At 38.9% G+C, this 57,671-nt stretch carries 54 protein-coding genes and 2 pseudogenes (2 of these 56 cut by a window edge); 22 read left to right on the forward strand and 34 right to left on the reverse strand.

Annotated elements, in window-relative coordinates; all coding sequences use genetic code 11:
- The 3 genes from H5203_RS07425 to H5203_RS07435 all read left to right on the forward strand — a co-directional run.
- Window positions 1-500, forward strand: the 3' end of a protein-coding gene (locus H5203_RS07425) for a M48 family metallopeptidase (protein ID WP_145234906.1). 541 nt of this gene lie to the left of the window's left edge; only the last 500 of its 1,041 coding nucleotides appear in the window; the start codon falls outside the window, past its left edge; it ends in the stop codon at window positions 498-500.
- The gene (locus H5203_RS07430) at window positions 497-991 is read left to right on the forward strand and encodes an adenylyltransferase/cytidyltransferase family protein (RefSeq protein ID WP_182734555.1); all 495 of its coding nucleotides are present in this window, start codon (window positions 497-499) and stop codon (window positions 989-991) included. Before H5203_RS07425 ends, H5203_RS07430 begins: the two co-directional genes overlap by 4 nt.
- Window positions 992-1,146: 155 nt before the next feature.
- Window positions 1,147-2,106, forward strand: coding sequence for an ion transporter (locus tag H5203_RS07435; RefSeq protein ID WP_145234904.1), 960 nt, complete (start codon window positions 1,147-1,149; stop codon window positions 2,104-2,106).
- 451 nt (window positions 2,107-2,557) lie between these two features.
- Here H5203_RS07435 and H5203_RS07440 read toward each other — a convergent pair whose 3' ends face one another.
- From H5203_RS07440 to H5203_RS07450, 3 genes are read right to left on the reverse strand one after another with little or no spacing between them, the layout of a single operon-like run.
- Entirely contained in the window at window positions 2,558-7,066 is a 4,509-nt protein-coding gene (locus H5203_RS07440; protein WP_182819540.1) for an EAL domain-containing protein, read from the reverse strand.
- A gap of 38 nt (window positions 7,067-7,104) precedes the next feature.
- Entirely contained in the window at window positions 7,105-7,509 is a 405-nt protein-coding gene (locus H5203_RS07445; protein WP_182819541.1) for a GNAT family N-acetyltransferase, read from the reverse strand.
- Window positions 7,509-7,712 carry a DUF3283 family protein gene (locus tag H5203_RS07450; RefSeq protein ID WP_064667173.1) on the reverse strand — a complete coding sequence of 68 codons (204 nt, stop codon included), beginning with the start codon at window positions 7,710-7,712 and terminating at the stop codon, window positions 7,509-7,511. Before H5203_RS07450 ends, H5203_RS07445 begins: the two co-directional genes overlap by 1 nt.
- A gap of 214 nt (window positions 7,713-7,926) precedes the next feature.
- On the opposite strand from H5203_RS07450, the gene H5203_RS07455 reads away from it, so the two are divergent.
- On the forward strand, window positions 7,927-8,544 hold the full coding sequence (locus tag H5203_RS07455; RefSeq protein ID WP_145234901.1) for a transporter substrate-binding domain-containing protein: 618 nt from the start codon (window positions 7,927-7,929) through the stop codon (window positions 8,542-8,544).
- Here the strand turns inward: H5203_RS07455 and H5203_RS07460 are convergent.
- The 4 genes from H5203_RS07460 to zntR all read right to left on the reverse strand — a co-directional run bounded on the left by H5203_RS07460 (window position 8,541) and on the right by zntR (window position 11,899).
- Window positions 8,541-8,786 carry a DUF1289 domain-containing protein gene (locus H5203_RS07460; RefSeq protein WP_145234900.1) on the reverse strand — a complete coding sequence of 82 codons (246 nt, stop codon included), beginning with the start codon at window positions 8,784-8,786 and terminating at the stop codon, window positions 8,541-8,543. The two genes, H5203_RS07455 and H5203_RS07460, sit on opposite strands and share 4 nt — an antisense overlap.
- Before the next feature lie 101 nt (window positions 8,787-8,887).
- Entirely contained in the window at window positions 8,888-10,021 is a 1,134-nt protein-coding gene (locus H5203_RS07465) for a 1-acyl-sn-glycerol-3-phosphate acyltransferase (RefSeq protein ID WP_145234899.1), read from the reverse strand.
- 158 nt (window positions 10,022-10,179) lie between these two features.
- The gene (locus H5203_RS07470; protein ID WP_182759610.1) at window positions 10,180-11,502 is read right to left on the reverse strand and encodes an SO_0444 family Cu/Zn efflux transporter; all 1,323 of its coding nucleotides are present in this window, start codon (window positions 11,500-11,502) and stop codon (window positions 10,180-10,182) included.
- The gene (zntR, locus tag H5203_RS07475; RefSeq protein ID WP_182819542.1) at window positions 11,486-11,899 is read right to left on the reverse strand and encodes a Zn(2+)-responsive transcriptional regulator; all 414 of its coding nucleotides are present in this window, start codon (window positions 11,897-11,899) and stop codon (window positions 11,486-11,488) included. The genes H5203_RS07470 and zntR overlap by 17 nt, the downstream gene beginning before the upstream one ends.
- Before the next feature lie 100 nt (window positions 11,900-11,999).
- Between zntR and H5203_RS07480 the strand changes: the two genes are divergently transcribed.
- Complete coding sequence (locus tag H5203_RS07480) at window positions 12,000-12,944, forward strand: D-2-hydroxyacid dehydrogenase (RefSeq protein WP_182731331.1); 945 nt, start codon at window positions 12,000-12,002, stop codon at window positions 12,942-12,944.
- A gap of 164 nt (window positions 12,945-13,108) precedes the next feature.
- Complete coding sequence (locus H5203_RS07485; protein ID WP_182819543.1) at window positions 13,109-13,489, forward strand: DUF3192 domain-containing protein; 381 nt, start codon at window positions 13,109-13,111, stop codon at window positions 13,487-13,489.
- A gap of 66 nt (window positions 13,490-13,555) precedes the next feature.
- Here H5203_RS07485 and H5203_RS07490 read toward each other — a convergent pair whose 3' ends face one another.
- From H5203_RS07490 to H5203_RS07500, 3 genes and pseudogenes are all read right to left on the reverse strand, one after another.
- On the reverse strand, window positions 13,556-14,470 hold the full coding sequence (locus tag H5203_RS07490) for a diguanylate cyclase (protein ID WP_145234892.1): 915 nt from the start codon (window positions 14,468-14,470) through the stop codon (window positions 13,556-13,558).
- Window positions 14,439-18,224, reverse strand: a complete 3,786-nt coding sequence (locus H5203_RS07495; RefSeq protein ID WP_182819544.1) for a PAS domain-containing hybrid sensor histidine kinase/response regulator — start codon at window positions 18,222-18,224, stop codon at window positions 14,439-14,441. Before H5203_RS07495 ends, H5203_RS07490 begins: the two co-directional genes overlap by 32 nt.
- 66 nt (window positions 18,225-18,290) lie before the next feature.
- A pseudogene (locus H5203_RS07500) lies at window positions 18,291-18,548 on the reverse strand (PhoH family protein); the annotation flags it as partial.
- Window positions 18,549-18,633: 85 nt separating this feature from the next.
- Here H5203_RS07500 and H5203_RS07505 point away from each other — a divergent pair.
- The 7 genes from H5203_RS07505 to H5203_RS22830 all read left to right on the forward strand — a co-directional run bounded on the left by H5203_RS07505 (window position 18,634) and on the right by H5203_RS22830 (window position 26,677).
- Entirely contained in the window at window positions 18,634-20,124 is a 1,491-nt protein-coding gene (locus H5203_RS07505; RefSeq protein WP_008113382.1) for a site-specific integrase, read from the forward strand.
- Window positions 20,108-22,879 carry a hypothetical protein gene (locus H5203_RS07510; protein ID WP_013465872.1) on the forward strand — a complete coding sequence of 924 codons (2,772 nt, stop codon included), beginning with the start codon at window positions 20,108-20,110 and terminating at the stop codon, window positions 22,877-22,879. Before H5203_RS07505 ends, H5203_RS07510 begins: the two co-directional genes overlap by 17 nt.
- Window positions 22,876-24,960: a hypothetical protein gene (locus tag H5203_RS07515; RefSeq protein ID WP_008113384.1), complete on the forward strand. Its 2,085-nt coding sequence runs from the start codon at window positions 22,876-22,878 to the stop codon at window positions 24,958-24,960. Before H5203_RS07510 ends, H5203_RS07515 begins: the two co-directional genes overlap by 4 nt.
- Window positions 24,957-25,421, forward strand: a complete 465-nt coding sequence (locus H5203_RS07520) for a hypothetical protein (protein ID WP_008113385.1) — start codon at window positions 24,957-24,959, stop codon at window positions 25,419-25,421. The genes H5203_RS07515 and H5203_RS07520 overlap by 4 nt, the downstream gene beginning before the upstream one ends.
- A 222-nt stretch (window positions 25,422-25,643) precedes the next feature.
- On the forward strand, window positions 25,644-26,021 hold the full coding sequence (locus H5203_RS07525) for a MerR family transcriptional regulator (RefSeq protein ID WP_008464133.1): 378 nt from the start codon (window positions 25,644-25,646) through the stop codon (window positions 26,019-26,021).
- A gap of 60 nt (window positions 26,022-26,081) precedes the next feature.
- Window positions 26,082-26,471, forward strand: a complete 390-nt coding sequence (merC, locus tag H5203_RS07530; protein WP_182819545.1) for an organomercurial transporter MerC — start codon at window positions 26,082-26,084, stop codon at window positions 26,469-26,471.
- Window positions 26,459-26,677, forward strand: coding sequence for a GDCCVxC domain-containing (seleno)protein (locus tag H5203_RS22830; RefSeq protein ID WP_008109710.1), 219 nt, complete (start codon window positions 26,459-26,461; stop codon window positions 26,675-26,677). Before merC ends, H5203_RS22830 begins: the two co-directional genes overlap by 13 nt.
- Before the next feature lie 22 nt (window positions 26,678-26,699).
- Here H5203_RS22830 and H5203_RS07535 read toward each other — a convergent pair whose 3' ends face one another.
- The 6 genes from H5203_RS07535 to H5203_RS22835 are packed head-to-tail and all read right to left on the reverse strand — an operon-like array spanning window position 26,700 to window position 32,259.
- A complete protein-coding gene (locus tag H5203_RS07535) occupies window positions 26,700-27,239 on the reverse strand; it encodes a manganese efflux pump MntP family protein (RefSeq protein WP_182819546.1) in 540 nt (179 codons plus the stop codon).
- A gap of 51 nt (window positions 27,240-27,290) precedes the next feature.
- The gene (qatD, locus tag H5203_RS07540; protein WP_008109706.1) at window positions 27,291-28,022 is read right to left on the reverse strand and encodes a Qat anti-phage system TatD family nuclease QatD; all 732 of its coding nucleotides are present in this window, start codon (window positions 28,020-28,022) and stop codon (window positions 27,291-27,293) included.
- Window positions 28,019-29,353 carry a Qat anti-phage system QueC-like protein QatC gene (gene qatC / locus H5203_RS07545; protein WP_182819547.1) on the reverse strand — a complete coding sequence of 445 codons (1,335 nt, stop codon included), beginning with the start codon at window positions 29,351-29,353 and terminating at the stop codon, window positions 28,019-28,021. The genes qatD and qatC overlap by 4 nt, the downstream gene beginning before the upstream one ends.
- A complete protein-coding gene (locus H5203_RS07550) occupies window positions 29,346-30,233 on the reverse strand; it encodes a hypothetical protein (protein WP_008109702.1) in 888 nt (295 codons plus the stop codon). The genes qatC and H5203_RS07550 overlap by 8 nt, the downstream gene beginning before the upstream one ends.
- 1 nt (window position 30,234) lies before the next feature.
- Entirely contained in the window at window positions 30,235-31,995 is a 1,761-nt protein-coding gene (locus tag H5203_RS07555) for a P-loop NTPase fold protein (protein WP_024596196.1), read from the reverse strand.
- 18 nt (window positions 31,996-32,013) lie between these two features.
- The gene (locus H5203_RS22835; protein ID WP_033103103.1) at window positions 32,014-32,259 is read right to left on the reverse strand and encodes a helix-turn-helix domain-containing protein; all 246 of its coding nucleotides are present in this window, start codon (window positions 32,257-32,259) and stop codon (window positions 32,014-32,016) included.
- 508 nt (window positions 32,260-32,767) lie between these two features.
- On the opposite strand from H5203_RS22835, the gene H5203_RS07565 reads away from it, so the two are divergent.
- The 6 genes from H5203_RS07565 to H5203_RS07590 all read left to right on the forward strand — a co-directional run bounded on the left by H5203_RS07565 (window position 32,768) and on the right by H5203_RS07590 (window position 40,261).
- Entirely contained in the window at window positions 32,768-33,667 is a 900-nt protein-coding gene (locus H5203_RS07565; protein WP_008109692.1) for a cation transporter, read from the forward strand.
- Window positions 33,668-33,766: 99 nt separating this feature from the next.
- Entirely contained in the window at window positions 33,767-34,411 is a 645-nt protein-coding gene (locus H5203_RS07570; RefSeq protein WP_008109690.1) for a class I SAM-dependent methyltransferase, read from the forward strand.
- An 81-nt stretch (window positions 34,412-34,492) separates the two neighbouring features.
- On the forward strand, window positions 34,493-34,789 hold the full coding sequence (locus tag H5203_RS07575; protein WP_223230508.1) for a hypothetical protein: 297 nt from the start codon (window positions 34,493-34,495) through the stop codon (window positions 34,787-34,789).
- Window positions 34,790-34,862: 73 nt separating this feature from the next.
- Complete coding sequence (locus H5203_RS07580; RefSeq protein WP_008109686.1) at window positions 34,863-36,155, forward strand: TolC family protein; 1,293 nt, start codon at window positions 34,863-34,865, stop codon at window positions 36,153-36,155.
- Window positions 36,156-36,225: 70 nt separating this feature from the next.
- Window positions 36,226-37,122 carry an efflux RND transporter periplasmic adaptor subunit gene (locus H5203_RS07585; protein WP_008109684.1) on the forward strand — a complete coding sequence of 299 codons (897 nt, stop codon included), beginning with the start codon at window positions 36,226-36,228 and terminating at the stop codon, window positions 37,120-37,122.
- A 10-nt stretch (window positions 37,123-37,132) separates the two neighbouring features.
- The gene (locus H5203_RS07590; RefSeq protein ID WP_024602003.1) at window positions 37,133-40,261 is read left to right on the forward strand and encodes an efflux RND transporter permease subunit; all 3,129 of its coding nucleotides are present in this window, start codon (window positions 37,133-37,135) and stop codon (window positions 40,259-40,261) included.
- A gap of 83 nt (window positions 40,262-40,344) precedes the next feature.
- Here H5203_RS07590 and H5203_RS07595 read toward each other — a convergent pair whose 3' ends face one another.
- Together H5203_RS07595 and H5203_RS07600 are read right to left on the reverse strand one after the other, a co-directional pair.
- On the reverse strand, window positions 40,345-41,232 hold the full coding sequence (locus H5203_RS07595) for a cation diffusion facilitator family transporter (protein ID WP_008109680.1): 888 nt from the start codon (window positions 41,230-41,232) through the stop codon (window positions 40,345-40,347).
- Window positions 41,219-41,950 carry a transglutaminase family protein gene (locus tag H5203_RS07600; RefSeq protein ID WP_005245162.1) on the reverse strand — a complete coding sequence of 244 codons (732 nt, stop codon included), beginning with the start codon at window positions 41,948-41,950 and terminating at the stop codon, window positions 41,219-41,221. The genes H5203_RS07595 and H5203_RS07600 overlap by 14 nt, the downstream gene beginning before the upstream one ends.
- Before the next feature lie 79 nt (window positions 41,951-42,029).
- Here H5203_RS07600 and cadR point away from each other — a divergent pair, with 79 nt between their 5' ends.
- On the forward strand, window positions 42,030-42,419 hold the full coding sequence (gene cadR / locus H5203_RS07605) for a Cd(II)/Pb(II)-responsive transcriptional regulator (protein ID WP_008109677.1): 390 nt from the start codon (window positions 42,030-42,032) through the stop codon (window positions 42,417-42,419).
- Window positions 42,420-42,945: 526 nt separating this feature from the next.
- Here the strand turns inward: cadR and H5203_RS22840 are convergent.
- Window positions 42,946-43,308: pseudogene (locus H5203_RS22840) on the reverse strand (recombinase family protein).
- Between the two features lie 433 nt (window positions 43,309-43,741).
- On the opposite strand from H5203_RS22840, the gene H5203_RS07615 reads away from it, so the two are divergent.
- The gene (locus H5203_RS07615) at window positions 43,742-44,263 is read left to right on the forward strand and encodes a DUF305 domain-containing protein (RefSeq protein ID WP_008109672.1); all 522 of its coding nucleotides are present in this window, start codon (window positions 43,742-43,744) and stop codon (window positions 44,261-44,263) included.
- A 1-nt stretch (window position 44,264) separates the two neighbouring features.
- On the forward strand, window positions 44,265-44,996 hold the full coding sequence (locus H5203_RS07620; protein WP_008109669.1) for a MauE/DoxX family redox-associated membrane protein: 732 nt from the start codon (window positions 44,265-44,267) through the stop codon (window positions 44,994-44,996).
- A gap of 216 nt (window positions 44,997-45,212) precedes the next feature.
- On the opposite strand, the gene H5203_RS07625 is transcribed toward H5203_RS07620, so the two are convergent.
- The 15 genes from H5203_RS07625 to H5203_RS07695 all read right to left on the reverse strand — a co-directional run.
- Window positions 45,213-45,563 (reverse strand): hypothetical protein, encoded by a 351-nt coding sequence (locus H5203_RS07625; RefSeq protein WP_004589646.1) that lies wholly within the window; start codon window positions 45,561-45,563, stop codon window positions 45,213-45,215.
- A gap of 50 nt (window positions 45,564-45,613) precedes the next feature.
- A complete protein-coding gene (locus H5203_RS07630; RefSeq protein WP_008467865.1) occupies window positions 45,614-45,985 on the reverse strand; it encodes a hypothetical protein in 372 nt (123 codons plus the stop codon).
- Between the two features lie 10 nt (window positions 45,986-45,995).
- Complete coding sequence (locus H5203_RS07635) at window positions 45,996-46,418, reverse strand: hypothetical protein (RefSeq protein WP_008467863.1); 423 nt, start codon at window positions 46,416-46,418, stop codon at window positions 45,996-45,998.
- Window positions 46,402-47,067, reverse strand: a complete 666-nt coding sequence (locus H5203_RS07640; RefSeq protein ID WP_008467861.1) for an isoprenylcysteine carboxylmethyltransferase family protein — start codon at window positions 47,065-47,067, stop codon at window positions 46,402-46,404. Before H5203_RS07640 ends, H5203_RS07635 begins: the two co-directional genes overlap by 17 nt.
- Complete coding sequence (locus tag H5203_RS07645; protein WP_008467859.1) at window positions 47,060-47,395, reverse strand: DUF2933 domain-containing protein; 336 nt, start codon at window positions 47,393-47,395, stop codon at window positions 47,060-47,062. Before H5203_RS07645 ends, H5203_RS07640 begins: the two co-directional genes overlap by 8 nt.
- Window positions 47,396-47,404: 9 nt before the next feature.
- Window positions 47,405-47,758 (reverse strand): cupredoxin domain-containing protein, encoded by a 354-nt coding sequence (locus tag H5203_RS07650; protein WP_004589267.1) that lies wholly within the window; start codon window positions 47,756-47,758, stop codon window positions 47,405-47,407.
- Window positions 47,759-47,769: 11 nt separating this feature from the next.
- A complete protein-coding gene (locus H5203_RS07655) occupies window positions 47,770-50,013 on the reverse strand; it encodes a heavy metal translocating P-type ATPase (RefSeq protein WP_008467856.1) in 2,244 nt (747 codons plus the stop codon).
- 101 nt (window positions 50,014-50,114) lie between these two features.
- Window positions 50,115-50,528: a MerR family transcriptional regulator gene (locus tag H5203_RS07660; RefSeq protein ID WP_008467855.1), complete on the reverse strand. Its 414-nt coding sequence runs from the start codon at window positions 50,526-50,528 to the stop codon at window positions 50,115-50,117.
- Between the two features lie 299 nt (window positions 50,529-50,827).
- Complete coding sequence (locus H5203_RS07665) at window positions 50,828-51,250, reverse strand: hypothetical protein (protein ID WP_010558026.1); 423 nt, start codon at window positions 51,248-51,250, stop codon at window positions 50,828-50,830.
- A gap of 624 nt (window positions 51,251-51,874) precedes the next feature.
- Window positions 51,875-52,735, reverse strand: a complete 861-nt coding sequence (locus H5203_RS07670; protein ID WP_004589262.1) for a copper resistance protein B — start codon at window positions 52,733-52,735, stop codon at window positions 51,875-51,877.
- Window positions 52,732-54,555, reverse strand: a complete 1,824-nt coding sequence (locus H5203_RS07675; RefSeq protein ID WP_013465888.1) for a copper resistance system multicopper oxidase — start codon at window positions 54,553-54,555, stop codon at window positions 52,732-52,734. Before H5203_RS07675 ends, H5203_RS07670 begins: the two co-directional genes overlap by 4 nt.
- Window positions 54,556-54,582: 27 nt before the next feature.
- Window positions 54,583-55,053, reverse strand: coding sequence for a DUF4440 domain-containing protein (locus H5203_RS07680; protein WP_024596192.1), 471 nt, complete (start codon window positions 55,051-55,053; stop codon window positions 54,583-54,585).
- Between the two features lie 15 nt (window positions 55,054-55,068).
- A complete protein-coding gene (locus H5203_RS07685; RefSeq protein ID WP_024596191.1) occupies window positions 55,069-55,956 on the reverse strand; it encodes a copper resistance D family protein in 888 nt (295 codons plus the stop codon).
- Window positions 55,957-55,975: 19 nt separating this feature from the next.
- The gene (locus H5203_RS07690) at window positions 55,976-56,323 is read right to left on the reverse strand and encodes a copper resistance CopC family protein (RefSeq protein WP_004589258.1); all 348 of its coding nucleotides are present in this window, start codon (window positions 56,321-56,323) and stop codon (window positions 55,976-55,978) included.
- A 24-nt stretch (window positions 56,324-56,347) separates the two neighbouring features.
- Window positions 56,348-57,671, reverse strand: the 3' portion of a protein-coding gene (locus tag H5203_RS07695; protein ID WP_024596190.1) for a 2Fe-2S iron-sulfur cluster-binding protein. 509 nt of this gene lie beyond the right edge of the window; the window shows 1,324 of its 1,833 coding nt (coding positions 510-1,833); its start codon lies beyond the right edge, outside the window — the gene reads right to left on this strand; the stop codon is at window positions 56,348-56,350.

A 57,671-nucleotide genomic window follows, 5' to 3' on the forward strand; every position in this document is an offset into this window, starting at 1 on the left:
TAAAAAGCCAAGGCTGGCATGAACATATGCGCTCTTATGACTTAATTAACCCACGATGCTTTGCTCACCCAGATGGAGTGACCTTGGACATTTGTGGCTTTGGTGTTGATACCGCCAACCAACAAACTATTTGTGGGCTTTGGATGAGTGATATTCCCTTTGAGTGGAATAGAATTACACAATATCCAACCTTAAATTTAGTAGAAAAAACAACTCCCTTTGGCAACGTATGGCATCTAGCACAACCTGAACTGATATTAAGTGCGCTTTATGGAGATTGGCAAACACCCGACCCTCTTTTTGATACTATTTTATGCGCAAAAAATATTCGCTCATTCTCGTTATTAACACAGTGCTTTGTGTATTCAAGGCTTTATAAGTTATGCTTAATGAGTGAATGGGGGAAATTAAAACACATATTAAACCAACTTACTTTTTTTGATAATAACGACGAATTAATAAAAAAATTAACCGATAAAGCCGAAAGTATGCCTACATGACTCTAAACTCACAAATACATAGCTTAAATTCAGATAATAAAAGCAGTCATAATACGCGCTGTTTGGCTCTTGGTGTATTTGACTTATTTCATATTGGTCATTTAAATTATTTAAAATTTGCTAAAGCACAAGGAAGCGAACTGTTTGTTGCGGTTGCGTCAGATGACTTATGCTTTGAAAATAAAAATACGTTTCCGATCATTAATCAGCATGAAAGAATGGCGATTATAAGCGCACTGGCGATCGTGGATCACGTTGCCTTAGTGCCAAGTCCAATAGTAAAGACTCAGAGCACTTGTAAATGGATACAAGCATGGGGAGTAAATAAGGTGGTTGTTGGCGGGCAATGGCAAAATAGTGAGCGCTGGAATGAAGCCGCTGATGCATTACAAGCGTACGATATTGATGTCATGTTTGCACCACAAACACCTAATATTTCGAGCTCGGGTATTAAGAAAAAAATAATCACATCTTATTCCGATAGTTTGTAATGCACGTTTTAATTCTACATTACAAGTTTTTACCGCTTATATGCACACTCAATACGACAATGTACAATCTGACATAACCATATTTATAGCCTTTGAATAGTCGCTATAAGCTAAACTCTAAACCAGTATTATTTTTAAAAGAACACGGATTTAATTTGAATAATTTACGTAAACGCACAGCGCTATTTTTTGAAGGTAATGGGGAGTACCGTAAGACTGGTCATTACATCGATATATTTCTAATATCGCTGATAATGATTAATGTGATTGCAATTGTGCTTGAATCCGTGGTCAGTTTGGCTCAGCAATATAAGTATGAATTTTTAATACTTGAGCTTGTCTCGGTTAGTATTTTTGCCATCGAGTATTTACTTCGCCTTTGGTCATGCGTAGAACGTGCCGAGTACAAAAGTCTAGACTGTGGTAATTTTCAACGCCGTTTAAAATATTTACTCTCTCCTTTAGCCTTAATTGATCTCATGGCAATCCTGCCCACGCTCTTAATGATGTTTATCACTTTTGATTTACGTTTTTTAAGAGTGCTCAGACTCCTACGTGTTTTTAAGCTCACTCGTTACTCACGAGCAATGCAGCTACTTTTACAATCATTTCGTGATGAAAGCAGTTCGCTTTTGGCCGCATTCTTTATAATGGCAGTGGTGCTAATTTTAGCTTCCTGCGGAATTTATTTAATTGAACACGATATACAACCGGATAAATTTGGCTCCATTCCTGCGGCAATGTGGTGGGCAATGGCAACGCTGACCACTGTAGGTTATGGTGACGTTGTGCCAGTAACACCGCTAGGGCGTTTTTTTGGCGGCGTGATCACGTTACTGAGTATGGGAATGGTAGCAATACCCACCGGCTTATTAGCTTCGAGTTTCTCTGAACAGCTACGTAAGCGTAGGATCATGTTTAGTGATGCGGTGCATGAATGTCTGCATGATGGCGAGCTAGATGGCAAACTAGATGATGCGCAACTGGAGCATCTAGAGAATTTGCGCTGTAAGCTTGGTTTAAGTAAGCAAGAAGCAAACAAAGCAATTAAGTCTCAACTTAGTGCACGCACTAAAAACCTTTATTGTCGTCACTGCGGTGAACGCCAAGACTAGATATAGCTTCTAGTTAAAATTTCAACTGTTTAGGGCATCAACACCGCGATTGGTTTAATTGTAGTGTTGAGTCTCAAAAACGTTATGACTCAGCAAATAAAACCCAAGCTATAAAAAAGAAGAAAGCAAAGAAGACCATACCTTTTATATAGCCAGTATTTCGAACTTTAAGCCAAAATTCTCTTTGAGTTTTTTGCTCCGTATGACTGAGCAAATAATCACAATGCGGGCACCTGTTTCCTAAGTACATAATCAAATTACAATTAGGACATCTCGCTGATGGCTTAAATTCGGACATATCCATAATAGTAGGCTTCTCAGGCTTCATAACTTCCTTGATTCATAATAGTTATTTTTTTGCTAAAACAAGTTAAGCTTAAAAATTCAAAAAAGTAACCATTTATAAACTCGGCACTGATATTTTCACCATTTAATAAAACTCTAGCTAGCATTAGTCTTCATTCAACAACGACTGCCAGTCTTTATTTAATAATGCGCTTACATCATCACCTGGGATTGGTTTACTGAATAAATAGCCCTGAAATAAATTACAGCCTAAGTTGCGCAAAAAGGTAAGCTGCTGCTTAGTTTCAACGCCTTCTGCGACGCATTCTTTACCTAAGCTTTTCGCCAATGCAAGCGTTGACTGAATAATCGCTTCATCGTCACTATCTATACCAATATCAGTTACAAAACTGCGATCAATTTTCAGTACATCGATCGGAAAGCGCTTTAAATAAGTGAGTGAAGCATAACCTGTACCAAAGTCATCCATATATAAGCGACAACCTAGTTGCTTCAACTTTGACATGCTATTTAACGCTTGCGGTGAATCATGCATCAGCACTGATTCTGTAATTTCAAACACCACAGAGCTGGCTGATACATCAGCATTAATTAGCGCACTGCGAATTTCATCAACTAAATTTTTATACTCAAAATCCAGTGCAGACAGGTTAATAGACACATACAAGTCAGGCTTTTGTAACTGCCACTGTTTAAGTTCAATCAACGCTCTAGCTAAGGTTTGCAACATAATTTTTGTGATCAAACCGATACTCTCAGCAGCAAGCGCAAACTCTTGCGTTTCATAGCTGTTATTTTCTGGCCAACGCAGCAATACTTCCAGCCCTTCGGCCTGATGAGTTTTAGCATTAACAATCACTTGGTAATGATTACAAAACGCATGATTTTGGTAGGCTTGAGTTAATTGTGATTCTAAATGCAGAGAGCGTTGTACATGCTGATTCATTTCTTGTTTATAAAATTGATAACAACCTTCCAAGCTCTTTTTCGAATGATACAGTGCAATATCAGCCGCTTTAATTAAACTTTTAGCACTGAGTGCATCATCAGGCGAAATCGCCACGCCAATACTTAAACTGACACTAATCGCTTGGTTGTTAATAATGATGTTGTCATTTAAGCTAGCCATCAACTTAACGCACAGTAAAACAACCTCTTCGATTTGTTGAATGCCCTCGACTAACAACATAAATTCATCACCGCTAAAACGGGCTACACTATCTTTGGCCTGTACACGCGATTTGATCCGCAGTGCCACCGCCTTTATTATCTCATCGGCAGCTTCATGCCCTAGCGAGTCATTAAAATACTTAAAACGTTTGATATTAATATTGAGTAACGCTACTTTTGAATTTTGGCCTTTTGCCTGTTCAAGTGCGTGTTCAACTCGGTCATTAAATAAAGTACGATTTGGTAACCCCGTTAAACTGTCGTAATTTGCTAATAAAAACAATTCATTTTCAGCTAACTTTTGCGCATTAATATCAGTGAGGATGACCACATAGCTTTCTAAGCGTTGTTCAGTATCTGCCACAGCACTGACTTTAATTAATACATGGCGAGATTCACCATTAGCTAAGTAAACGGTATCTTCTGCAGAAAAATGTTCACCAGCTTGCAATTCCTTCATTACACGTAAATAGTTAACCCTTACAACACGACTTAACCCTAAGTGTAATGAGCAGCTAGAACGATAATCAACAGGAAAGTTAAATGCGCTCTGCAGTGCTTTGTTGGTAGCTAAAATACGTAAACTTTTATCCAGAATAAAGACCCAATCGCGGGTTTGCTCAAATGCTGCGCCAAATAAACGGGCATGTTCTTCAAACACTAATTCACGAGTCATATTAGTATAAGTGCCGGCCACTTTCTCGGGTGTACTTCCTTGCCAAGCAACCACTTTGCCAAAGTCTTTATACCAGCGCCAATAGCCTAATTTATGGCGTAAACGATAGGTGCAGTTAAAATAGCCTTTCTCGGTGGATAAAAATTCTAACCATTCGATACGAAAATGTTGTTTATCTTTAGGATGTATTTTTGCTAAATAATCATCCAAATTAACCGATTCAACATCATAACCCAGCTCATTTTTAAGTCGTGGTTGATAAATGATTGGACTTGAAGATTGCCAATCCCAAACCCCTGAACGACTGCCCTCTAATGCTAACTTTAAGCGCGCTTCACTTTCTTGGCTTTCTCTATGGGCTGCTAATAATAATTGCTGAATTCGATTACGACGCATAATCCAAGACGCAACTAATCCAAAAAACACCAGTGCGTAAAGCACTATAAACTGAGGCGCGCGCCATAGCGGGTATTTTACCACAATGTCCAATACTGCCGGTTGTGTGTAGTCGCCAGTAAGCGGATCTTTAGCCCAAATTTTTAGTTGGTATTTGCCGGGGTTAAGTTTTGGAAATAGCACTCGGTTATTATTACGGGTATAAGACTTTTGCCCATCAGAGAGTTGATACTCATAAATAATACGTTCTTGGTAGTTAAATGCCATTGCCGAAAAAGCCACTTCAAGACCTATATCGTCGTGCTCTAAGGTGATTGTTTTTATTGGTTGCTTAAGATCCGTAGATAATTCACGAGACATCAAATCAATGCTGGTTATATTTACATGATCAATTAAACCATGCCTAGGTTGATTATCATTTGGGTAAAAATAGCTAAATCCCTTTAACGTACCATAGACTATTTGGCCGGTTTTTAAACGCGTAAATGCACCACTATTAAACTCGGTAGAGACCAGTCCTTCTGATGTCGTAAATTGCTGAAAATGTTTGTTTTCTGGATTTAATCGCCAGATCCCTTTATGACTACTCATCCAGATCATTCCAGCATCATCTAACACCATATCGTACAATAAGGTGCCGAGCTTATTTTTATCTAAATCTATGGTATACAACAGCTTGTAATTCGATGCATCAAGACCAATTAAGCCAAAATTCGATAACGTGATCCACAGCACATTATTATTATCAACAATATAAGACATTACATTAACGGCTACATTTTCGTGTTGCTGTGGCACGGTATAGATTTTTGTTAAAGCAAATGAGTTTGGATCAACCTGATAAAGCACCCCTGCATTATAAAATAACGGGGAGTCAGGTTTGGTAGATAAAGGCGGTAAGAAACCATAAGCTAAAAACGGTTCAAACTTTTCAAATTCACCACCTAAAGGAGTGATCTTTTGGCTGTCGATATTATAAACAAACATGCCATGATCAGAATGAACATAAAATAATTCACCATTTGGCATCAATACTGAGCCATGTATCCACCCTGTGATCAGGTGTTGCTGGCTTGGGTCGGCTGTTGTTGCAGGAAAAATTTCATAGCTATGCGGATCAAAACTAAAAATCCCGCGATTAGTACGCAGCCACAATTTATCTTTATAAGGAGAAATAGCGTAGATATTAAATTCAGTGGTAAACAAATCAGCTTGATAATCTTTTAAAAACACTTGCCCTTGATTAGTTTTTAAATCAACCGCAGTTAAACCATTATGAGTTGCTAGCCAGAGTTTATCTTCATACTCGGTTATGCCCCAAATAGAAGGGTGCGATAAACCATCACCGGAGAGCATGCTGGCATTAACATTTTCAAAATGATAATTATCATAAGGTAAATAAAATGCCCCATCACTTTTAGTAGCTGTCCACATAGCGCCGTTACTATCTTTGACAATATCGATAACACTTGGATCTGCCAGTGAGTATTTACTTTCTTTTACTCTATTATTTTTAGTCAGCTCACCGCTATTCAAATCGAGACTAAATAAACCTTTATCGGTGCCTAAATCAAGCACCCCATGGTCATTTATTATTTTCCAAATATTAAGATCGTTCAATATGGTTTTATTTTTAAAAGGCACATCTGGGCGCTCAAACATACTCGGTAAATCACTAATATCAACTTGATATAAACCACGTACGGCCCCCACTAACAGTTGCTCATTTTCGCCTATTGCAAACGACTTTATATAATTTTGATACACATGGTCTGGCTCGGTGCTTAAATGCTCTAATTTTCGGTATTGCCCAGTTGCTATATGATAGACATATGCGCCAGTACTGGCGGCAATGAAGATATAACCTTTGTAATGTAATAAATCGCGGATCACGGTATTACGAGTGCGCTCTGGTAATTCAAAAATAGTCTCAATTTGGCCCGTCGCTAAATCAAGGCGAGCAAAGTCCCAACCACGGCCAATCCATAATGACTTATTATCGGTGGCAACCATACTAAATACAGACTGACTTAAGACTTGTTCTTCACTGGTGGGTTTTGATAAAAATTGTTGATAACTATCGGTACTTGGATCATAGCGAAACAGCCCTGCAACTAACGATGCAATCCAAATATAACCATCCGGGTCTTGATATATAAGGTCAATAATTGCTTCATCTAATTCCCCGTTTGGCCCTGCAATATGTACTACCTGATAGCCATCGTAACGATTTAAGCCTCCTTCAGTCGCCAACCAAAGATAGCCGCTTTTATCTATCAACATGGTATTGACATAGCTTTGTGATAAACCTTCACTTGGCGATAAGCGTTTTACCTGCGCCATAGTAGCTTGGCTAGCAACAACAAAGGCGGCTAACAAAAAGAACACACTAGCCTTAAACCATTGACCCATCTAAATTTCCACGTGGTTGTTTTAACAAATTATTTTTACTAGCACTGCATAGCTACGATATTTCGTTGCTTATAGACAGTAAAGAGTGTATCTAAAGGTGGTGGCAATGTTAACACAAAGTTAAAGCCAATTGATTGATAAAAATCAGCTAAATAGTTATAAGCAAATGTATAAACGAGTGAATTTTGATTAGACAAGGTATGAATTAGTAGTTTTTTTGCAATTCCTTGACCGCGCCAAGCAGGTGCAACCAGCAAGGTAGACAAAAACAAATAATCACTGCGATTTTGAATTCTGCATGCCGCGACAATAACTAAGTCATTATAAACAACCCACACTTGATCTTGTCTGGTTACCCGACCTCGGGCTTTATATTGATCGTAAAACTTATTCACTAAAGGGGTTTTAATTGGCTCTAGGCATTCAAAACGCAATGCCGTCATTAACTTTGCATCGTCGCTAAATATTGTTCAAATTGCTGCTTCAAAAACATCTGCTCTGCCACTGGCCGACTATGAATTGTATTGTATATTTGCTCACGAGTACTCTTACCACGCTTTATTTGATAAGCCCAAAACGATGCCTCGTAATCCAATTGAATTTGATATTTTTGTTCACGAGGTAGTAAGCATAAGTTAAACGACATAAATTACCAGTTATTACTAATCATATTAATGCCCAGAGTATAACAAACATTTGCCTAAAAGAGTCACGGCTAAACTTGCGCTTTTTAGCTTTTAAACGTAGATTGGTGGCGTTTTTAGTCCTAATATGGAAACGCTGTGATTAAGTGCTTTTTTTATCTCATATTGCTCTGTTATTCACTAACGCCACTGAGCACTATAGCGAACACGCAACATATGCTGTTTAATCGCCCAGCCGATACCCCACAGGCTCGCTATGTGATTGAGCTGATGACCCTTGCATATAAGGAACTTGGCTATGATGTACATATTATTGACTTTAATCACCAAAGCGCTTTATCTGCAGCGAACAATGGCACGCTTGATGGCCAATTAGGGCGAGTGGCCAGTATCAGTCAACAATATCAAAACTTGCATCCGGTTAACTTTGCGCTATTTGAGTTTAACCTTGTGCTATTAAAAAACTGCCAACAATGTACATTTGAGCAGCTAGACAATATCGCCATTCAAGTTGGTTATCCTGCAGCGCAGAGTTACCTTAACGAACACCCTTTTATTGGTGACATTATTAAGGTGAAAAGCGTCACTGCTCAACTTAATTTACTCACTCAAGGTAAAGTACAAGGTGTGATTTTACTCGACTTTTTATTGTCTACTAAACACCCTCAGTTTAATGTTAAGCAATTTCAAACTGAAATACTGGCACCAATAAAAAGCTATCACTTTTTGCATTCACGCCATAGCGCATTAATTCCTAAGCTTGAAAAGGAACTGCATAAACTCAATGAAAATGGCACAGTTCGTTTACTCAGGGCTAAACATAATCTTGATTAAAAACCAAAATCCCCCTGCTCCGATGGTGCTGACTTAGCGATAAGTGCTTGGCGCTTTTGCAAGTAACGTTTATAACGCTGTTGACACAAACTAATGACTTGCTTTTTTTCTACGTTTGAAAATGAATTCCAACCAAAGCGTTCCTCCCGACTTCGGTAGCAGCCTTTGCAATAGCCTCGGTTATTTACCTCGCAAATGCCTTTGCAAGGACTTGGAATCTCAAAAATTTCAATTTGTTGCATAACAAACATCGGCCAATAAACACAACTTTAGTATAGCCCGTTTTTTAAACGAAAAAAAACCGTAACTTAATTACGGTTTTTTTGAAGATGTTTTACATTAGTTATTGGCCGCTTTCGCTACTATTAAACTCAACCTTACGATGAAATGGCTTAGCGTACATAGCTAACACCAGAGGTTTTAATTCATCTGGAACACGCGCCATACGCATCTCAAATGCCTGAGCATCGGCTTTATTAATCACCGCCTGTTTACAGCCACCAGCGATATAATTTCCTGGGTGTAAAAAGAACGAATCAATAATTTGCTCATCGATGGTTTTTGCCAGCTGCTCTGGTGATTCACACCCGTCTTCAATTGGTTGCCCAAATGCTAAATGAACATGCCCTTTGGCGGTACTAAAACCTTCAACAATACTGGCAATATCTTCACCCGCTGACTTTACATATTTACCATGATGCTGCTTATGATAAAGCTCTCTGGCTTTGGCTGTTGCACAAGGTTCATATTGATATGAAATTGATACTGGTACAATTTTTAGCTCACGTACATACTCAGCAAACTCTTTCTTTTGCTTACGACCATTAAGCTGCAACATTTTAAGTAGCGCAGGATCTGTTTGATCAAAGCCATCTTTAGCGCGGCCTTCTTTTTGTGCAATCCAAATTGAATCACCACCAGCAAGCGAATCGTAAATATAAGCTGAAAGCTGCGATAGTGCTCTAAGCATTTCTTTTGGCGCTTTAACTGAGCGCTTAACAATAAAGCTTTTATTTAAACGCATCAGTTCGGTGATATAAGGGATTTGCAGTAAGTTATCACCGATGGCGATACGGACTGTCTTCATTTTGTGACTGAATAAGCCCCAATTAATTAAAGCAGGATCAAGTACGATATCGCGATGATTTGAGATAAACAAATACGCTTGCTTTGGATCGAGTTGATCCAAACCAGAAAAGGTCACCTCAGTTGTGGTGCGTTTTACCAGCTGTGCTAAATACTTAGCAACGATTTGTTGAACTTGCTCAACACTGTTGATAGCGCCCCACTTTTTACGTAACTGATACTTTACCAATGTTCTAGATAAAAAGGGTACAGCTGATAAAAAACGCGGTAAGTTATATTTTGCAACTACATCAATAAACGCATTATCATCAATCAAGCGTGCAACCGAAGCGGCTACTTCATCATCATTGTAAGGTCTTATATCTGCGTACTTGTCCACTGGTTCACTCATTACTGCATCTTTAAAGTTAAAAAAACGGTGCGCTCGTGCGCACCGTTTATATTCTATAGGCGATTATAACTCAGACAACCTAAAATGCGAACTAAGTCATTAATTTGGTCCATTGTTTATATTTTATAACAGCTAAAAATCTTTTTAATAACATTCAATTATGCAATGCTCTTACCAGTGCTGCGGTATTTACTAAACGCTCCTTTAAGAACTAAACGCGCCATTAACAGTGCTAAAATAGTACCACAGAGAAGGGTTAACCAATGTGGTAGCACTTGATGTTCATCACCTAATAATGGTGTAACAACAAAGCCAAATTCAGCCACTAAATAATCGGTTAAAAAACCAAATATCAAAGCGACACCTATTACACCAACTAAATAAGCAACCACTGCACGCTTACCAAGCTCATTGGCAACCACGCCAAGCGTCGCGACATTAGTGGCAGGACCTGCCAACATAAAGACTAAAACAGCGCCAGGTGCTACGCCACTTAATAACAAACCAGCTGCAATCGGCGTTGATGCGGTCGCACAAATATACATGGGAATACTAATCACGATCACCACCAGCATAGCCAAAATACCACTGCCCCATTGGGTTAAAAATGATTCTGGTACATAAGTTTGCACTAAGGCTGCAAAGAACAAACCAATCATTAACCACTTCATAGTGTCTGATAGCAATTTGTTACAGCTAAAACTCACTGCCTGTTTCATCTTTTGCCATTGGCTGGCTGGTGCTGCACTTGATGTATCGCAACAACTTGCCTTCTCTTCAACCGCTGCTGGTTTCGTTGAACAGCAACTAACCTTCTCTTCGACCACTGCTGATTTCGTTGAGCAACAACTTATCTTCTCTTCAACCGCTGCTGGTTTAGTTGAACAACAACTAACCTTCTCTTCGACCGCTGCTGATTTCGTTGAGCAACAACTTATCTTCTCTTCGACCACTGCTGATTTCGTTGAACAACAACTTATCTTCTCTTCGACCGTAGCTAGTTTAGTTGAGCTGCAACTTATTGTCGTTGCTCGCTTTTGCTCATTATTAACTTCACTGATGTGATCTGTAGTTTGCGTTTTTTCAGCATCACGCCCCACTAAGACACCAGCGACAATAGCACTGCAAATCGCCGCTATTGGACGAATTATTGCCATAAAAGGACCTAGTAACACATACGATACCGACACCGAATCAACCCCTGTTTCTGGCGTCGATACTAAAAACGCAGTGGTAGCACTTTTTGAAGCGCCTGCACGTCTTAAACCAATTGCAGCAGGTATTACACCGCACGAACATAATGGCATTGGTGCGCCAATTAAAGCAGCTTTAACAGTCGTCCAAAAACCTTCTTTTCCCAAGTGTTTATTTAAGAAATCAGCCGGTAAGTACACATTTAATAACCCAGCTATTAATAAACCGAGCATTAACCAAGGTGCAGATAATAAAAATAACTGCCAAAAATTATTGATTAAGTCCATCAATGTCCTCCAAAGTGGTTAATATCGAACAGTTATCTGCGGGCTCTTTGCCTCCGCAGCACTTATCAGCTAACACGGATAATGATTGATGAAAACGTGTTAATTCAGCAATACGCTCTGCGACTAAGTCACGCTTTTGTATTGTTAAGTTTTTAACTTCATGGCAAGAATGCTGATGTTTTTTAAATTTAATTTGTAATAGTTCTTTGATCTCAGCCAAGCTAAAGCCAACATTTTTAGCGCGCAAAATAAACATCATTTGCTTAAGATCGGTTTGGCTATAATCTCGATAACCAGCTTGCGTTCGCGCTGAAGGCGTTAACACAGCATGCTTTTCATAGTACCTTAGGGTATCTGTAGAGACACCTAATTGACTGGCAAATTCGCCTATTTTCATCACCGTCTCCAATTAACATATTATCAACTGATGCTGAGTATAAACCTTAGAGTACACACCAAGGTCAAGCATTTATAAATTTTTATTATAAGGAAAGCTCATGAATATTACTCTTCTCGATACTGCTACGCTTGCAGGCACATCCCTTGAACCTTTTCAAAAACTTGGCAACTTCACTAGTTATTCACTAACCAGTCCAGCACAAGTATTAGCGCATAGTGCAGGCGCTGATGTCTTGATCACCAATAAAGTGGTACTTAATCGCGAAACACTGGCAAAACTCCCTGAATTAAAGCTCATATGTGTAGCCGCAACTGGCACTAACAATGTTGATTTAGTCGCCGCTAAAGAGTTTGGCATTGCCGTTACCAATGTGGCCGGGTATTCAACACCTTCGGTTGTACAACATACCTTTGCACTGATCACAAATTTACTGGGTAATACTCACCGCTACATTGCTGATTGCCAACAAGGGTTATGGCAACAAAGCGAGATGTTCTGCCGCCTTGATTACCGTTTTAATGATATAGGAGGTAAAACTCTGGCAATTATCGGTTATGGTTCGCTTGGTAAAGCTGTTGCGGATGTTGCACGTGCTTTTGGTGCCAATGTAATTATCAGTGAGCGTAAAAACCAAGTAACTAGAGAGGGCCGAACAGAATTTTACCAAGCAATAAAAACAGCTGATATTATTAGTGTACACTGCCCTTTAACCGATGAAAGTCGTGATCTGATTGGTGCTGCTGAACTTGCTATGATGAAACCCAATGCCATTTTAATTAACACCGCGCGCGGTGGTATCGTTAATGAAGCTGATTTAGCCAACGCACTGAGCAATAACCAAATTGCAGGAGCGGGATTTGACGTATTAAGTAAAGAACCAGCTGCGAAGGATAATCCATTGGCCGCTTATCGTGGTGATAATTTAATACTGACTCCACATATTGCATGGGCCAGTGAAGAGTCAATCATTCGCTTAGTAAAGCAAGTCAGCTTAAATATTAGCGCATTTAGCCAAGGTGAAAGTTTAAATAGACTGGTCTAATCAACTAACTTTTAGTTAGTCACGCTATAAAAGGTGGTTAAATATAATTCACCACCTTACAAAAAAAATCTAATTCATTGATTTTAAATAACATAAAATATTGGCTAGTTCTTTGCTAGCTAATAGATAAATTAAAATCAATATTTAGTATCCAGGATAAAATAATGAAAAAAGTACTTTTAATTGCCGCGCTTGCAGCCCCTCTTCTTACTGGTTGTGTAATTGCAGTATCCGATGGTGAAGCAGAAACGCATTGGGCTGGTAATAGTTCAAGCTGGGAAGAACATCATCAATTTAATCGTGAAAGCATCTCGGGGCTCACTTTAGATACCAGCTATCAAAATGTATTAAATAAATTAAAAACTCCCGACTTTACAGAATTATTAAAAAAAGACGGTGATGTATACCAAGTACTATTTTATGCCACCCATAGTATTCACTCTGACGGAAAAATGACAAAAGATGAATGTACTCCACTGGTCTTTAAAAACGAAAAACTGATTGGTGTGGGTGATAGTATTTATAATTCACTTAGCGCCATTTAGACACAAAACTAAAGCAGTAAAGAGTGGAGCATATTCACTCTTTATTTGCTGTAATAACTGACTTTACTAACTTGCGTCAATAACTCGAGCGATAATTTTATCGCGACCACTATCTTTAGCTTGATATAAACCTAAATCGGCTTCTTCAAGTAATATATGCTCAGCATAAACTTGACCAAACTCAGTTGTAGCAACCCCAATACTTATCGTAATGTGAGCGGCATTGAGTGATGCTTTATGCGGTATAGCAAGCGCATTAACAGCATCTCTGAGTTTATTAGCAAATTCCAATGCCTCGTACTGGTTGATGTCGGGTAATACTGCAGCAAATTCTTCACCGCCGTAGCGCGCAACAAAGTCAGTACCTCGCTCACACGCTGCAACTAATGCATGTGCAACACGTTTAAGGCAGTCATCCCCGGCACGGTGGCCATAACAATCGTTGTAACGCTTAAAGTGGTCTATATCTATTAATAGCACCGATAACGGTGTACCAGCTCGACGGCTGCGACGCCATTCTCGCGATAAGCTTTCATCTAAATAACGCCGATTAGGTATTTCTGTCAGCCCATCAATTGAGGCGAGCATTTCTAACAAATCATTTTTTTGCTTGATCAATAATTGATTACGCACTCGTGCACGTACTATTGCGGGACTAAATGGCTTAGCAATATAGTCCATTGCGCCTAATTCAAACCCTTTCGCTTCATCATCATGGCTTGTATTAGCTGAAATAAAGATAACTGGAATAGCGTGCGTAGTTGAATTTTCTTTTAACTGAATTAATACCTCATAGCCATTAATGCCGGGCATTACAATATCGAGTATAATTAAGTCAACCGCCGTTGATTTAACAAATGTCAGGGCTTTTTCACCACTTTCAACTAAAAATATTTCGTGATCATTCGCTAATGTTTTTTCCAACACTAATCGATTTAATGGGTCGTCATCAACGATCAGTATTTTGGCTTTCTTCAACATTTACTGAGCCTTGTATTTGAATGTATCTATTTACTTGTACTAATTCGAACTCTAACTGACTCAGGGATATTTGCCCTACGTCTGGTGTCTTACGTAGTCTACTTTCTAATTGCTGAGCGGTAGCACTTAGGCGATTAAAGCCAAGGTTTCCTGACACACCTTTAATACTATGCACTAATCGTTCCAACGCTTTTGTTTGCATCGGCACTTTTAATTGCTGCAGATGGCTTACACACAACTTAGCAAGTTTACCCAACATAACCTGTAGTAAATCATTATGGCCCGAGAATTGTTCTAATGCAAAAGAATGATTATAAAAAACAGCGCCGGTAATTTTCAGCTCATTTATCGCCGCTAATAACGTCGCTGCAACTACTGGTTTTGTTAAATGTTTATTCATACCCACTGCAAGTGAGCGTTGCTCGTCAGCTGCTTCACAATGCGCAGTTAGCGCAAAAATAGGTAATTGCTGTTGATCATAACGTTGTCGCAATAAAGCGGTTGCTTGCAACCCATCGACTTCTGGCATTTGAATATCCATTAAGATCAGATCAGGCATGACTTGTGCAACCAAATCTATCCCTGCCATCGCCGAATTTGCTGTCATGACATTAATATGTGCTTGGCTTAAGATATTACTAATAATATCTAAATTAAGCTGATTATCATCAATAACTAACACTAGTAAGCCCGCAACGTTGAGTTTACTCTCTGCCGTTGTCAGATTTACATCAGGGCGTTTAGATACCGGCTCAACTTGCTGTATTCGTTGTACTAATGCAGAACTTTTCACGCTGCACATTTGCATACCTTTAAGAGTAGGCAGCGGAGTATTTGGAGCATTTTTAACAACATAAAGCTGCGTGTTATTACTCATCAATGCTGTTTTTATATTGTCTCGCGTTATTACTCTCGGTAGATCAACGTCATTAATGATGATCCGCTGATAATCTGCTAATACAGCGTGGTCTGTTAATTCAGCTAACTCAGAAAATTCTAGCGGTTTTAATGGCGCTAATGCGGCAGGTAAATTAATTCCCCGCTCAGAATGAATCACTAAAGTATTGTGCCAGGCGATAGGGTCGATTTGAGCGGCAACATTAAAGGTTATAGTAAAGAAAAACTCACTACCTTGGCCTTTATTACTGACAACTTTAATTTCAGCTCCCATTAATGCCAATTCGTGTTTGACTATAGCGAGCCCTAGACCAACGCCTTGATGGGTGCGAGTGAGTGATTCGTCGCCTTGCGTAAATGCGTCAAATAATCGACTCTGATCAGCTTTATCAATACCGATCCCGGTATCAATCACTTTAAAACACAGAGTTTGTTTTGTTGGCGTCAATTCAACGGCTGTTATTTTCAAAGTGATACTGCCATGTTCAGTAAATTTCACGGCATTGGTTAGTAAATTACCGAGCACTTGCTGTAAGCGAATGTAATCGCCGACTAACTGCGGAGCAATTAGCGGATCAATATCGATATTAAAAGCCAAATACTTTTGCTGGCAGAGCCCTATTAATACACTCTCGCAGCTGTCAACAAGTGCAACTACAGCAAAATCAACTAAGTCTAATTGCACTTGGTTATTTTCGATTCGCGCAAAATCAAGCATTCGATTAAGCATGGTTAATAAACTTTGCGCAGCATTTTTTGCTTGAACTGCATGCTGTTGCTGCTGCGCTGTTAAGCCTTGCTGAGTTACCATATCAATAAGGCCTGTCACAGCATGCAGTGGCGTGCGTATTTCATGGCTTAAGTTAGCAATAAATCGGCTTTTGGCCTCGGTTGCCCGCTCGGCATCTTGTTTGGCCTGAGTCAATGCACTGACATCTTGAATATGAATAACATAATAGTAAGGTGCTTGTTGCTCATCCCATACTAAAGAGACACTCAGCTGCCACCAGCAATTTAGCTCTTCTTGTCCTAAAGTAAGATGGTAAACTTTCTTTTTCTCACTCAGCAATAAAGCTAAAAGCGTTGCTATTTCTTGCCACTGTTGCCGTGGAAATAAATCCACTAATAATAAATCCTGCTCAGTTTTATCAATCTTAAAAATCTTTCGCGCAGTTCGATTAAGTTGTAATACGGTCTGTTCAAGTGAAAGTAAAATCACCCCATTAGCTGCATACTCTATGGCGCTGCGAAACTTAGACTCTGACGCTTTTAATGCCAAAAGAGCTTGTTGTTGGGCGGTTATATCCCGGCCAATTCCCATTGAACCTAGTAACTGATTTTGATCGTTATAAAATGGCGCGATGGTTAATTGAAAGGTTTGTAGCTGGGTTTCAAGTCGTTGCTCAGCTTTCATTTTGGTTGTTAAAACTTGTTGCTCTAATTCACTGATCTGGCCATTATCATCACTAATATCACATAACTGCTGACCAACTAACTGCCCTTGCTCAATACCTATGTATTGTTCATAAGCACGATTACATCCTAAGAATGAGCCATCAATGTTTTTAAAATAAATAAGATCTGGCACACTATTGAGCATAGTATTCAATAATGCTAAATGGCGTTCTTTAGCCTCATAACTGCGTGCGAGTTCACGGGTCTTTATTTTTACTTGATCATCAAGTTCACTATTTGCCTGCTGCAATGAGTTTACCAACTGCTGATTTTTGTTAAGTACCCACTTGATTCGGCTAAACCACGGCTGCCAGTTTGCTGGTATATGATAATTTGAATAATCTTTATAATGCTCCTCATTTTGCTCAAGATACGCCATTAAATATGTCATGGGTTTCACAAAAATACGCTGGCTTAACCATAACAAGGTACTGAACATCATCACTAAAAACATACTCAAAAAAGTAAGTTCAATTAATACATCAGTTACAATCGGTGAGGCTAATTCATCATGTGATGCAAAATAACCCGCATAAATTGGTAGCTGCTTTTGCGCTTGTAAAAGAGTGAGATTACCCTGATTATCTAATTCTGCTAATGACGCTTTAGCTGAAGGCCAATACTCCGCTAATGGCGTGTCTTCTTCAATATCGTAAAGTGAGCTGATAATGACGTGCTGCGCACTATTTAAAAATATATATTCGCCACTGCGCGGCGATATTTTTTTTAGCCATTGCGATACTGCCGATAAGTCATAAATCAAAATAATATAATCTTCACTGCCCTGCTCACGCGCACGCCCTATTGATAAGTAATTTTTACCAGCCACCTCTACTATCGCACTTGATGTCAGTGAATTGTCAGCCAGTGCTGGGCGCAACTGGCCATCCAATACTTGAGTTAACATTAGGCTATCTTCATCACGACGACGTTTTATATAAACAAAGCCTTGCTCATTAACATAAGCAACTGCCGATAAGGATTGAATTAACGATAATGCGGTATTAAAAGCAGGTCCCAAGGCGATCACTTGCTGCCATTGAGCTATCGCATTAGGAGTGGTCGAAAACTTACCTTGCCCGACAATTTCACCGCCTCCATCAGGGATTTTTCGGTAATAATAATTCTCTTGCTGATTAATATCTTCAAGCCATTGCGGCTCAAATTGATACGACAAAGGTTGCTCGTATAAAGAGAACAGTGTGTTGATCAAGCCATCAGCACCATTCATAGCATGCTCAACTTGCGCTGCTATATTGGCAAAATCCGCTTCACGTTTAGCAACGGCGCGATCTAATTTAATATTATATAAGTGTAAACATAATAGAAAAGCCACCAGCAGCGGCACAATAAGTGCCACAGCCAGTGAACGATAGTAATGTTTTAAAGGTAGAAAATTCAATCTACAATCCGATGCTTGGCGCTAAATTTGTCAACAAGGTTAGCGAGCCAAGTGGGACTGCGCAAGTTATAAATTTTCTTCCGCAAACGATGCTAAACGGCTTCTCACCACACCATTTAAGTTAACCGTGGCGCTGCCTTCAAAATCTTTAAAGCGCTCCACAATATAAGTTAAACCAGAAGTAACTGGAGTTAAGTAGTTACTATCTATTTGCGCAAGGTTACCAGAGCAAATTAACTTAGTACCTTCACCACAACGGGTAATAATAGTTTTCAGCTGTGAGGCGGTAAGGTTTTGGCTTTCATCTAAAATCACCCCCGAATTGATATAATACTATCATACCCTCAATAAACTTGAACAAAAAAGTTTTTACACACATACTCTAGCTAAGAATCAAAGGTGAACGAAAATGATACTTCGAAATACAACAAAAACTAAAATAATTAAAACATCAGTCAACTTTGGAAAAGGAATGTCTTTTCACCTCGATAAATCAGGGCAACCTATTAAGACTGAAAAAGGCATCAGAACTCACTCATATAGGCACGATAAAATAGAACCTAATTTTCCAGTGCTATATCACCCGACTCGCTTCACCGAATGCCAAGAAATGAACTTATTTTTAATGCACCGCTTTGAAGGTCATTTCAGTCTCAAAAAGAATCAAATAGACAATGAGGCTTTTAGTGACGCTTATCATGCCAGCCAACCGGGAAAGCCATTAGATGTTAAGTCTGTTCGCAGTATAGCTAAGCACTTAAAAGCTTTCTTAGATTGGTTGGATAAAGATGATGCATCCTATTTTGAAGTAATAGCTGCACCACTTTCAAAACAATCTGTAGATGATGATATTTCTAGGTTACCTGTGTGGAGATATCACAAACATTTATGTGAAAGAGTCGAAACCAAAGATAAGTCTAAACGCATAAGCTTTAACAGCGCTCAAGAACGAATTAGAGCTGTTAAAGCATTCTATATATGGAGCCATAAGCGCGGAGCTATAGATAGCCTCCCCTTCTCACTTGAATACAAACAGGTACGTATTAAATCGAAAGCTAAATCAGGTGTCAGTTCGTTGTTTCAATTACCTACCAGCAACAATCGTTCTGGGGGCTTATGGAAATGGGTCAGTAATTTGAGCATTCCAAATACATTGAAACAAAAAGAAGACTCACCAGACAAAGGTCTACAACCATATTCTCCAAAAGAACTTAAACAGTTACTGGAGACGAATACAGCTCAAAAAGAGACTTATAAACTTTATTTGCAGTGTGCCTTGTTAGGTGGACTTCGATCTTTTGAAATTTCGGCCATCGACCAGAAAGACCTCTTTAACCCTGATGAAAAAGAAAACGAGAAACGTATTCCAAAATTGAACATTGTACGAAAAGGACATAAGCCAGTGAGATTAACAATAGCGCGAGTTCTAATGAAGCTTTTGTACAATCACACTTTGACAATTCAAAATATGAAGCGACGTACCAAACATGAGACTAATCATGGTATGGACAATAGCGAACATCCGCTTCCTTTGTTTATGAATAGTTCAGGATCGCGGATAAGCGAAGATACACCGGGGAATACTATTTCCATAGTTAGAAAAGAACAAAGGAAGCAGGGATTAGAAATACTATTACGCACATTCCATGACTTACGCGCTACCTTTGCTACTTATGTCGCTAAATACCTAATTGACAAAGGTGAATCAGAAAGTTCCATCCGACAAACACTAATGACTTTGATGAGTCACGAAAGCTTTAAAACAACCAAACGTTACATCGACTTTGCCAAAAGTGTATCAGTGGATGCATACGGAGCGATGTCAGAGTGGGTAAAAGATATCTACGGTGATGTTAACGAATTGCTTATGCGTGAGGCTGAAGATGCTACAGCAAGTTAAAACGCGGAAGTCCAATCGTATTCCTGCTAGATTTAAACCTCATTCAATTGTTCTAGCCGAACAGTTAGACGTTTTATTTAACAGGGCATATGACAAAGAAAGCAATATTAGCACAGGTGACGACACTGCTATTTCAATGAGTCGCTTGCGGAATGCTTGTGTCAGTTTACAGCACATTCTTCCTCTAGCCCTTAATAAGGTTAGTGCAGATACTGCGACATCAATTCAAACTTCGGGATTAAATGCTCTATCAGACTTTGAAATTTGGCAAGAACTGGAATACTTTTGCATTAATGAAATAAATGATGTCAAGCTACCTAGTTATGCTACTCGTATAGAAGAAGCTTTAGAAAACATAGCTAAGTTTCATTTTTATGATAACGCTATCAACGCTCCTTTTAGGCTAGTAAATGGGGCTACTTCAATCGACATAACTAAATTATTCGAACTTGAATTCCATCAAGTAAAAGAGACTCGTAAATTACTAAAAAAATATCTGGACTATCTCGTCCTTCCAGAATTAAGCCTCAAAGATTCTTCTATTAGAGACAACATCCTCAAAACTGCGACTGCTATTATAAATATTTGTCTACATGATACTTTTAAGAATACTGAACGCGTCAAACTGCCATTATTGGCAACATTAAAGGATAGGGAATTCGTTTCATCATTTATATGCAATCACAACTTCCGTACTTTTTTAAAATTTATACTACCCGATGTGTGGGGTAAAGCTAGAGTCAATCAATTTAAAACTGAAGCCGAAGTGATAGGGTATGCACAAAGCATATCATCCAAATTTGGCAATGAAGTTGATGCTTTTTTGAAAAATCAGATAGCAAGCGCTTCGGAAGCTAATACAACAAGAGTTAGATCCTCAACTTTATCATTTCCAAGGTGGTTGAATAGTGCTGGTAGCGTAGCATCACCAATAATTAAGCTGCTTAGTGAGCGTGGAATTCAAGGGTTTGCAGAAAATGGCCTTCAGGGATTTAAATACCTTTATAAGCATTACCAAGAAGAAACTCAAAATAACCAGCAGTTTTTACTGCTACTAAACGCTGCATTGGACCTTTACCACTTTGTTACGGGTGAAAAAATCGCAAAGGAAAGTTTATTACCCTACTCATTGGGCTATTACCTTAAAGAAAGTGACACTACCGAATGGCAGAAGCATGAGTGGGTATATGACAATGCCTATAAATTTTATCAAAACCTAGTCGAATACCATAAAGTTTTTACAAAGCGAATTGATGGCGAGAGCATAGGCATCGTCACTCTCAAAGGTTACATAGGTAGTATGGCTAGAGCATTGAAAGAAAATGCATCATCATTAACAGATGAACAAATGAAGCTTATTGCCAATCATGGGGTTCATGCTTTTGTTGAAAATAACTGTGAGATACTAAAGGCTATAAGAGAGGCAATTCAACTAAAATCAAAACAAGGCGATTTGTCGGTTTTTGTTGGTAATCAATATCAGAGCGCTATCGACAAATTACTATCGTTTTATGGTCTAGATACTATTAAAAGCTTTCCGGTCAACACCGAATTAACTGCACAACATCAAGAGCAACTCTCTCAGAATCAAGATAAGCTCTACTCATATAGAGAAGTAGTAGAATTAGCATATTACATAGAAAAAGGGCTTTCTGAGACCTTACTCACAATTAAAGACAAAGTTACACTTTATGCAGCAAAAGTCATATTGAAAACTGGTTGGAATTCAACTCCTACGCTAGAGCTTGATACTGACGACTTGTTTTTCTTTAACACGCCATTACATTCAAGTAAAACTCCTGCTCTTCGTTTATTTAAACGCCGAGCTAATTATCAAACACAATGGCATAAATTTGAAATTAAAGCCGAAGATCTAGAAAAAGAAGGCGTCTTATACGGCGACGTTGTCGAACCAGTAATATTTGATATTAAGGCTGCGACTAAACTTACGTCTATTTACCGCCCTTCTATTGAGAACCTATCAAAAAGAATTTTTGTTTTTCCCAAAGTAAATAGTATTGGAGAAGTAAAGATTCAATTATTAACAGCATCACGTTTCAAGACCACTATAGATAGGATATTGACTGAGCTTGGGTGTGATATCGTATTTAATTCGCAAAAGATCAGAAAATCAGGGCTTAACTACATTTACCGAAAAGTTGCCAAAGAATTTAAGTGGTATCAAAAAGCTGGCAAGCACTCTTATGAAACGTTCTTGCGTCATTATTTAATGCAAGATAACAAAGATGTTGCAATGACAATCAACAGAGCGACAAAAACAATGGCAGACTATTTTGTTCGCGATGTTACCGACAAAGTAATCATTTTGCAGACTCCACCAGAAGACGGTAAAAAAGTCCCGAATGGCACATGCATTAACTCAAAAGATAAATCCGCAGTAGTGGCATTCGAATCACAAAACAGGAAATTATTAGACCAGCGAGATACAAACGAGCATGCATGTGCCGACTTTAACGCATGCTTGTGGTGTCCGTTCTATCGCTGTGTTGCTGACGCATTGCATGTTTGGAAACTTTTGTCATACCGGGATTTTGTTGTTGCTGATATGGAAAACTCAGCCGCAACATTTGACTCTATAACAGAGCAACTGGAAAACATAGAGCAGTTGAAAAATAGGGTTAACGAAATATTAGCTGATATTGCCAAGCTTAATGCTCAAGCTGTGACTGATGGAAAAGAACTATTGAGAACAGAGGGTATTCATCCTCATTGGAAAAACACAGGTTTGCTATGACCAAAGAGATAACTAAAACAAAACTACTTGATATCGCTGTTGTAAAAACACATACAGGTCAAATCACTATAAAACCTTTGGTTCAGGTGTTAGAAGATTTTAAAGTTGATGATACTAGCGCTTTTAATTCGATTGCTTTGTGGGAAAACAGAGCATTGAATATTGCTAAACATGGCACTATTCACTTTGGCGATGACACTTGGATAAGCTATGAAGAAACGCAAAGAAATGTGAATTTTAAAGGTGTTGATGAATTAGCATATCAAATTCGAATTTATTCACTAATTAAACTCACACATGGTGATGTTGTAGGCGGTAAACCTCTAAAAATCTCTACACTTCAAAATGATGTAACGTATCTAAATTTATTTGCAGCCTTCTTAAGACAAAGAGGTTATCACTCATTTCATGAGTTGGAGTTCAAATCTGACTTAGTTATTAGGAATCTCATAAAAGACTATTTATATGAAGTCAGGAAAATAGCTATTTACAGACAATCACACTCATTTACTAAACTATTTGACGTGCAGCGCAGCTTTCGTCTTTTTGGCCCTAAGGTGTGTAGTGTTTTTATTGATGTACTTAACCAACTAAACGAGTTACACCATCCGAGACCAGTCACTTATTCGCACCCTGTCATTCCTACTAAAGTAATGAAAAAAATTCTGAAGTTTGCAGAAAAAATAGTTGAAAACTCTAAGGATAAGATAGAACGATGGCTAGAATTAAATGCACGCTTAATAGATAGTTTAAATGAAGGCTCCGTTGAACCACCGCCCAAAATTAGTACAGGTGAGCTAATAGCAAAACATGTAAGAAACTTACCCGATGAAGTGGAATTCATTCAATTATCCGAAGAATTAGAAGATTTAAAATTAGCCACATACATTAATATCTTGGCCTATACAGGCATGAGATATAACGAAGTACTTACATGCAAGGTTGGCTGTGCCAATTACAAAGATGATATTTATTACATTACGGCAATCATGACCAAAACCGACAACAGTAAGGTTGAGATGGAATGGTTTTCAAACGCTGAAGTACATGAGTGTGTTGGTATTTACGAAAAATATGTGTTCGGTATGCAAGAAAGGGCAAAAGCTGTACTTTCTTCATGCAGAGCCAATATAACAAGTAGTCAAGCACACAACTTGAAAGAAGGGTTAGAAAGAAACCGTCTTTTCGGGGTTTCACATAGTAGCTGTAGTGTTAGTTTTAGCGATGCTGGGCGATTCACAAAATTTGAGGTTAAAAACAGTGAAAACATTGAGCTTTTTGACTTAACTCTAGACGATGATGATATAGCAGAGCTTGAACGCCTTGAATCTAACTACAAAGAAGTTAGAGGAGAGAATAGAGGTGTCCCATACGAAGAAGGCGATACGTTTAGATTAACCGCTCACATGTTTCGACATACGTTGGCCTACTTTGTCATTGCCAATAAATTAGGTGAGCTTGATGATATTAGATATCAATTTAAACATTTAACCAGCCTAATGACGTTTGTTTATACTCGAAGAGCATTTTTGGCCTCAACAACTTTAATTAAAACTACTGAAGAGTTTAATGAGATTTTAATTGACCGTGTTGCAGAAGAGTTAATAGATGAAGCCGAGTCACAATCACTTAAAGGTGGTGCTGGTGAGCAAATTAATAAAACATCTAAAGATCTGATAATAGGTATTACTGATAGTCAAAGTAAAGATTCGACTGTGATTAAGCAGATCCATTTCAGTTCAATTGAAGAACTGAAAAAATTTCTCGTCAAAAATATTAAAAACATACGTGGCTTGCCTACGGGGTACTGCACTGCGGGAGAAGCTTGCAAGATAAAAGGAGCAGGAATCCCTAGTGGCTGTGTGTATTGTGGTAGTAAAATCATTACCAAACGCCACAAGGTCAATTGGCAAGTGATAAAAAAAGATGCGACCCAGAAACTAGAGGCATATGCAGCATCAACCACAGAAGAGCAAGAAGATTACGAGCTATTTGCTATTCACTGGAAAAATAATATAGCAGCAGCTGACTATGTATTAGATGAAGGCAAAGCGCATACAAACCAAGGAGAACAAGCATGAGTAGCGCATATGATGATATAAAACGTGCTTTTGAAGAGATGAAATCTGATGGCAGCAAGATAACCAAAAATGCAGTAGCAACGAGAGCTAAAAGAAATATTGCGAATCTATCTAAAGAAGAAGAAAAATGGGTAAAGTTACGAGAAAGTATTGAAAAAGCTCAATTAACTTGGGAAGAAAAAAATAAAGATAATTTAATAAAACAACTCAGAACAAAGGTAGCCGAACTAAAAAGCAAGCTTGCTAAAGAAAAGCAAAAAAATAATATCGGCACTAAGGAAATCGATAATAAAGATACAAAGTTATTAGTGTTGTTGAGTGAAATGTACGCAGAAATAGATAAGCTCAAACTGATTAATGCCGATTTACAAAATCAACTTCAGCATTCAGGGCAACATACAGAAATAAGAGTGGATACGTCTACTGGTGAAATTATTGAATTAGTTTCAACGAAACAATAGATTAGATGTAGTAGCTCATATCTCAACTTACAGTTTTGTTGATTAGGCTTAGACTTCACCTGACAGGCAGCAAGAGCGAACAAGAGACGGTCAGAGTGATCTGGATATGTGAACTTAATTCTACAAAGAGGACGCTTAGCGACCCCGTTCATGCAATAAAATTGAGTTTAGGCAATCCGCATTAATTGTATAATGATATTTCTGCTTCTAAAGAGTATGTTTATGAGAACCATTGGAAAACTGGCAAAAGATTTAGATATCAATGTTGAAACAATCCGTTTCTATGAGCGCCAAGGTCTGATAGAGCAACCTTTAAAACCAGAGTCTGGTTACAGAATGTATGGCGATGCCCTTACCAGTCAACTCAAATTTATTCTGAAAGCTAAAGCATTAGGGTTTACGCTGAAAGAAATTGAATCGCTTATGTCACTAAGTGACAGTTGCGCTGATATTGAGTCGATGGGGTTGCAAAAACTTAATCTCATTCGTAATAAAATTGCTGATTTACAGCGATTAGAGAAAGTAATTCAAGATATGACAGATTCTTGCAAGGCCAATCAAGACCCTCAATCCTGCCCGGTAATAAATTCACTTAAATAGCTATTGACCCCGTACTTATGTACGGAGTTTATACTACCTTAAAAATTGAGGTAGATAGTTATGATCAATAAAATTCTAGATAAAGTAGGTTCTGGTGGCGTTTGGCTAGCCGCCCTTAGCTGCACAGCATGTTTTCCTGCACTCGGCTTATTGGCATCTGCTCTTGGGTTAGGTTTTCTTTCACATTTTGAAGGGATAGCGGTGAACACCTTATTGCCATTATTTGCTTCACTAGCGTTGTTAGTTAATTTCTATAATTGGTATCAACATCGAGATTCATTGAGAGGCGTTTTAAGTGTCATTGGCCCAATTGCAGTATTGCTGACCCTTTATCCTTTATGGCAATACGACTGGAGCACTTACTTATTTTACTTTGGGATCATTTGGATGGTCGTAATGTCTATTTTAGATATTGTTAAGCCCATTAAGGAACCAGTATGCAAGGTATAGAACTAGAATCTAAAATCACTTGCCCTGAATGTGGATTTAGCAAAGTTGAAACCATGCCTACAAACGCTTGCCAATGGTATTACGAATGCGAAAGCTGTAAAGCACTACTTAAACCGTTAAAAGGTGATTGTTGCGTTTATTGCTCTTATGGAACAGTTAAGTGTCCTCCTATTCAAGAAGGCAATGCATGTTGCTCAGGTAAGTAGCCTAGTATTCGGTGGTTCTGTGTCAACCAAGTAATATCTTAAATGCGATTGCGATTAACACTAAACCACCAAATAGTTCAGCTTTAGATTCCAGCCATACGCCACTTCTTTCGCCGATATTCACACCAATCCAGCTAAAGGCAAACGTCGTGACGCCTATTATCAAGCAAGCTACGGCTATATCTACCTCAAGCAATGTGATTGCATAACCTGCCGCCATTGCATCAATACTGGTGGCAAGAGCAAGAACAAATAGCACACGATGAGTAACATTAGCAATATCTTCTTCAATTCCTTCAGATTGGGACTCATAAATCATTTTGCCACCGATAAATACTAGCAAAATAAAAGCTATCCAAGGTGCATAATCTTCAATCCAAGATGATAAACCTTTACCGCTGTAATAGCCTAAAAGAGGCATAAAGCCTTGGAAAAAACCAAAATAAGCAGCGGCTTTAATAAAGAGCTTTTCAGCATTTACTACTTTTTTAGAACCTAAGCCTATGGATACTGCAAACGCGTCCATACTGAGTGCTATAGCTAATACAAATACTTCAAACAAACCGATTAAACCTGAATAAAATTGTTATAAGATTACGTGACGTATAATTAGTTACTTGACTGATGTTAAACACCTAAGATTTACTGACAATTTTTCTATTATCAAAGCCTTATTTTTACACCAAATTTCAGCCAGATATTCAGTAACAGTGCCAACACTTGAAGGAAACAGAATATTCCCCGCCACTTTGGCGAAAGGTCCATCAGTTTCGAGTAGAACTCTATCTTGAGGTATCCACGATATTACTTTTTTAGCTCTGGCTGAAGTTAGCATGGCTGGCCCAATAGAGAAGAAACAGCCTAGCTCGACGGCTTCTAGAACTTGCTTCTTAGTACCTAAAAACCAATGAAGAATAGAAGTACCAGCATTGGGATGTAACTTAAGTTGTTCAAGAACTTCACCAGTCGCGTTAAGACTATGGATAGTTAGTATTTTGTCATCAAAGCCTTCACATTTTTTTAGAATATGCGTGAAAACCTCTAATTGATCATCAAAGTAATCAGCGTAACCTTTTGAGCCATCCAGTCCAATTTCTCCAATATATCTAGTTCTATCAACTAGCTTATCGAATAGTGCTAATTCATTTTTTCTTAGATGAGCAAGTTGAGGGTGAAGCCCCAAGGCCGTCTTACAGTGTTTTATGCCACTTGTTAACTGGACAGTACCTTCAAAAGCTGAAGGCACCGTAGTTACTGATAGCACGTAATAATTACTGCTTTTTATGTCGTTCAATACCTCTTGATGATCTGGATATAAATCAACGTGGCAATGAAGATCCATCATGACGATTTATCCGCTTGGAGAAATAATTCAACCTCTGCCAATCCTCGCTTAATAGTTGATTCTAATTTTTCTCGTATATCTTTTTCTTGTGGTATTGGCCCTGAACTTCGAAGCCAAGAACGATAGTTATCGGATTGTTTCAATCTAATAATGGCAGTTTGAACCGCTTGGAGATCATCGCGAGTATCTTTTTCTTTGATAAGATCTCTCAACCGCTTTGTCTTGTATGGCGCATCTTGTGTAAAACCAGCATGAAAAACTGACGCTCTTCGAATAAGGCAAGGTACACAATGCCCACACTGTTTATGTTCTCTGTGCCAATGACTGCATGAAACACTTAGGGGAACTGCTTTTCTAATTGCGTCTTGATCAACACATTCCGCTAACATTTCACCTTTAGTTTTGAATTGATAGGGGTTTACAAATTTGACATGAAACCCAGTGTCTCTAAGCAAAGATTCAAGCCTGCTTAGAAAATTAGGATGAGTAGTTCTAGTGCTATGGCTACCAATCCGTCTTCTGGTAAGCGGCGGATTTATAGAAATATAGCCATTCTCTGGGACGACAATAGTTTCAATACTGCTATCGCAATTAGCATTTCTTAAGGCTGATATACCAAGTACCGCCATAGCTAGGAAGTTAAAGCTTCTTCCCCTCATACTAATGTCAGTTTTACCTTCTAAGTGCTTAATAATATGGGGAGACATTGAATAGGACAATTCGCCGAATGGCGGGGATAATAATTGCTTAATGTCTTCTTGCTTAGCGCCATCACCACGATAAGCGTGACTAACCAAGAGAGGCTTTAAATCTGATTCTCCGTTCAAAATATCAATTGCACCAACTGCGCTATCAAGACCACCAGAAAAAAGGCAAACAGAGTTGAGTCCAATTAATGATTTTGCTTTTGCTTTCGCTTGCTCACTTGCTTTAGGAGTCGGCATCGGCATAGTTGTTTTTTCAAAAGTAAACAGCCATTGATCGCCTGTAAGAAAGTTGAGCAAAGAACTCAGTTCAGGTTCTACAAAATTCCACATATCCTCATCAGTTACAGGAACATGCAAATGCATTTTTCTAGCCCATGCATTTTCTGCATTATCCCTTAATTCAAATGTATCAGCAGCGGTAACGGCGGTAGCAATTGTTATCAGATCTATTGAATCAGCATCTACATTCAATCCTAAATCACGAACTGTTTGTAGTAGTTGTTTTGACACCAAGCTGTGCTTAGTGATGTCATTTTGATGCGTATGAAACATTTGGACAGGATGACAATCATCAGAAAAGTCAGGCAAGTTAGCAGGGTCATGGTTAAAGTAAAAATTAGTCATTAAAGCTCTCCCATTCATCAACCGTCATAGCAATAGCATCGGCTTGAATTTTAGTAATATTTTCTTTGCTAATAGTACTGGGGTTGCCATTAGTTACTTTGTCTAACTGCTCTTGTGTAATCACTTTTATTAGTTCCCTTAATTCAACTTCCATTTGATGATGCTTGCTTGCTGGCTCAACATGAAACCAAGCTCTGCCCATGCCTTCAACCACATCCTGAAAAATAAGGTCTGTTAAATAACAGCCTATGGCTTCTTGGATAACTTCGTCAGTAAAACTGTTTGGGTCAAATTCTTCTGTATCGGGGAGTGCTTCTTCTAGTGCGTAATCCAACGCAACTCTTACAGCATCCGAATCGGCATTATCAGGCGCTAAATGGCTAGCAATTTTGTCGATTGCTTGATCAGTCGATAGCCCAGTTAGATCACCTAATGATAAGCTTTGATTATTAACCGTTACGGTGTCGCCACGCATGACACCAAGCAATCCAGAACCAGCAGTTATGCCGCTTGATAGTCTCCTGCTTGTGCTTTTACCTCCGCCAGAGCCTTTTCTAGAGTAACTTTTTAATGAACGCCTTAGATCTGAGGTTGAGCCACCTGTTTGCGCATATTTACCAAATGCTCTTCTGGCACTGGCAAACCTATTTGGAGGCGGTGTTGCTGTAGGTGAACCACCGATTTCTTGTTGAACCTTGTCATTGTCAATATCATTGCTATTGTCATTCTGATCATCAGCTTGATTATTATCAGAGCCAGCTTGCTCATCCCCATCAGTACCTGATGCAGGTTCTATTGTGACAGGATCTCCTTGCTCTGCCCAAGATGGAATAAGTGGACTCTTATTATTTGGTCCTGTTGACGATGCGGACGTACCCATATTACTTAGTTCCCTCTAGTTCTTTTAAAATTGGATTAAGCCATCTTTGGCGGGGCAAGCTTTTTAAAAATGTAAGAAGACTTAAGCTACATTTATCATCCTGCTTGGCAAGTAACACAGCCCCATAAATGCCTGTTGGTCTTTCGGTCCAATCACCAATCAACTTAAAGTTTTCAATCAAACCATCCATGACTGACATGTATTCTTCCTTCGGAGTTGTGGTAATCGCAGTAGAGTTAACGCCACTGACCCTTACCTTTTGCTTCATTAATTCTTCTACGAGTTTTTGAGCGGCTCCAGACATTACCGAATTAACAGCCCCCATTGGAATGCTTTCTCTGCTCAGATATGCCGCTGGTGTCAAATCCATTTCAGTGAACATGGGAGGTAATTTCGACCATTTATCAATAAAAGCTAGGTCGAGTTTCCACTCTTCAGGTAAATTAATTTCGTCAAATTCGACTTCTGAATTTTCAAGATCCGCTAATACTTTTGGATATCCGTTTTCCTTATCAATTAATTCATAAAGCTTGTTGGTAGCCTGAGTGCCTAAGCACCTCTCAAAAATTACCAGCTTAGTGATAGTTTTTTCATCAAGCTGCATTCCTCTGCGATGAGCGGTTTTCTTTCTCATCTTAACCTGATTGAGTAATCGCTTAACTATGCGAGGGTTGCCGTTAATGTTTGTGGATTCAGCTAATAGTGGAGCTAACTGTTCAGCAACCACAAATTTACTTCTGAGTTCGGAATGCTTTTCAATCTCGTGATCTTGAAGTAGCTCGTCAACGGTAATTTGTGGTTGTTTCCACGACAGCCTTAATGACTCTTCAAGGGCACATCTTATCGTTTCTAATTGCGCATCGGTAACGCCGTGATCTTGAGCAGTAAGCATCATTAAATATGCCCTTATCTCCAGAACGCCGGGTCTTGGTACATGCACAGGAATTTGAATAAGCTTGTCTAAATAATCAGTTTGATGTCGTTGAGATGCACCTTTGTGATACTCAGGCACTGCCAAGCGGATCATGTCCTCATCGGCGGCAATAACAAATGCAGTATTGGGTAAAAATAGAAATAACCTGATCGCCTCAAGGGTCGAAATAGCATTAAATGGAGAGCAGCGATCTAAATTATCGACATAGACAATAAGTGGCTTATCAAACTCCTTTAACAGATCAGAATATGCTTTTCGGAATTCTTTAATTTCTTTAGGAGGTGAAAATGATTTATTATCTTTGATCAAACCTTTGTTTTTCTTCGCGACATCCTTAGCGCCATCGACAGCACCTTTTACATCATCAACATCCAGTTCACCATCGTCACCACCACTGAATAGTCCCATGATCTTCTGTATACCACCCATAGTTGGTATACCAGCTAATGCTGCACCACCATCCATTAGCAATCCCATCAGTCTGATCTTATCTATTCGTCCAGCAAACTCTTTTGCTTTTGCACTGAGATTTTTATCGTCTGCTGCTTTTTTAACTAAAGTAGATGCAATTGTTTCTAGTAACGCCGCTTTAGCGTCATCATACCCTTGGAAAGTCCATGCATCGAAATGTACTTGGATATATTCTTGTTCATCACTTTCCAGAGAAGCCTTAGTAAGTTCAAGAATCGTCGATTTTCCAGCGCCCCAATCACCAAAAACGCCTATACTAATAGGCATTAACTCCTTTTCTGTTATAAGATCTTTTATTGACTCAGCCGTTTCATTAAAATTTAAGAAATCAATTTTTGATTCTTTATCAGACCACATAACGTCTCCTTTTATTTATTATTTCTTTTGTTCCATTCTTTCAATAGTTCGGTGAACCGTGGGGCGGCTAACAGAATATTTCTTCGCTAATGCAGAGATCGATTCACCATTTAATTTATCTTTATATAATTCTTTCGCTTGTTTGTCTGATAAAGCAGGCAATCTGCCCATGTGTTTGCCTTTAGCTTTAGCCTCTTCACGACCTTCTGTGGTTCTGGCTTTTATAAGATCCCGCTCAAGTTGAGCGAATATGTGGCTACGCATAATGTTTGAGATTATTTCTCATCAAGCCAGATTGGGTGAGTACTAGGAAATCTTCGTCAGATTTGAGCCTGAAGCAGTCGTAAACGATGGTACAAAATTACTTCAGCTAAAATTCACTTTGATACGAAACCGGACATTAGGCTTAGCGTATCTCATGACAAGTGTTCCAACAATATAGTCGTTGCTCTTACTTTTAAATTTAAATCTTGTTTTAGATCCTCTGTACAATTAGTAACACACCAACGCGACTTTAATGTGGAATTAGGATCATCGGTTAATTTATTCTATCTAGATAGCTCTTCTATTTTTTATCTTTGATAAACATCGGTATAAAACGGGCAGTCCAAATAATGTTAGCAGTGTTTGCTGTCACTACCCCCCAACAATTATTTTCTTGGAATAGCTATTTGAGTTACTTCCCAAACTTTTCATATTGAATAATTTTTATTTGACTCTATAGCCACTATAGATTTTATACTTATTTTAATATTATTACGGAATGTTAAATATGTCAGAAAAATGTAGTGGTCAGTGTCAATCATCTTCTACCAATGAAGATGTAAAAATTGATACACAATTAGATAACTATAGTGGCGCGTTTGTCAGTACATTTAAAGTACCTCAAATGGACTGTCCTTCAGAAGAGAGATTGATTAGGTTAGCACTTGACTCAATTGAGCCTTCAGTTGGGTTGCAATTTGATATTCCTAGCCGTTTAGTCAAGGTTTTTCATGATGAAAATTTAGATGAGATAACAAAAAAATTACAACAACTCAATCTCGGTGCAGAGTTGGCATCAACTAAAGAAAGTTGCAGCACCGAAGCTGCAAAAGCAAAAGATCTAGCCCAAAAAAATGAGATGAAAGAAGCATCAACCCTAAAATGGTTGTTAGCCATTAATGGAGTCATGTTTTTTATAGAAGTAATTGCTGGGTTGATTGCACAGTCTGCTGGCCTAATTGCAGACTCATTAGATATGTTTGCTGATGCTGCTGTGTATGGTTTGGCTATTTATTCGGTAGGTAAAAGTATCAGCATGAAACTTAGAGCGGCACATATATCTGGTGTGCTTCAAGTTATTCTAGCGCTAAGTGCTTTGAGCGAAGTCGTAAGACGCTTTGTTTACGGTAGTGAACCGATCTCTTCTTTAATGATGATATTTGGTGGAATAGCACTAATCGCTAACATTGCTTGTCTATTTTTAATATTTGGTAATAAAGAAGACGGCGCTCATATGAAAGCAAGCTGGATTTTTTCCGCAAATGACGTTATTGCAAATGTTGGGGTAATCTTAGCTGGCTTTTTAGTTACAGTAACAAGCAGCCGTTATCCAGATTTAGTGATTGGTTTGATTATTGCTGTTGTAGTTTTAAACGGTGCTCGCCGTATCTTACAGCTAAAGTATTAAACAAATTCATCATGGCTATTTATTTAAATTTTAAAACCATTAATAGCATCTTTATAGCTAGTTTAAGTCTGCTTCAAACGGCTAAAGGGAAATGAAGTTATGAAAAACAATGCCTACATTCCGCCATTACGATTTCATTGGTTAACTAATTTTTATGACAGCCTCGTTGCTATCACCACGAGAGAAGCATTTTTTAAAAAACTGATTGTAGATAAAGTTGCCAACGTCAAAGGAAACAACCTACTTGATGTTGGATGTGGAACCGGAACGCTAACAAAATTAATAGCTGAAAAATCACCTAAATATACCGTAATAGGCTTAGATGCAGACCAAACCGCTTTAGATATTTCACAGAAAAAAGTTATAGGCAAGGATCTTAATATTTCTTTTAGACAGGGCTTTGGACAAGAAATGCCTTTTAGTGATAATTCCTTTGATATCGTAGTTTCAAGTTTGTTTTTTCATCACTTAAGCCGTTCAACTAAGCGTGCGACATTAACTGAAATTCGTCGGGTACTTAAACCGGGTGGCATTTTATTAATTGCTGACTGGGGAAAGCCGACTTCAATATTTCAACGGATATTGTTCTTTGTCGTTCAGTTATTAGATGGTTTTGAAACTACAAAAGATAATGTAGATGGAGTCCTTCCTTCTTTAGAGGTTGAATCAGGGTTTACTCATGTTTCAGATTTAAACATAGTCCCAACGACTTTGGGAACTATCAGACTGATTGAAGCGAACTAGATAACAATGAACCTAATGCGTCCGTCATATTTTAAACCATATATATCATACGTGATAATGATTTTAATCGCGGTGCAATCTGTGTTTTTTTCGCTAGAAGAGCTTGAAGTAAACTTAATTGAAAGTTCTTTTAATACATCACTAACTGAGTCTATTACCCCGCTAGAATCTCCAGAAACCTCCAATTTATTTGAGGTGAGTAATAGCCAAACTTTAATTGATAATTGTAATTTTTGTTGCTGTTGTCACTTATTTTTAAATGCAGATTATTCTTGTAATATTTTACAAAAAATAGAATATTTCCTTACCTACGCCTTAGTTTCTCCTGAGCTAAAAGGCTATATGTCGGTGCCATTCCGCCCACCTAAATACGCCTAAATTTTATAGAAAATTAAGAAAGGTCAAATGTTAATGACCTAAATATCACATATAAATTTATAGGAAAGTATACATGGCACTTAATACCTGTGAGCATCGCAAGATAGCAATTTTGAGGTGTGTAACACCTCAGCTTAAATATATCGCGTTTCTCGCGTTGTCACTTTTTACATTTAATGTTTATGCCTTTGAAAAGCAGTTAAATCTTCAAGAGGCAATTCAGTGGACGCTTAAACAAAATCCTGAACTCAAAATATTTGATTTCAAACAAACCGCATTAACAGGACAAGAACAAACAGCAAGTTTAAATCCCGCTTATGAACTAGAAGTTGAAGCTGAGAACTTTGCAGGCTCAGGTGAATTTAATGCATTCGACAGTGCTGAATTAACAGTCGCTCTATCTTCGGTTATCGAAATGGGAGATAAACGCTCAGCGCGGATTGGACTTGTTTCAAAATCAAGAGCACTACTCAATGCTGAGAAAGAAGTCTCTGCGCTTAATTTAATGGCTCAAGTCACTGAGAAGTACGTGGAAGTACTTGCAGCCCAACAAAGAGTGATATTGGCAGATAATGCATTGAGCTTAGCACAAGAAACGTTAGAGATTGTATCTCAGCGTAACCGCGCAGGTGCTACTCCTGAGGCTGAAGTGAAACGTTCAAAAGCAGTTATTGCTCAGGCTAACCTCACCCTTCAATCTGAACAAAAGCGCTTGGAATATCTAAAGCTTTCTTTATCAGCTTACTGGGGAGAAACATCAGTGTCATTCTCTAGAGTAACTGGAGATCTGTTTCAGTTTGGCAATGATAGTGATTTTAGTAGTCTCTTTGCGAAATTAGAGAAAAACCCTGCTATTCAAGTTTATGCAAGTGAGCAGCGACTAAAAGAGGCCGAATTACAGTTGGCTAAAACAGAGTCAACGGCCAATATCAAATGGTCTGTTGGTGTTAGGCGCTCTCAAGAAGCCAATGATACGGCACTGGTCGCTGGCTTTAGCTTACCTTTGTTTGCTGAAAAGCGAAATTCTGGTGCAATCGCTAGTGCGCTAGCAGAGCGTGACCAAGTTGCCATAGAGAAAGAGGCGACTAAGTTGAGGTTTAGAAATCACTTACTACGAGCATACTCCAATAGAAAACAAGCCATATTAACAGCTAATTCATTAAAGCAGTCGGTTATCCCAATGCTTGAAGATGCACTGGAAGATACTCAAGACGCCTATCAAAAAGGTCGATATGGATATCTTGATTATGTATCGGCTAGACAAGAGCTGTTAAATGCTCGGCGAACCCTCATTGATGCGGCATCTGCTGCCCTAATTTATGGCGCAGAGATAGAAAAACTAACAAACGAAGCGCTGTCACTCTAAATAAACATCACTTTAAGTTTAATAACAATTTATTGATTCAGTTATTAACTGAATCGTTTAGGAATTCAAAATGAAAAACTATTTACTCGCACTATTGATTTTTATTGGGTATCTATCACCCATTCAAAGTGTTATCGCTAGTGAAGATGAACATGAAGGCGAAGAAGGCATTAGCAAAATAAACAATAACATGGCAAAAAGGCTTGGTGTTGAAACAGCCTATTTAGCTTCAAAAACGTTGAACCAAACTATCCCTGTATACGGCGCTACGACGATAGGCGCTGAACAATTATTTCAAGTTGGCGCTAGATATAACGGCGTTATAAAGACAATTAACTCCACTGTTGGTGATAAGGTAAAAAAAGGAGATCTATTAGCCGTTATTGAATCTAATGAAAGCTTAAATACCTATAAAATAACATCCCCTGTTTCTGGGACTGTTTTACAGCGAAATGGAAATATTGGCGGTATCACGCAAAACACTAGCTTGTTTGAAATCGTCAATTTTGACACCTTGTGGGCTGAATTTAAGGTGTTTACCAGCCAATATAATCAAATCAAAGTCGGTCAACCTGTTGATATTGAGCATGGTGAACAGGCATTCAACTCAACCATCACCAATATAATTCCAGCTAAAGATCAGTCTTATGTTTTAGCACGTGTACGTTTAAATAACACTGAGCTAAACCTAACCTCAGGCCAATTATTAATGGGCAGCGTAAAGATAAACCGATTTGAGGTGGATTTAGCCGTCGAGAAAGTTGCGATACAAGAACTGGGAGGACAATTTGGTGTCTTTGTAAAAGAAGATGAAGAGTACGAGTTTGCGCCACTTGTGCTCGGACGTTCAGACAAAAACTATATCGAGGTCATTGATGGCCTCAGTAAAGACGCTGAATATGTAAACAAAAACAGTTATCTGATAAAAGCGGATATTTTGAAATCTGAAGTAGAAGACGACGATTAGGAGACGCAATATGATTGAATCAATTTTGCGTCTTGCAATAAATAGACGCTATTTAGTATTAAGTCTGCTGATGGTAATCATCGGCGTTGGCATGTGGAGTTATCAAAAACTTCCCATTGATGCTGTTCCAGATATAACAAACGTGCAGGTACAAATAAACACTTCTGCCCCCGGTTATTCACCTTTGGAAGCGGAACAAAGGGTGACCTTTCCTGTAGAAACCGCCTTAGCCGGATTGCCAAAGCTGTCTCACACCCGCTCCCTGTCAAGATATGGATTATCTCAAGTAACCGTTATCTTTGAAGAGGGAACCGATATTTATTTTGCTCGCAACTTAATCAATGCAAGATTAGCTGCGATAAAAGGCGTTATTCCCTCTGGCTTAGAGCCAGAAATGGGTCCTATTTCGACAGGGCTTGGCGAAATATTTATGTATACCGTACAAGCTTCTCCTGACGCTAAAATGCCTAATGGAGAGCCTTATACCGCTATTGCCTTAAGAGAAATACAAGACTGGATCATTAAACCGCAATTGGCTCAAGTTAAAGGCGTCATTGAGGTCAACAGTATCGGCGGCTACAACAAGCAATATCACATAACGCCTAAACCCGAAAAATTACTTTTTCATCAGGTAACCTTTGAAGAAATATCTGATGCATTACGTAAAAACAATGACAACCGTGGCGCAGGTTATATCGAACAAAACGGACAGCAAGTTTTAGTACGCTCCATTGGGCAACTAGCGACAATAGATGAGATCCTCAATGTCATCATCAAAAAGAACGATGGTATTCCTGTAAAAATAAGTGATGTTGCCAATGTTGCTATAGGCAAAGAACTTAGAACAGGGGCTGCTACTCGTAATGGCATTGAGACAGTGCTTGGTACAACCATGATGCTGATTGGTGAGAATTCTCGCACCGTTGCTTTAGAAGTGGAACATAAGCTCAGCGAAATACAAAAATCTCTGCCAAAGGGCATTACCGCAGAGCCTGTTTACGACAGAACAACGTTAGTAGATAAAGCGATTGCAACCGTTACCAAAAACCTCGTTGAAGGTGCGCTTTTAGTTATTGTTGTGTTATTTATTCTACTTGGAAATTTACGTGCAGCTCTCATTACCGCTGCTGTTATCCCTATTTCCATGTTAATGACAATCACAGGTATGGTGCAAGCAGGAGTATCTGCCAATTTAATGAGTCTCGGCGCATTGGACTTTGGCTTGATAGTGGACGGGGCTGTAATCATCGTTGAAAACTCTGTCCGTAGGTTAGCACAGGCCCAACACAACGGTCATAGGCAAGACTTAAGAGAACGCCTAAATACCGTTTTTGAAGCCACTTCAGAAGTGATACGTCCAAGCTTGTTTGGTGTGGCAATTATCACTGTTGTTTACATCCCCATTTTCACGCTAACTGGCGTTGAAGGGAAAATGTTCCACCCTATGGCGGCAACTGTCGTTATGGCGTTAATTTCCGCAATGATCCTTTCAGTTACACTGGTTCCTGCTGCTGTAGCTGTGTTTATGAAAGGTAAAATCAGCGAAAAAGAAAGTGTAGTTATTCGTTCAACCAAGTCTATTTATGAACCATTGTTAAAAATGGCGATGAAATTTCGTTGGATTATTGTTTCATTCTCAACGCTGTTAATGGGGTATAGCCTTTGGTTAGCAACTACGCTTGGGACAGAATTTGTTCCTCAATTAAATGAAGGTGATATTGCACTACAGGCATTAAGAATTCCATCGACTGGCCTAGAGCAATCAGTAGAAATGCAAGAAGTACTTGAGCAACGTATTAAAGCGTTTCCTGAAGTTGATAAAGTATTCTCGCGCATCGGCACACCAGAAGTAGCAACTGACCCAATGCCACCGAGTATTGCTGATATCTTTGTTATTTTAAAACCACGTAAAGATTGGGCCGAACCTTCAAAGCCAAAGAGTGAATTAGTTGAAGAAATGGAAGAGGTACTGAAAAACATTCCGGGCAACAACTATGAATTCACTCAGCCTATTCAAATGCGTTTCAATGAATTGATTTCTGGCGTTAGAGCTGATGTCGGCATCAAAATATTTGGTGATGATTTGGATCGGTTATTACTCACCGCAAAAGATATTCTAAATATAGTGAAAACCGTGGACGGTGCTGCTGATGCCCGAATGGAACAGGTCACAGGTGTTCCATCTTTATCAGTAATTCCTAAACGAGAAGCGCTTGGTAGGTATGGTTTGAGCGTTACCGAACTGCAAGACTGGGTTGCTACTGCAATTGGCGGTGAATCTGCGGGGATCATTTATGAAGGAGACAGACGATTTGAGTTAGTTGTTCGTCTACCGGAGCAAATAAGAACGGATATCGATAGCTTGAAGCATCTGCCGCTTCCACTTGAGAATGGTAACTATGTGCCACTTGAAGAAGTTGCAGAGCTTAAATCTGAGTCTTTACCTGCTCAAATTAGCCGTGAGAGAGGTAAAAGAAGAGTTGTGGTTACCGTCAATGTTCGTGGTAGAGATTTAGGCGGTTTTGTCAAAGAAGTGAAAGCTAAAATTAATCAGGAAGGAGAAATTCCAGCAGGATACTGGCTTGATTATGGCGGAACCTTTGAACAGCTAGAGTCAGCGAGTAAAAGATTAAGCTTAGTTGTGCCGATCACACTAATTGTTATCTTAGGTATTTTGGTTATTGCATTTGGTTCATTAAAAGATGCATTGATCATTTTCAGTGGTGTACCGTTAGCATTAACTGGGGGCGTAATTTCTCTTTATTTAAGAGACATGCCTTTATCTATTTCGGCAGGTGTCGGCTTCATAGCATTGTCAGGTGTTGCCGTATTAAATGGCTTGGTTATGTTGGCTTTTATTCGAGATCTTTGGCATGAAAAAGGCGACCTTTACGTAGCGATCATTGAAGGTGCCATCATTCGTTTAAGACCTATTTTAATGACGGCACTGGTCGCAAGTTTAGGTTTTATTCCAATGGCGTTAAACACTGGAATTGGTGCAGAAGTGCAACGACCACTAGCAACAGTTGTTATCGGCGGTATTGTATCTTCTACAATTTTAACTTTGTTTGTATTGCCTATTTTATATCAATGGGCGCATGGCGCTGAGAGTAGTAAACAGCAATCTGACGAAATTTAAAAACAAAAAAGCAGCTTAATTACTAGGTTATGCCTAATTAAGCTGCTTTTTATATTGTATGCCCAACATTTTATTGATAAAGCTTACTGCGCTTCATCCCGACAATTTTCATTTAAAAACTCAAACTCTATCGTTGTATGCGATAAATGATAGGAAGATAATTTAGCTGCAACTTCTTGTTTAAGCCTAATTAATTCTTTAACGTCAAAGTTGTCACTCAGCTCAAGGTGCGCTGTTAAAACGTGACTTTCACCATCTAGTGACCAAAAGTGCATGTGGTGGATACCATTAACTTCAGGAAATTCCATTAGTGATAGTTTAATACGCTTTTGAGTCTCTTTATCGGGTGCAGCTTGAAGAAATAAAACGAGTGTTGATTTCAGGTTTTTGAAAACATTAAACAAGATGAACAGCGTGAACCCTATTGATAAAAGGGGATCTAATATCGGCAGTTCAGCGAACAACAGTACGATAGAGACTATAAGAACGGCAACCCATCCAAGTACATCTTCAAGAAGGTGCCATGTCAGCACTTTCTCATTTAATGTTTCACCCGCTTTTAATTTTAATACAGCATATCCGTTAACGGCAACGCCGAGTATCGCTAGCCCTAACATCCCCTCGACTACAGGCATTTCAGGATTGGACAGCCTTGGAATTGCTTCAAATAAAATCCAAATTGAGCCAATGATTAAAACAATACTGTTTATCAATGCGCCAAAGAGAGTAAGTCTACGATAACCATAACTAAACCTATCTGATGCTTCTTTATTTGAAAAACGACTCAATAACCAAGCAAACCCTATAGACAGGCTATCACCCAAATCATGAACTGCATCTGCCATTATCGCCGTACTGTTAGTGAGCCAACCACCTATAAATTCGATAATAGTGAATGTCACATTAAGGAAAAATGCCCAACCAATACGGTCATCTTTACCATGTTGATGACTATGATTATGGTTGTGCATTTTGTACCTCTAGTACTTTTCTATTTCTTAGTTTTGATACATTCATATTAATCAAGTGACGTATCAAGCGTTGATATATCCAGCGTTTGAACCCCGACAAGTTAGTCCCTTTTTCGAGATAGAACTCATCAGGGGAATCATAAAGCCCAAAGTCATCATGAATACCTTCTTTTTGAATATAGGTATTTTCTCCACGCCAATCTGTATCTGGTGATGAAAAGCACTTTGTTGCAACACCATAACCACAAAAATCATCTTTTACTTGGTCAAATTTCTCCTGTAGAGAGCTTAAGTATTGCTCATCCAATATAAAGCCCTCTAAGTTTATCCAACGCCCTTCAAAGTAAACTTCTACCCAACTATGAATGATGTATTTAGGTGCTAACCAAAATACATAGCTTGGGATAGCACCTTTTTGTAGTTGCTGGTCTATGGTAAACCCATGAAATCGGCATTGAATGCCTAGTCCACGCAATAGTGCCATTAACAGATTACCCTTAGTATTACATTGTCCATAACCATCTGCTAGCACATCGCTTGCTGCAATATCATCGCTTTCATTATAACCAAAGAAAATCTCATCTTTTACAAACTGATAAGCGGCACCAATTTTGTTGAAGTTATCCAAGTTTTTCCACCTACGTTGATCGATCAAGGATTGGATATCTTTGTGTTCAAAATTAACGATATTCGTATTGTTTAAATATTTCTCAGTCATTTTTTATATATCCTTTTCGTTGCATACTTATACTATAGACTCTATAGTAACTATAGAGTCAAATGTCTGGGGGAAATTGATGAAAATAGGCGAATTGTCTAAAAAATCGGGCTGTTCAATACAAACGATTAGATATTATGAAAGAGAAGGATTACTGTTAAATCCAAACCGTTCAGAAGGTAATTTCAGGCTGTATGATAGTAAAGCACTTAAACAATTGGAGTTCGTAAAACATTGTCGCAGCCTAGATATATCACTCAATGATATTAAACGTCTTATCGAATTAAAAAATAAGCCAGAAGAAAGCTGCTCTAGCGTTAATGCATTAATTGATCAGCAACTTGCACTAGTGAATAAACGCATGAAAGAATTAAGGGCGCTTAAAGCTGAATTACAACAGATGGCTAGTGCTTGTGGTTCGAACAATACTATTGAAGCATGCGGGATCATTAAGTCACTAGATAGTTAACTCTGTTAGAGGCATACGGGCAGAATATAGAACATTAATCGACTATTGCATGTCCTAAATGTGGACAGATAAAAACGGAAGAAATGCTGACAAATTCATGTCAGCGGTATCACAAGTATGAGTCACACAAGGTTTTGCCAAACTATTGAATGGTGACTGGTGTGTTTACTTCTCATATGGAACAGCAAAATTCCGCCAATTCTAGAACGACAAAATTAGTTGCAGCCGTTAATGCACTAGAGTGTTTAAATTGAAGTTTATTATTGACTCTTCAACGTCTGCTTTACACTCTGAATTTTCGTTAATAACTCAAAAGCTAACTTCCGCTTTTGGCTAAGTGAAGTCATAAGGTATTCATTGATGCTAATGTCCGCAATGTCGGAGGAGCTGCCGTTAGCAAATAGCATCAAATTATCGTAATATAACTGATTGAGTCTCAGATATTATGATTAAAAAATCATACTTTCATAAAAAGAGAGATTGGCGGCATCCCTTTAAAACCTTTCAGTCTAAAATGAGATCAATCTCAATCATTATGCACAGTCACAAATACTCCACATAGGTTGATCATGGCAGTGGCAAACGGATTATCATTTTTGGTATTGAGAGAGCCGTCGATAATATTCAAACAAGCACCTTTCTTATGGATGCTTTCAATTGCCTCAAGAATAGATTTTAACGACCGTCCCAAACGGTCGAGGCGAGTAACAATAACTTCATCACCTTCCCTGATAAAGTCGATGAGTTCCTAAAGCTTTTCTTCATTTCGAATCGAAGCACCAGACTGTTTGCCTTGGAATATTTTTTCACAGCCCTGAGCGTCCAACTTGGACAGTTGAACATTTAAATCTTGTTCTTTAGTTGAAACTCTTGCAAAACCAACTTTCATATATACGAAACCTGTAACTTTCGCACACCTTAACAATTAAATGAACGAAAGTATATTAAATAAATTTCGTACATGAACGTAATAAAAAATAGAAATTCGTACACTACGGATAGAAAATGAATGACAATTCTAACTATAAAGTGACTTAATTATTTCACACGCTTCACTTGTACACGAGCTTGCCATTTGTTGAAGCTCAGCTTGTAGTGCTTTGAGTTCTCCCATTAGATTGTTAACTAAAGCCAATTTAGCCTGTGTCTATCATAAGTTCAAAACTTAAACTTTAGATATAAGCTGAAATTGAGTCAATCGTATTACAAATACTCTTATTGATACTGGCTCATTACTTGCACTTTTTCGAGAACATGACCACATGTAGAGAATAATAGGCTAACAGTGGGAAATATTTACACTATCAATGTAAGGATTACTTATGAAATACTCAAGATTTGCTGCAATGATCATCACCTCAACCATTGCTATGTTTGTCATGATGTATCTCAACACTTACGCAGTATCACATATATGGTTTAGTGAAACGCGTATCTATATGGCGTTGTATATGGGAGCAGGTATGGCAATGATCATGCTGGCCTTTATGCTTGGCATGTACAGTAACAAGAAGCTCAACATGGCTATTTTTCTATTGGCGACAATACTGTTTGCCATATGTCTTTATCTTGTTCGCTCTCAAAGCACAATTTCTGACACTGCTTACATGAAAGCGATGATTCCTCATCACTCCATTGCTATTCTTACTAGTGAGCATTCAACTTTGGAGGATGTACGCGTGCGTGAATTGGCAAATGGTATTATTAAAGCCCAACGAAAAGAAATAAAAGAAATGGAATGGCTGATTAAAGATATTTCTGAAAATGGAAAGGTCAGCTCACAAGCTCAGGCTGAGCAACGACCGCTCCCAAAGTTTGAAGGCACACTGAACAAAGGAGACTAAGATGACTAAGACAGCTACCCTGTACAGAATGGTCACTGACGAACATATCTGCCCCTATGGTTTAAGGTCGAAAGATTTGCTGGAGAGGCAAGGGTATGATGTAGAAGATCATAAGCTCACGTCAAGACAACAAGCTGATGACTTCAAAGCTAAGCATGATGTCAAAACTACGCCACAAACCTTTATTGAAGGAAAGCGTGTCGGAGGATACGATGACTTAAGAGAGTATTTTGGTAAAGATGAAGCAGGTCAAACTGGCACAACCTACACGCCCGTTGTAGCCATTTTCTCGATAGCTGCACTTCTTGCTGTCGCATCTCAACATTTTGCTTCCGGCTCATTTATCTCCATCAGAACACTGATGCTATTTATAGCTTTTTCAATGACGCTCTTAGCGGTGCAAAAACTGAAAGACCTATACAGTTTCACAAATTCGTTTATTACTTATGATTTACTAGCGATGAGATGGATAAGATATGGTTATATTTATCCCTTCATTGAAGCATATGCAGGTATTGGTATGGTTGCCCAACTACAGCCTCTCGCAGTGGCACCATTTTCATTGTTTATCGGCACAGTTGGAGCAATTTCAGTTTTCAAAGCCGTTTACATCGACAAACGCCAGTTAAAGTGTGCCTGTGTAGGCGGCGATAGCAGTGTGCCACTTGGATTTGTATCGCTATCTGAAAACTTATTTATGATCGCGGGAGCATTGATTATGCTGCTGATGTAAAGGTATAGCTCTATTCGGCGGCCCCTTAACTGTTAAGATTAGACCTAGGATGCCAGCCCACACCTTTCTAATTCATATGTAACATTTTTTCTGTCGTACTGGCATCAAGATAACCAGAACTGAGCAAACAATCTCAAAGGTTGTACAAAATAACACTAAAGTTTTTTCATTAAGTTTTATTGTTATGCTCTTGTGGTGGCTTTCGCCACCACTTTATTAGTTTTCAAGTTCCACCATATCTTTCGCTGCAATGTCACCAGACACTAGCTTTACAGTTGCGAAATGATCATTCACAATTTTAGTAATTTGTACCGTTCCTACCTTTTCGATAGTGTAGGGATCTTCACCTTCACTCAATACTATTCTTTCATGGAATCTAATAACACTGTATTTTTGCCCAACCTCTGCGCCATGCTTAGCACCAATACAGATTAGAGTTCGATTATCAGAACTTTCTACTACCTGACCTCTCATCATGTATTTATGATAAAAAGTGGTATTGGAACAACCCACTAAATATAAACCGAATGTAAGCAATAAAAGAGCTTTTATATAGGGTGTTTTCATCACTGTTACCTCATTTGACTAACTAATTATCTATACACTTTTTTATGAATTCATTTGTTTTTCCGGCCAGCCCCCGAAGGTGCTTGATGACAACTCCAAGGCTTATGAACAGAGTTATCTTTGATGTTCTGATCAACAAATTTATAGTAACTTTCTTTAGTATGTGTCCACCAATCATCATGAACATCTGCGCCATACTTACGGATTACCTCCTCAATCCCATCAAGGCTTACGTTTGCGGCATCATAGGCAAGGTGTATTTCACCTTCTTTGATGTTGTAACTAACTTCATCTATACCAAAAAGCTGATCTATTTCTTTTACTAACTCGTCACAGCTTTCTTCTGTGACATTGCTAAGCTTTAGGTTTCGAACAACTAAATTTTGCTCTTTAACGCCAACTCTATGATTTAAATCGCTCATAATTTTTCTCCTAATGTTTGTGTGAATGCTGTTGATTGCTATCTTTCATTTCTTCCATTTTACGGTTCATCTGCGGCATCATGTTCCCCATCATTTCTAAATGATGTTCAGCCATCTTGATTTGTTGATGCATTGGCATTTCTTCCATGTTTTTGTGCATGGATTGCATCATCTTCATCATTGAACGGTGATGTTCAACCATCATCTGCTGTTGCTTTTCAGGATCTTTTTCAGTTTTAATGGCATGGACTTCCTTTTTCATTTCCATCATCTTTTTGTGCATTTCTCCCATGTTCTCATGTGGTATTGCCATGCCTTGATGCATATCAGCTTTGTTCGCACCTTCATGCTTATGCTCATTGTTTTGGGCAAATGAGCTAGTGGTTATAAGTAGTGAACTAATAAATAAAATTGATTTAGTTAACGTTTTCATGATTTTTACCTTCTACACTTTTATTAAAATTTGGGATCCAACTTGGTGTCGATTCCATATACCTGTGGTACTCCGAACCAAACTCAGCAATCGCTTGTGCTTCTTCGCGTTTCGCTAGCTTGACGTAAACAACGACTAAGATCGGAAACATCGCAAGTGTTGGGATTGTCGGCCACTGCAATAAAAAGCCGAACATGATTAGAATGAAAGCTACATACTGTGGGTGGCGACACCTTGCATACCATCCAGTTGTAGCCAATTGATGATGTTTTTGCGCGTGATGCAATACATTCCATGCTGAAGACAACATAAAGAAACCTGCAACAATTAACACCATACTCACTATATGAAATGGGTCCCAATGGGCATCACCTTGAAATCCAAAGAAAGTATGTAATAAATGCCCATTTTCATGCGCAAAGAAATTTACTTCTGGATAGGTCTCCGTCAGCCACCCCGACAGAAAATAGATAGTTAAAGGAAAGCCATACATTTCAGTAAATAGGGCAACAATAAAGGCAGAGAACGCGCTTAGACTTCTCCAATCAGTTGATGTTTTTGGTTTGACAAAACTAAAGGCAAAAAAGATAAAAATTGCTGAGTTCAGTATCACCATTGACCATAAGCCATAATCATATGTTTCATTCATCACTGCTCTCCTTTTTATGTGATTCCTTACGTGCCTTTTCTAACCCTTGTATGTAGCCATCGCGATAGGCTGCATTTTTATCCGTGAGTTCTTGAAAGCTCTCTTCCTTTTTTTCATCAGGCGCATGTGAATGATCGTGACCATGTTTACCATGACTGCCATGCATAAATACGTGCATCAAGGGGCATAGCAATAAAATCAAGTAGGGAAGAAATTGCAGCATATGTTGACCATGCTCAAGCACTAAGAAGTAGGTCACTGCGGCAATAAGTGCCAGTGCAGCCCAGCCTGTAGGTGTTGACCAAAAATTAGGGTGTTGATTTTTCATATTGCCCTCCTAAACGACTTTTAAGACACCGCGATACATTTGCATCTGACAGTGAAACTCATGCTCTCCCGGTGATAAGTTCAATAGGGTAATTTGAGTAATTTCATTTAATTTAAGCTGTTCGCTTATATCCAATGAAGGAATAAGCATTGTTTCAGCGCAGGGGGATTGATCTTTGCGCATAAACTTCAGAGTGACAGGTTGGCTAGCAGACACCTGAATTGAGGATGGGGAATACACACCATCCCTCACTTCAATGAGTACTTCATTACCTTGAACGATTGTTTTATTGGGTTTATATAGCCAAAACCACCAAACAATCAGCGCGATTAACATTAAGCCTAATAAGTTAATAACCATCATTGTGATTCTCCTTAATGCTCTTTTGCTTTAAAAAAGCGAAGTCGATTTGCATTTGACACTACAGTCAATGACGAAAACGCCATTGCAGCACCTGCAATTACAGGGCTAAGCAGAATGCCAAAGAAGGGATATAGAACCCCCGCAGCAAAAGGAATCCCGGCTACGTTATAGACAAACGCGCCAAACAAGTTTTGTTTGATATTTCGTAAAGTAGCTTTGCTTACCGCTATGGCATCAGCAAGGCCATGAAGTGAACCACGCATTAGGGTAATGTCAGCACTTTCGATAGCTACATCAGTCCCTGTGCCTATGGCGAAGCCAACATCGGCTAACGCTAGCGCAGGAGCATCGTTGATGCCATCTCCTGTCATACCAACAATTTCGCCGCCTTCTTGTAGCTCTTTCACCTTGTTGGCTTTATCTTCTGGCAGCACTTCAGCAAGAAACTCACTAATACCCACTTTTTTAGCTACGGCGGCAGCGGTTTCCTTGTTATCACCCGTTAACATGATGACGCGTATACCATTAGCCTGAAGCCGTTTGATAGCAGAGATTGAGTCTGACTTGATAGGATCTGCAACAGCAATGATTGCTGCAAGTTCACCATCTACAGCAAAGTACATAGGTGTTTTGGCTTCTTTGGCTAAAGACTGTGCTTGTTCAACAAAGCCTGTGAGGTCTATGCCTTTTAACTTCATTAGTTTATCGTTTCCGAAAAGCAGGGCTTTGTTGTTGCAGCTTGCTTCTACACCAAAACCCGTAATGGCGTTAAAGGCTTCAATTTTTAGTAACTCAATATCCTGATCTAACGCACTTTCAACAATCGCTTGCGCTAAAGGATGCTCTGAGCCGCTTTCTAAACTTGCTGCAAGCTGTAGTACGTCTTTTTCGTCAGTAGCTTTTGCTAAAATAATATCGGTTACCTTAGGTGCCCCTTCAGTAATAGTGCCCGTTTTATCTAAAATCATGGCAGTGATTTTAGAGGCGGTTTGCAGTGCCTCACCGTTGCGAATAAGCACTCCGGCTTCTGCTGCTTTTCCTACTCCCACCATGACAGACATGGGTGTTGCCAAGCCTAAAGCACACGGGCAGGCAATAATAAGCACAGTAGTTGCTGAAACGATGGCAAAAGCAATGGCTGGCTCAGGTCCAAAGTTAAGCCATGCTAGCGCACTTAACACAGAGGTGATCATCACGACAGGTACGAAAAAAGCTGAAATAACATCGGCCAAACGGCCAATCGGCGGTTTCGAATTTTGTGCTCGTTTCACCATATTGATGATCTGTGCAAGCGCCGTGTCTTTACCAACGCGTGTGGCTCTAAATAAAATCATGCCTGATTTGTTCAAAGTACCTGCGACAACCTCATCTTCTTCAGCTTTTTCAGCAGGCATAGGTTCGCCTGTCAGCATGGACTCATCAATAGAGGTGTGTCCTTCCAATACCACGCCATCGACGGGAATTTTTTCACCCGGTTTTACCTTCACAATATCGTTAAATAAAACCTGCTCAATACCTATCTGAACTTCTTTGTTGTCACGAACCACGGTTGCTGTTTTGGCTTGCAAGCCGATAAGACGTTTAATGGCCTCAGAGGTTTTACCTCTGGCTTTGATTTCTAATGCTAAACCTAAATCAATTAAGCCAATGATCATGGCGGTAGCTTCAAAATAAACATGCCGTGCCATCAATGGAACAGCGTCAGGTGCAAACACGACAACCATCGAATACAACCAAGCCGTGCCTGTTCCTAAAGCAATTAGGGTGTCCATATTGGCTGAATGATTTTTGAAGCTCTTCCATGCTCCTACATAGAAATGCTTGCCTGAAAAATACATAACACCAAAAGTTAAAATGCCTACAACCAACCAAGAAATTCGTTCAAGGTTTGTTTCAACCGTCATTTCTCCAACTACAATGCTGTAGATCATCAAAGGAACGCCGAGTGAAAGGGCAATAAACGTATCGCGCATTAGCTTTTTGTAATATGCAAAATCCGCAGCCTCTTTCTCATCAAGCGCATCTGTTGCTGAGCTATCATCAATTGGCTTCGCGTTATACCCCACTGACTCAACAGCTTTGATCAACTCTTTTGTTTTAGCTGTCCCATAAACTGTTACTGTCCTATCAGCAAAATTCATTTCCGCACTGACGACTCCAAGAGTTGCCTTCAACGCCCCTTCAATTTTGCCTACACAGCTAGCACACCCAGCACCTTCAATGATAAGCTGTTGGTTATGTGATACTTTCTCCAACGTATTCTCCTTACTTTTACACGAAGAGGATTGAGCTTTTGCCTGACAGCAACAGCCTGATTCAGTTTTTATATTTGTGTTAGTAGCCACCCTTTTTCCTCCTATGCTTTTTTAATTTGCTCAAAGTTTTCGATGAGATGACAAACCATGTTTGCAGTCGGTGCTTTGTCTTCCATTTCTTCCCATCGAGAAAGCGCAGAAGACATTTTTCCTCGAAGTGCCAACATTGCTTGAAACTGCTTTTCTGTTTCTTCAAGCCGCTCTTTGATCAGGCTTCTGACTAATGGGCACGCACTTTTACCATCTTCAGATTCATTAATAATTTCCTTGATATCTGCAACGGAAAAACCAAGGTTTCTGGCACTTAAAATGAATTTAAGTCTCGATACTTCTTTATTCGAGTATGACTTGTAGCCGTTCACTGACTTAGCAGGTTTTAACAATCCTAATCTGGTGTAATAGCGCACCGTATCAGCAGTCGTTCCAAGGCTTTTTGCCAGCTCCGCAACTTTCATATTCACTCCTCAGTTTTTTAGCTAAGTTTGTACTCTCATCTTCAGCTTAGACCTGTGTCTAAGACACAGGTCAAGTACTAATTCTAGTGAATAAGCTAAAAACTAATTTTTTGGTAAAAGAGAAATCTCGGTCAAAATCGACAGCATTAAGTACTGTAAATAGCAATAGTTTGAGCATGTTCATCATGCCTCCAAAAAATATTGTGCTAATTGTTCAAAACGGTTGGTAATTTAAACCAATCAGTAAATCGTTTTATTTTTGATGGGACTGGCGAAAAAAAGGCGCACTGATCCCGTGATTAGCCAATAATTGGTGGACGATAAAGTAAGAGATGGATACCAGATTTTGGTAGGGGTATACGCTGTAGAATTAGCTCAGAATGAATATTGCAAATACCTTCGTCTTGCGCTTCCACAAGATAGGCATTTAAATGAAAGCTTGTACAAAAACCGCCTTCACAACAAACACAATCACCAGCTTTACATTTTTCACAGTCTTCATCACCATGACGGTTTTTAGAATCTTGCGAATTTTCAGTGTGATAGTGACTATTGTCATTCATTGATTGATGATGCATATTTTTGCTTGGTTGTATAATATGCGTGTCGGAAGATCCATTTTGATGTTCTTCACAATTCATTGGTTTAGCAATAGCAAAGCCATGCTGCGTAAGCAACAGAGTAATTACCACTATTTTAAACCACTTGAAAAGTCCAAACATTTTAATTCCTTATTTATCACCTACAATATTAGCCACTTTATAAAAATAATTTTATGATCTTGATCAACCTTTGAACTAAAACCTAAACTTTTTACTTTTTACTTTTTACTTTTTTAAACAGCTTTAACTTCACAAGTATAAAAGGGGTGTCTAATTTATACTCATGAGATTGAAGCCAAGCATGAGCACCATTAAAAGAAATAAAAACCCTACGCTCATAACTAGGTATTGAGTAATGGATCATTTTTCCAATTGTTCAGCTTTAAGCGCAGTACTTTGCAACAATCGGTTCTATCCCGGGCACATCCAATTCCCGTTCATCAAAAGTGATAAAATGGCCTATTGTACGTCTTTCAATGGCGATGTTTTTTGCCTTGACTCTTTAACCTTAACCATTCGCCAACTTTACTTCTTAGCTGATATTCCACCTTGATAGGTATACACCAGACTGGCACCGATTGAAAACAAGAAGTAGCTTACTATTACTGCTCTTAGTTCTTTCCAAAAAAACTATTAGCTAGGCCTTTCCTAACATAACTAAAATGGTTTAAATCCCAAAAAACGAAAGCTACCATCAATATAGTTGCGGTAGCTCTCATCAAGTCAATATAGTATTTCTTCATATCAGAGCCAGAACTTGATACCTGCAACAAAAGCAGTATCACGAGTACTTTGCCCATTTAACTTCGCAAAGTCGGCTGTATTACCAAATTTATTTGTCCACTCAACGCCAACATAGGGAGCAAACTGGCGGGTAAACTCATAACGAACCCGAAAACCAATAGCACTGCTAGACAAGCCACTACCAAGGTTATTTTGGACGTCATCCTTACCGTAAAGCGTCAACTCTGCTCGTGGTTGAACAATTAACTTTTGAGTAAGTAATAGCTCATACTCAGCTTCGATCGAAAATGCACTATTACCTTGCTCTCCTAAATACGCAGTCATATCAATTTCAAACCAGTAGGGGGCTAGACCTTGTAAACCAAAAGCTAGCCATTTGCGGTTTTCACCTTCGTTATTGTAATCAAGTCGAATACCGACTTGTGTATCCCAATAAGCAGATATTGCGTGGCCCCATAGAAAATCTGTTTGGTTCTCCTCTAAATTACCTTCGCTAAAATCTCCTTCAGTTTTGATGACTAATCTATCAAAAGTAGTGCCATACCATGCCTGAAAGTCAAAAACACCTGCGTTTGTTTGCTCATTATATTCAAGACGATCCCCTAGTAGCGCGTAAAATGAATGCTCATCTGCCAAAGTCAGTCGTTTGTCGCTACTGAGTGCATAAGGACCTTCAGTCAAAGTTGTACCTGCTGCATAAGCATGGGGGTCTCTAGCATCTTTAGGTGCATCTCCACCTTGTGCTTGCATTTTAGAATCACCCATCTCAGTCATCTCATCTTTTGCAGATACAGATACACTTATAAGGGGCAAACCTATTAATAATAGTCTTAACGTATTGGTTAGTATTAATTTTTTCATGATACAACTACCTCTCTAAACATACCTGCATCCATGTGGAATAATAAATGGCAATGCCATGCCCAGCGACCTACGTCATGAGGTGTTGTTAAAAAACTAATTCTTTGCGCTGGTTGTACAGGGATAGTATGGCGACGAACCTGTACATCACCTTTTTCATTCTCCAAATCGCTCCACATACCATGCAGGTGCATGGGATGTGTCATCATTGTATCGTTTTGTAAAATAACTCTTAAACGTTGATTATGCTTCATGTGAACTGGCGTGCTTTTTCCAAATTCCAAGCCATCAAATGACCAGCTATAACGCTCCATGTTTCCAGTTAAATGTAATTCAATTTCAGCCTCTGGCTCTTGCTGGTTTGTAATTCCCTCAAGAGAATGTAAATCTGCAAGTGTTAAAACACGGCGTCCATTTTTACGTAAACCTATACCGGGATCATCAAGGTTTGTTCTAGGCATATCAACACGCATATCAACAGAAGCTCCATACTCTGTTTTTGCATGACGCACTTTAGTGCTAGCAACAGCTAATGGGTTTTTAGTCATTCCATGTTTACTATGATCCATTGCCATCGCTCCATGACCCATTGCACTATGATCCATTTTATTAGAATTCATGCCCGACATGTCTGCCATACCTGCCATCGCGGAATGCTCACCACCTTGGGCCATATTCCCCATCATATCTGTCATCGTTAACCATTCAACGGGATCTAGAGCAGGTACTGGTGCATCAATATTAGGTGCCATTGATAAAGTACCTTTAGCATAACCTGAGCGATCCATGCTTTGTGCAAAAATCGTATATGCATCATTTTTTGGCTCGACAAGTACATCATAAGTTTCACCGGGACCAAATCTAAATTCATCTACTGTCACAGGTTCAACATTTTGTCCATCAGCTTGTACAACTGTTAACTTCAGCTCAGGTATTCTTACATCAAAAAACGTATTGCTAGAACCGTTAATAAATCTAAGCCTAACCTTTTCGCCAGCTTTAAACATTCCACGCCAGTTTGTCAAAGGCGCACAACCATTCATTAAAAAAGTCATTGCAGATGCTGATAAGTCTGCAAGATCTGTAGGGTTCATTCTCATTTTATTCCACATTTCCCGGCGTTGTAGCGCATTTGAAACGCTGCTATTTGAAATGTCATCAAAAAACTCTGGAACAGTAGGTTGATTAAAGTTAAATACATCGCTCTGTACTTTTAACTTGCGGAACAAATCCATTGGGTCATCATCAGTCCAATCAGACAATTGGATAACATGCTCATTGTCAGCACTAATAATATCCTTTTCTCTTGGCTCAATAATTAATGCGCCGTACATACCTGTCATTTCTTGAAAGCCACTGTGTGAGTGATACCAATATGTGCCGCTTTGTTGCAGCTTAAATTTATAAACAAAGGTTTCACCCGGCATTATACCTTTAAAGCTAATACCCGGTACGCCATCCATTTGATACGGAAGAATGATCCCATGCCAATGAATTGAACTCGGCACTGATAATTTATTAGTTACCCTGATAGTAACGTCATCACCTTCTCTGAGGCGCAAGGTAGGAGCTGGTATTGAGCCATTGATTGTTGTAGCCATTCTTACAACACCTGTGAAGTTTACGGGTGACTCATCTATCACCAGATCTATTATTTCTCCACTTAGTTCGGGCACAGTACCTGTTATTGTTCCAGCCACTAAAGATGAAGCAGCATGAAGAATGCTTGGAAAAGCAGCTAATATACCGCCAGCAGCTAAACCTTGTACAAAGCGTCTACGCGGTGTAGAAATTTGATGTAATGGATCTTTAATTCTCATTTTACTCTCCGAGGTTTGACCAATAAATTAGTGTGACCAATGAATGTGCTTAATTTTCCATTCACCGTTTTGCTTTTCGAGAACCATTGTTTCCATCCCTTGATAATCACGTTCTTCACCATTGTAAGTACCTTTAGTTTGACTACGCGAGGCAGAGATAGCTGTATTTCCAAGTATCGTCACTTGATGTTCAAGTGTGTCGCTCTTCATCGCTGCTAAATACTTCATATCCGACAACATATGATGATGAGCATATTCATCAGCGCTCCTTTCAACGCGGCCTCCCTCGAAAATGGTGACATCATCCGCTAACTGCGCTCTAGCCTGTTTTTGATTGCCAGTTTCAAGTGCTTGATGAAATGCCAAAACAACTTTTGCGGCTGGTGTATCTACACCTTTAAACAATCCTTTGTCTTTATTCTTATCACCATGAGCGTTTGCTGCGAAACTAAACGTCATTAATAAAACGAGTAGGATATTTATTGTTTTCATTTTCATTTTCTCTTTTAGGTTTTAATTTGCAGGGCCAACAACACTAGTAAGCCCAGCCGTTACAGATAAAATGGCAAAAGCTACTACCATTTCTATCGAGATAGATTTAGATAAAGCCTCTCTGCCTTGACTATTTTTAAGTTGTGGAACGAGTATTAGTTTATGTTTAGCAGCAAGTGCCAAAATAGACACTACAAGGGCCAATTTAAACAACAGTGTTTGTCCGTAACTTGAGCTTATTAGTGCATCAAGACTTCCGACCAATTGAATCACGAGCCAGAGGCCTGCTACCAACAATAGGCTCAATGTAAAACTTGCTTGTTTGCCAAAGCTTTCCATCAGCAAATGAAGTTCTGCATAACTTAGCTGATGGCAAGCCTGTTTTAGTGGCAATAACGCCCCAAACCACCATGCCATAACGAGCACATGCAAAATAAGCAAGCCTTTTTCAATTGTGCCTAACTCAGAAATATGACCCAGTAACGTGAATGAGTATGCAAGGATTAATAAACTCAACATTAAAGCGCTTTGTTTTAAGTACGAGTTCACAGCGAGTTTGAACCTTAAAGCTAAAGCGATTATTGCGGTAACTAGCCCAAGCGCTCGAAGCAAAGCTCCAGTGCCGACAGAGGAGTCCCACATAATAGCCAATATATCAGCGTCTATCGCCCCCTGAATTCCCTCTTCTGCCATTGCACCAGTACTGGCAAAGAACCAAGTAATATTAGCGATCAAAGCCATAACTATATAAGTTCTTGTCCACGTTAAATTCGCTATTACAGCATTAGTATGAGATTCATTATTCTCAAATATTTGCCTGAAAAATGTATAACCAGCAATACAGGCAAAGCCGACGTAAAATACAATTTTTGACAGTACAATGACTGTATTCCAGATATACATTTCCATATCAATCACACCGCCTATTTTAGTGAACCATAAAGCCGAAGCTATGTTTCATTTTATGACCATCGTTACCTAAGAAGGTTACATCCACAGCATAGTTTGCAGGAGCTAATTTAGGTAGTTTCCATGTAAATTTGCTAGTAGCGACTTTAGAAGGCTCGAATCCAAATTTAAATTCTTCGCCTTGTTTATTGGCCAATGAAACTTTTACAACCCGTACCTCTTTGGTGAACACCAAAGTTAACTCTTCTGGAGGATTCATTAGCATTGCATTATCAGCAGGCACACTTTTTTCAAGATGCACATGCGCAAATACCGCACTACTAAAAACGACACTGATTACGGTTAAAAATTTAATTAATGTTTTCATATATACCTCTATTTATTTAATGGATTAACGACTAAATTTATCTTTGAAAATTTGATTACTTGGAATCCCAGCATCTGTAATTATTTTTTCCACTTCACTCATCATTGCTTCTGGACCGCACAAGTAAAACTCAGCCAAAAGCAGTTCTGATTTTTGGTTCATATACGGCAGAAGTACTTTTTGAACATAGCCTGAGTGCCCTTGCCATTCTTCTGAAGGATTAGAAAGAGTAGGAATATAAGAGAAGTTTTTATGCTTCTCACTCAGTGACTTCAATTCATTATGGTATAGCAAGTCATCTTCAGTTCGCGCACCATAGATAAGAGTCAAACCACTTTTATCTTTATGCTTTTTCAACTGTTCAAAAATAATAGACCTCAGTGGTGCAAGTCCTGAACCCGCACCAATAAACACGCGACTAACTTTTTTATTTGAAGTGGCATAAAAATCAGAAAAAGGGCCTTTTGCAGTTATCGTTTCACCTACTTGGAGTGAACCTAAATAACTTGAACCTATTCCTGCTTTAAAACCATTCTTTGCGGTCTGCCAACGGATATTAAACATTAACTCATCAGACTCCTCGTCAAAGTTAACTAATGAGTAGTGGCGAGTTACACCGTTATGAGAAAATTTTCCATGATAGTAGCTATCCCAGTATTTTTCATAGCACTCTGGCATATCATCTGGACGTAAGCTATTCATCCCTGCTGGCACATCAAATTGCATATATGCACCAGCTTTAAATGCCAACTGTTTGCCTGATTTCAGCTTAAATTTCACTTCCTTGATAAAAGGAGTAATGAAATTAGTCGCAACCACAACTAGCTCATGATTTTCAATATTGCGATCAGTATTAACTTCAATCGAACTAATTTCAGAGAACCTATGCTGACATCCAAGCCGATAACCTTCCTTAAGTTGCTCCTGAGATAAATGTTCCTGTTCAGATAGTGTGATAGGTAATTTAGTTGAACTTAAGAACACGCATTTGCCACAAGTACCGCCACCACCGCAACCTGAAGGAAGGTATACATGTGAACTAGCTAGCCCTTCTAGTACAGTTGAGCGACCAACTGCTGAGATGTCAGTAATAGTATTTTCATTGGAAAACGTCACTGCCACTTTTTGCCTGTTAGTGCCCCAACCTAGCTTCAGTAAACCACTTCGATACTGTTGTATCAGCCAAGTAACACCAGTAATTGAAAGGAATAGCGTTGCAAAAGCAAATGCAATGATCAACCAATGGTTAAATCCTCCAGAATTGCCATAGTCCATAAAGTGAAGCTTCATCATCAGATCTTTCAATCTGAAATCATCATTGGCATGGCGAAGTACTTGACCTGTAATA

The organism is Pseudoalteromonas sp. SG41-1, from assembly GCF_014164575.1.
Classification (GTDB): Bacteria; Pseudomonadota; Gammaproteobacteria; order Enterobacterales; family Alteromonadaceae; genus Pseudoalteromonas; species Pseudoalteromonas rhizosphaerae.

What these genes read in the sequence shown, in the direction of transcription:
- H5203_RS22830 (WP_008109710.1), top strand. Translation starts at nt 26,459, where the DNA reads ATGCAAGGTATAGAACTAGAATCTAAAATCACTTGCCCTGAATGTGGA.
- H5203_RS07485 (WP_182819543.1), top strand. Translation starts at nt 13,109, where the DNA reads ATGAAAAAAGTACTTTTAATTGCCGCGCTTGCAGCCCCTCTTCTTACT.
- zntR (WP_182819542.1), bottom strand. Translation starts at nt 11,899, where the DNA reads ATGAAAATAGGCGAATTTGCCAGTCAATTAGGTGTCTCTACAGATACC.
- H5203_RS07645 (WP_008467859.1), bottom strand. Translation starts at nt 47,395, where the DNA reads ATGAAAAATCAACACCCTAATTTTTGGTCAACACCTACAGGCTGGGCT.
- H5203_RS07480 (WP_182731331.1), top strand. Translation starts at nt 12,000, where the DNA reads ATGAATATTACTCTTCTCGATACTGCTACGCTTGCAGGCACATCCCTT.
- H5203_RS07685 (WP_024596191.1), bottom strand. Translation starts at nt 55,956, where the DNA reads ATGGAAATGTATATCTGGAATACAGTCATTGTACTGTCAAAAATTGTA.
- H5203_RS07590 (WP_024602003.1), top strand. Translation starts at nt 37,133, where the DNA reads ATGATTGAATCAATTTTGCGTCTTGCAATAAATAGACGCTATTTAGTA.
- H5203_RS07615 (WP_008109672.1), top strand. Translation starts at nt 43,742, where the DNA reads ATGAAATACTCAAGATTTGCTGCAATGATCATCACCTCAACCATTGCT.
- H5203_RS07440 (WP_182819540.1), bottom strand. Translation starts at nt 7,066, where the DNA reads ATGGGTCAATGGTTTAAGGCTAGTGTGTTCTTTTTGTTAGCCGCCTTT.
- H5203_RS22835 (WP_033103103.1), bottom strand. Translation starts at nt 32,259, where the DNA reads ATGCGTAGCCACATATTCGCTCAACTTGAGCGGGATCTTATAAAAGCC.
- H5203_RS07550 (WP_008109702.1), bottom strand. Translation starts at nt 30,233, where the DNA reads ATGGGTACGTCCGCATCGTCAACAGGACCAAATAATAAGAGTCCACTT.
- H5203_RS07455 (WP_145234901.1), top strand. Translation starts at nt 7,927, where the DNA reads ATGCTGTTTAATCGCCCAGCCGATACCCCACAGGCTCGCTATGTGATT.
- H5203_RS07515 (WP_008113384.1), top strand. Translation starts at nt 22,876, where the DNA reads ATGACCAAAGAGATAACTAAAACAAAACTACTTGATATCGCTGTTGTA.
- H5203_RS07600 (WP_005245162.1), bottom strand. Translation starts at nt 41,950, where the DNA reads ATGACTGAGAAATATTTAAACAATACGAATATCGTTAATTTTGAACAC.
- H5203_RS07525 (WP_008464133.1), top strand. Translation starts at nt 25,644, where the DNA reads ATGAGAACCATTGGAAAACTGGCAAAAGATTTAGATATCAATGTTGAA.
- H5203_RS07635 (WP_008467863.1), bottom strand. Translation starts at nt 46,418, where the DNA reads ATGAAAACGTTAACTAAATCAATTTTATTTATTAGTTCACTACTTATA.
- merC (WP_182819545.1), top strand. Translation starts at nt 26,082, where the DNA reads ATGATCAATAAAATTCTAGATAAAGTAGGTTCTGGTGGCGTTTGGCTA.
- cadR (WP_008109677.1), top strand. Translation starts at nt 42,030, where the DNA reads ATGAAAATAGGCGAATTGTCTAAAAAATCGGGCTGTTCAATACAAACG.
- H5203_RS07680 (WP_024596192.1), bottom strand. Translation starts at nt 55,053, where the DNA reads ATGAAAATGAAAACAATAAATATCCTACTCGTTTTATTAATGACGTTT.
- H5203_RS07555 (WP_024596196.1), bottom strand. Translation starts at nt 31,995, where the DNA reads ATGTGGTCTGATAAAGAATCAAAAATTGATTTCTTAAATTTTAATGAA.
- H5203_RS07570 (WP_008109690.1), top strand. Translation starts at nt 33,767, where the DNA reads ATGAAAAACAATGCCTACATTCCGCCATTACGATTTCATTGGTTAACT.
- H5203_RS07650 (WP_004589267.1), bottom strand. Translation starts at nt 47,758, where the DNA reads ATGATGGTTATTAACTTATTAGGCTTAATGTTAATCGCGCTGATTGTT.
- H5203_RS07505 (WP_008113382.1), top strand. Translation starts at nt 18,634, where the DNA reads ATGATACTTCGAAATACAACAAAAACTAAAATAATTAAAACATCAGTC.
- H5203_RS07690 (WP_004589258.1), bottom strand. Translation starts at nt 56,323, where the DNA reads ATGAAAACATTAATTAAATTTTTAACCGTAATCAGTGTCGTTTTTAGT.
- H5203_RS07580 (WP_008109686.1), top strand. Translation starts at nt 34,863, where the DNA reads ATGGCACTTAATACCTGTGAGCATCGCAAGATAGCAATTTTGAGGTGT.
- H5203_RS07510 (WP_013465872.1), top strand. Translation starts at nt 20,108, where the DNA reads ATGCTACAGCAAGTTAAAACGCGGAAGTCCAATCGTATTCCTGCTAGA.
- H5203_RS07620 (WP_008109669.1), top strand. Translation starts at nt 44,265, where the DNA reads ATGACTAAGACAGCTACCCTGTACAGAATGGTCACTGACGAACATATC.
- H5203_RS07640 (WP_008467861.1), bottom strand. Translation starts at nt 47,067, where the DNA reads ATGAATGAAACATATGATTATGGCTTATGGTCAATGGTGATACTGAAC.
- H5203_RS07630 (WP_008467865.1), bottom strand. Translation starts at nt 45,985, where the DNA reads ATGAGCGATTTAAATCATAGAGTTGGCGTTAAAGAGCAAAATTTAGTT.
- H5203_RS07450 (WP_064667173.1), bottom strand. Translation starts at nt 7,712, where the DNA reads ATGTCGTTTAACTTATGCTTACTACCTCGTGAACAAAAATATCAAATT.
- H5203_RS07445 (WP_182819541.1), bottom strand. Translation starts at nt 7,509, where the DNA reads ATGACGGCATTGCGTTTTGAATGCCTAGAGCCAATTAAAACCCCTTTA.
- H5203_RS07665 (WP_010558026.1), bottom strand. Translation starts at nt 51,250, where the DNA reads ATGTTTGGACTTTTCAAGTGGTTTAAAATAGTGGTAATTACTCTGTTG.
- H5203_RS07520 (WP_008113385.1), top strand. Translation starts at nt 24,957, where the DNA reads ATGAGTAGCGCATATGATGATATAAAACGTGCTTTTGAAGAGATGAAA.
- H5203_RS07465 (WP_145234899.1), bottom strand. Translation starts at nt 10,021, where the DNA reads ATGAGTGAACCAGTGGACAAGTACGCAGATATAAGACCTTACAATGAT.
- H5203_RS07675 (WP_013465888.1), bottom strand. Translation starts at nt 54,555, where the DNA reads ATGAGAATTAAAGATCCATTACATCAAATTTCTACACCGCGTAGACGC.
- H5203_RS07585 (WP_008109684.1), top strand. Translation starts at nt 36,226, where the DNA reads ATGAAAAACTATTTACTCGCACTATTGATTTTTATTGGGTATCTATCA.
- H5203_RS07565 (WP_008109692.1), top strand. Translation starts at nt 32,768, where the DNA reads ATGTCAGAAAAATGTAGTGGTCAGTGTCAATCATCTTCTACCAATGAA.
- H5203_RS07470 (WP_182759610.1), bottom strand. Translation starts at nt 11,502, where the DNA reads ATGGACTTAATCAATAATTTTTGGCAGTTATTTTTATTATCTGCACCT.
- H5203_RS07660 (WP_008467855.1), bottom strand. Translation starts at nt 50,528, where the DNA reads ATGAAAGTTGCGGAGCTGGCAAAAAGCCTTGGAACGACTGCTGATACG.
- qatC (WP_182819547.1), bottom strand. Translation starts at nt 29,353, where the DNA reads ATGACTAATTTTTACTTTAACCATGACCCTGCTAACTTGCCTGACTTT.
- qatD (WP_008109706.1), bottom strand. Translation starts at nt 28,022, where the DNA reads ATGATGGATCTTCATTGCCACGTTGATTTATATCCAGATCATCAAGAG.
- H5203_RS07595 (WP_008109680.1), bottom strand. Translation starts at nt 41,232, where the DNA reads ATGCACAACCATAATCATAGTCATCAACATGGTAAAGATGACCGTATT.
- H5203_RS07430 (WP_182734555.1), top strand. Translation starts at nt 497, where the DNA reads ATGACTCTAAACTCACAAATACATAGCTTAAATTCAGATAATAAAAGC.
- H5203_RS07670 (WP_004589262.1), bottom strand. Translation starts at nt 52,735, where the DNA reads ATGAAAAAATTAATACTAACCAATACGTTAAGACTATTATTAATAGGT.
- H5203_RS07490 (WP_145234892.1), bottom strand. Translation starts at nt 14,470, where the DNA reads ATGTTGAAGAAAGCCAAAATACTGATCGTTGATGACGACCCATTAAAT.
- H5203_RS07625 (WP_004589646.1), bottom strand. Translation starts at nt 45,563, where the DNA reads ATGAAAACACCCTATATAAAAGCTCTTTTATTGCTTACATTCGGTTTA.
- H5203_RS07460 (WP_145234900.1), bottom strand. Translation starts at nt 8,786, where the DNA reads ATGCAACAAATTGAAATTTTTGAGATTCCAAGTCCTTGCAAAGGCATT.